This window comes from Metabacillus niabensis, from assembly GCF_020524345.1.
In the GTDB taxonomy this organism is placed as follows: Bacteria; Bacillota; Bacilli; order Bacillales; family Bacillaceae; genus Metabacillus; species Metabacillus niabensis_B.
Map to the genome: position 1 here is coordinate 1 of NZ_JAIVLH010000031.1, position 46,798 is coordinate 46,798.

66 protein-coding genes are annotated in these 46,798 nt (G+C 33.5%); 47 read left to right on the top strand and 19 right to left on the bottom strand.

What is annotated here, in order from left to right:
• Window positions 1-160: 160 nt before the first annotated feature.
• The 4 genes from LC095_RS24050 to metA all read right to left on the bottom strand — a co-directional run bounded on the left by LC095_RS24050 (window position 161) and on the right by metA (window position 3,844).
• A complete protein-coding gene (locus LC095_RS24050; protein WP_226530508.1) occupies window positions 161-313 on the bottom strand; it encodes a hypothetical protein in 153 nt (50 codons plus the stop codon).
• 159 nt (window positions 314-472) lie between these two features.
• Entirely contained in the window at window positions 473-1,465 is a 993-nt protein-coding gene (locus LC095_RS24055) for a metal-dependent hydrolase (protein ID WP_226530509.1), read from the bottom strand.
• Window positions 1,466-1,578: 113 nt separating this feature from the next.
• Window positions 1,579-2,736 (bottom strand): diglucosyl diacylglycerol synthase, encoded by a 1,158-nt coding sequence (locus LC095_RS24060; protein WP_226530510.1) that lies wholly within the window; start codon window positions 2,734-2,736, stop codon window positions 1,579-1,581.
• Between the two features lie 199 nt (window positions 2,737-2,935).
• On the bottom strand, window positions 2,936-3,844 hold the full coding sequence (metA, locus tag LC095_RS24065) for a homoserine O-acetyltransferase MetA (RefSeq protein WP_226530511.1): 909 nt from the start codon (window positions 3,842-3,844) through the stop codon (window positions 2,936-2,938).
• A 255-nt stretch (window positions 3,845-4,099) separates the two neighbouring features.
• Between metA and LC095_RS24070 the strand changes: the two genes are divergently transcribed.
• Entirely contained in the window at window positions 4,100-4,606 is a 507-nt protein-coding gene (locus LC095_RS24070; RefSeq protein WP_226530512.1) for a hypothetical protein, read from the top strand.
• Between the two features lie 115 nt (window positions 4,607-4,721).
• Here LC095_RS24070 and LC095_RS24075 read toward each other — a convergent pair whose 3' ends face one another.
• Complete coding sequence (locus tag LC095_RS24075; RefSeq protein WP_226530513.1) at window positions 4,722-4,961, bottom strand: hypothetical protein; 240 nt, start codon at window positions 4,959-4,961, stop codon at window positions 4,722-4,724.
• Between the two features lie 105 nt (window positions 4,962-5,066).
• On the opposite strand from LC095_RS24075, the gene LC095_RS24080 reads away from it, so the two are divergent.
• From LC095_RS24080 to LC095_RS24120, 9 genes are all read left to right on the top strand, one after another.
• Window positions 5,067-5,690, top strand: a complete 624-nt coding sequence (locus tag LC095_RS24080; protein ID WP_226530514.1) for an HD domain-containing protein — start codon at window positions 5,067-5,069, stop codon at window positions 5,688-5,690.
• Between the two features lie 147 nt (window positions 5,691-5,837).
• Window positions 5,838-6,962: a conserved virulence factor C family protein gene (locus LC095_RS24085; RefSeq protein ID WP_226530515.1), complete on the top strand. Its 1,125-nt coding sequence runs from the start codon at window positions 5,838-5,840 to the stop codon at window positions 6,960-6,962.
• 220 nt (window positions 6,963-7,182) lie between these two features.
• Window positions 7,183-7,617, top strand: a complete 435-nt coding sequence (locus LC095_RS24090) for a BrxA/BrxB family bacilliredoxin (protein ID WP_226530516.1) — start codon at window positions 7,183-7,185, stop codon at window positions 7,615-7,617.
• Window positions 7,618-7,665: 48 nt separating this feature from the next.
• Window positions 7,666-8,442, top strand: a complete 777-nt coding sequence (locus tag LC095_RS24095) for a class I SAM-dependent methyltransferase (protein ID WP_226530517.1) — start codon at window positions 7,666-7,668, stop codon at window positions 8,440-8,442.
• Window positions 8,443-8,475: 33 nt separating this feature from the next.
• Window positions 8,476-8,607, top strand: a complete 132-nt coding sequence (locus LC095_RS24100) for a YuzL family protein (protein ID WP_216774124.1) — start codon at window positions 8,476-8,478, stop codon at window positions 8,605-8,607.
• 385 nt (window positions 8,608-8,992) lie between these two features.
• A complete protein-coding gene (locus LC095_RS24105; protein WP_226530518.1) occupies window positions 8,993-9,598 on the top strand; it encodes a YpjP family protein in 606 nt (201 codons plus the stop codon).
• 265 nt (window positions 9,599-9,863) lie between these two features.
• Entirely contained in the window at window positions 9,864-10,604 is a 741-nt protein-coding gene (locus tag LC095_RS24110) for an anthrax toxin lethal factor-related metalloendopeptidase (RefSeq protein WP_226530519.1), read from the top strand.
• A 44-nt stretch (window positions 10,605-10,648) separates the two neighbouring features.
• Window positions 10,649-11,443 (top strand): thymidylate synthase, encoded by a 795-nt coding sequence (locus LC095_RS24115; protein WP_226530520.1) that lies wholly within the window; start codon window positions 10,649-10,651, stop codon window positions 11,441-11,443.
• Window positions 11,440-11,928 (top strand): dihydrofolate reductase, encoded by a 489-nt coding sequence (locus LC095_RS24120; protein ID WP_226530521.1) that lies wholly within the window; start codon window positions 11,440-11,442, stop codon window positions 11,926-11,928. The genes LC095_RS24115 and LC095_RS24120 overlap by 4 nt, the downstream gene beginning before the upstream one ends.
• A gap of 60 nt (window positions 11,929-11,988) precedes the next feature.
• Here the strand turns inward: LC095_RS24120 and trhA are convergent, their stop codons facing one another.
• Both trhA and LC095_RS24130 read right to left on the bottom strand, forming a co-directional pair.
• Window positions 11,989-12,630: a PAQR family membrane homeostasis protein TrhA gene (gene trhA / locus LC095_RS24125; RefSeq protein ID WP_226530522.1), complete on the bottom strand. Its 642-nt coding sequence runs from the start codon at window positions 12,628-12,630 to the stop codon at window positions 11,989-11,991.
• Window positions 12,631-12,746: 116 nt separating this feature from the next.
• Complete coding sequence (locus LC095_RS24130; RefSeq protein ID WP_226530523.1) at window positions 12,747-12,974, bottom strand: hypothetical protein; 228 nt, start codon at window positions 12,972-12,974, stop codon at window positions 12,747-12,749.
• A 152-nt stretch (window positions 12,975-13,126) separates the two neighbouring features.
• Between LC095_RS24130 and ilvA the strand changes: the two genes are divergently transcribed.
• The 10 genes from ilvA (at window position 13,127) to ypmT (ending at window position 21,914) form a co-directional block, all read left to right on the top strand.
• Window positions 13,127-14,395, top strand: a complete 1,269-nt coding sequence (gene ilvA / locus LC095_RS24135) for a threonine ammonia-lyase IlvA (protein WP_226530524.1) — start codon at window positions 13,127-13,129, stop codon at window positions 14,393-14,395.
• Window positions 14,396-14,499: 104 nt separating this feature from the next.
• The gene (locus tag LC095_RS24140) at window positions 14,500-14,751 is read left to right on the top strand and encodes a DUF2535 family protein (RefSeq protein WP_226530525.1); all 252 of its coding nucleotides are present in this window, start codon (window positions 14,500-14,502) and stop codon (window positions 14,749-14,751) included.
• 112 nt (window positions 14,752-14,863) lie between these two features.
• Window positions 14,864-15,706 carry a DegV family protein gene (locus tag LC095_RS24145; protein WP_226530526.1) on the top strand — a complete coding sequence of 281 codons (843 nt, stop codon included), beginning with the start codon at window positions 14,864-14,866 and terminating at the stop codon, window positions 15,704-15,706.
• Between the two features lie 178 nt (window positions 15,707-15,884).
• Window positions 15,885-16,883 (top strand): nucleoside hydrolase, encoded by a 999-nt coding sequence (locus LC095_RS24150; protein ID WP_226530527.1) that lies wholly within the window; start codon window positions 15,885-15,887, stop codon window positions 16,881-16,883.
• Window positions 16,884-16,982: 99 nt separating this feature from the next.
• Window positions 16,983-17,564, top strand: a complete 582-nt coding sequence (locus LC095_RS24155) for an SCO family protein (protein WP_226530528.1) — start codon at window positions 16,983-16,985, stop codon at window positions 17,562-17,564.
• Window positions 17,565-17,787: 223 nt separating this feature from the next.
• Entirely contained in the window at window positions 17,788-18,594 is an 807-nt protein-coding gene (locus tag LC095_RS24160) for an SGNH/GDSL hydrolase family protein (protein ID WP_226530529.1), read from the top strand.
• A gap of 4 nt (window positions 18,595-18,598) precedes the next feature.
• Window positions 18,599-19,180 (top strand): YpmS family protein, encoded by a 582-nt coding sequence (locus LC095_RS24165; RefSeq protein ID WP_226530530.1) that lies wholly within the window; start codon window positions 18,599-18,601, stop codon window positions 19,178-19,180.
• 201 nt (window positions 19,181-19,381) lie between these two features.
• Window positions 19,382-20,542, top strand: a complete 1,161-nt coding sequence (locus tag LC095_RS24170) for an FxLYD domain-containing protein (RefSeq protein ID WP_226530531.1) — start codon at window positions 19,382-19,384, stop codon at window positions 20,540-20,542.
• 3 nt (window positions 20,543-20,545) lie between these two features.
• Complete coding sequence (locus LC095_RS24175; RefSeq protein WP_226530532.1) at window positions 20,546-21,667, top strand: S1C family serine protease; 1,122 nt, start codon at window positions 20,546-20,548, stop codon at window positions 21,665-21,667.
• Window positions 21,668-21,725: 58 nt separating this feature from the next.
• The gene (ypmT, locus tag LC095_RS24180) at window positions 21,726-21,914 is read left to right on the top strand and encodes a protein YpmT (protein ID WP_078432883.1); all 189 of its coding nucleotides are present in this window, start codon (window positions 21,726-21,728) and stop codon (window positions 21,912-21,914) included.
• A gap of 45 nt (window positions 21,915-21,959) precedes the next feature.
• Here the strand turns inward: ypmT and LC095_RS24185 are convergent, their stop codons facing one another.
• Window positions 21,960-22,133 (bottom strand): hypothetical protein, encoded by a 174-nt coding sequence (locus tag LC095_RS24185; RefSeq protein ID WP_226530533.1) that lies wholly within the window; start codon window positions 22,131-22,133, stop codon window positions 21,960-21,962.
• A gap of 304 nt (window positions 22,134-22,437) precedes the next feature.
• Here LC095_RS24185 and LC095_RS26985 point away from each other — a divergent pair, with 304 nt between their 5' ends.
• Window positions 22,438-22,563, top strand: coding sequence for a hypothetical protein (locus LC095_RS26985; protein WP_264196189.1), 126 nt, complete (start codon window positions 22,438-22,440; stop codon window positions 22,561-22,563).
• Between the two features lie 51 nt (window positions 22,564-22,614).
• Here LC095_RS26985 and LC095_RS24190 read toward each other — a convergent pair whose 3' ends face one another.
• Window positions 22,615-22,860, bottom strand: coding sequence for a DNA alkylation repair protein (locus LC095_RS24190; RefSeq protein ID WP_226530534.1), 246 nt, complete (start codon window positions 22,858-22,860; stop codon window positions 22,615-22,617).
• Window positions 22,861-23,023: 163 nt separating this feature from the next.
• The gene (locus tag LC095_RS24195; RefSeq protein ID WP_226530535.1) at window positions 23,024-23,446 is read right to left on the bottom strand and encodes a MarR family winged helix-turn-helix transcriptional regulator; all 423 of its coding nucleotides are present in this window, start codon (window positions 23,444-23,446) and stop codon (window positions 23,024-23,026) included.
• A 168-nt stretch (window positions 23,447-23,614) separates the two neighbouring features.
• Here LC095_RS24195 and msrB point away from each other — a divergent pair, with 168 nt between their 5' ends.
• The 6 genes from msrB to LC095_RS24225 all read left to right on the top strand — a co-directional run bounded on the left by msrB (window position 23,615) and on the right by LC095_RS24225 (window position 27,751).
• On the top strand, window positions 23,615-24,568 hold the full coding sequence (msrB, locus tag LC095_RS24200) for a peptide-methionine (R)-S-oxide reductase MsrB (protein WP_226530536.1): 954 nt from the start codon (window positions 23,615-23,617) through the stop codon (window positions 24,566-24,568).
• Between the two features lie 98 nt (window positions 24,569-24,666).
• The gene (locus tag LC095_RS24205; RefSeq protein WP_226530537.1) at window positions 24,667-25,044 is read left to right on the top strand and encodes a VOC family protein; all 378 of its coding nucleotides are present in this window, start codon (window positions 24,667-24,669) and stop codon (window positions 25,042-25,044) included.
• Between the two features lie 167 nt (window positions 25,045-25,211).
• Window positions 25,212-25,334: a YjcZ family sporulation protein gene (locus LC095_RS24210; protein ID WP_078432887.1), complete on the top strand. Its 123-nt coding sequence runs from the start codon at window positions 25,212-25,214 to the stop codon at window positions 25,332-25,334.
• 100 nt (window positions 25,335-25,434) lie between these two features.
• Window positions 25,435-26,445 (top strand): biotin synthase BioB, encoded by a 1,011-nt coding sequence (bioB, locus tag LC095_RS24215; RefSeq protein ID WP_413467539.1) that lies wholly within the window; start codon window positions 25,435-25,437, stop codon window positions 26,443-26,445.
• 180 nt (window positions 26,446-26,625) lie between these two features.
• Window positions 26,626-26,853: a YozE family protein gene (locus LC095_RS24220; RefSeq protein WP_226530539.1), complete on the top strand. Its 228-nt coding sequence runs from the start codon at window positions 26,626-26,628 to the stop codon at window positions 26,851-26,853.
• 205 nt (window positions 26,854-27,058) lie between these two features.
• Complete coding sequence (locus tag LC095_RS24225) at window positions 27,059-27,751, top strand: hypothetical protein (RefSeq protein ID WP_226530540.1); 693 nt, start codon at window positions 27,059-27,061, stop codon at window positions 27,749-27,751.
• A 3-nt stretch (window positions 27,752-27,754) separates the two neighbouring features.
• Here the strand turns inward: LC095_RS24225 and LC095_RS24230 are convergent, their stop codons facing one another.
• Window positions 27,755-27,940 (bottom strand): hypothetical protein, encoded by a 186-nt coding sequence (locus tag LC095_RS24230; protein WP_226530541.1) that lies wholly within the window; start codon window positions 27,938-27,940, stop codon window positions 27,755-27,757.
• A 161-nt stretch (window positions 27,941-28,101) separates the two neighbouring features.
• Between LC095_RS24230 and LC095_RS24235 the strand changes: the two genes are divergently transcribed.
• Window positions 28,102-28,284 (top strand): YozD family protein, encoded by a 183-nt coding sequence (locus LC095_RS24235; RefSeq protein ID WP_226530542.1) that lies wholly within the window; start codon window positions 28,102-28,104, stop codon window positions 28,282-28,284.
• 161 nt (window positions 28,285-28,445) lie between these two features.
• Here the strand turns inward: LC095_RS24235 and LC095_RS24240 are convergent, their stop codons facing one another.
• The gene (locus tag LC095_RS24240; protein WP_226530543.1) at window positions 28,446-29,507 is read right to left on the bottom strand and encodes a DUF2515 family protein; all 1,062 of its coding nucleotides are present in this window, start codon (window positions 29,505-29,507) and stop codon (window positions 28,446-28,448) included.
• 321 nt (window positions 29,508-29,828) lie between these two features.
• Here LC095_RS24240 and LC095_RS24250 point away from each other — a divergent pair, with 321 nt between their 5' ends.
• The 8 genes from LC095_RS24250 to LC095_RS24285 all read left to right on the top strand — a co-directional run bounded on the left by LC095_RS24250 (window position 29,829) and on the right by LC095_RS24285 (window position 35,380).
• Window positions 29,829-30,626 (top strand): serine/threonine protein kinase, encoded by a 798-nt coding sequence (locus LC095_RS24250; protein WP_226530545.1) that lies wholly within the window; start codon window positions 29,829-29,831, stop codon window positions 30,624-30,626.
• Window positions 30,627-30,637: 11 nt separating this feature from the next.
• Window positions 30,638-31,408, top strand: coding sequence for a sporulation protein (locus tag LC095_RS24255; RefSeq protein WP_226530546.1), 771 nt, complete (start codon window positions 30,638-30,640; stop codon window positions 31,406-31,408).
• Between the two features lie 187 nt (window positions 31,409-31,595).
• The gene (locus LC095_RS24260; RefSeq protein WP_264196190.1) at window positions 31,596-32,798 is read left to right on the top strand and encodes a CapA family protein; all 1,203 of its coding nucleotides are present in this window, start codon (window positions 31,596-31,598) and stop codon (window positions 32,796-32,798) included.
• Between the two features lie 143 nt (window positions 32,799-32,941).
• Complete coding sequence (locus LC095_RS24265) at window positions 32,942-33,661, top strand: YebC/PmpR family DNA-binding transcriptional regulator (RefSeq protein ID WP_216774097.1); 720 nt, start codon at window positions 32,942-32,944, stop codon at window positions 33,659-33,661.
• 130 nt (window positions 33,662-33,791) lie between these two features.
• Window positions 33,792-33,932: a hypothetical protein gene (locus LC095_RS24270; RefSeq protein ID WP_226530548.1), complete on the top strand. Its 141-nt coding sequence runs from the start codon at window positions 33,792-33,794 to the stop codon at window positions 33,930-33,932.
• A gap of 43 nt (window positions 33,933-33,975) precedes the next feature.
• Window positions 33,976-34,116 (top strand): hypothetical protein, encoded by a 141-nt coding sequence (locus LC095_RS24275; protein ID WP_169908212.1) that lies wholly within the window; start codon window positions 33,976-33,978, stop codon window positions 34,114-34,116.
• A 206-nt stretch (window positions 34,117-34,322) separates the two neighbouring features.
• Window positions 34,323-34,934, top strand: coding sequence for a phosphatase PAP2 family protein (locus LC095_RS24280; protein WP_226530549.1), 612 nt, complete (start codon window positions 34,323-34,325; stop codon window positions 34,932-34,934).
• A gap of 137 nt (window positions 34,935-35,071) precedes the next feature.
• Complete coding sequence (locus LC095_RS24285; protein ID WP_226530550.1) at window positions 35,072-35,380, top strand: YodL domain-containing protein; 309 nt, start codon at window positions 35,072-35,074, stop codon at window positions 35,378-35,380.
• Between the two features lie 101 nt (window positions 35,381-35,481).
• Here LC095_RS24285 and LC095_RS24290 read toward each other — a convergent pair whose 3' ends face one another.
• Window positions 35,482-35,622 carry a hypothetical protein gene (locus LC095_RS24290; RefSeq protein WP_198025732.1) on the bottom strand — a complete coding sequence of 47 codons (141 nt, stop codon included), beginning with the start codon at window positions 35,620-35,622 and terminating at the stop codon, window positions 35,482-35,484.
• 12 nt (window positions 35,623-35,634) lie between these two features.
• Window positions 35,635-35,772, bottom strand: a complete 138-nt coding sequence (locus LC095_RS24295; RefSeq protein ID WP_169908218.1) for a hypothetical protein — start codon at window positions 35,770-35,772, stop codon at window positions 35,635-35,637.
• A 190-nt stretch (window positions 35,773-35,962) separates the two neighbouring features.
• Between LC095_RS24295 and deoD the strand changes: the two genes are divergently transcribed.
• The 3 genes from deoD to LC095_RS24310 all read left to right on the top strand — a co-directional run bounded on the left by deoD (window position 35,963) and on the right by LC095_RS24310 (window position 38,226).
• On the top strand, window positions 35,963-36,670 hold the full coding sequence (gene deoD, locus LC095_RS24300) for a purine-nucleoside phosphorylase (RefSeq protein WP_226530551.1): 708 nt from the start codon (window positions 35,963-35,965) through the stop codon (window positions 36,668-36,670).
• Window positions 36,671-36,885: 215 nt separating this feature from the next.
• Window positions 36,886-37,707 carry a D-alanyl-D-alanine carboxypeptidase family protein gene (locus LC095_RS24305; protein ID WP_226530552.1) on the top strand — a complete coding sequence of 274 codons (822 nt, stop codon included), beginning with the start codon at window positions 36,886-36,888 and terminating at the stop codon, window positions 37,705-37,707.
• Window positions 37,708-37,719: 12 nt separating this feature from the next.
• The gene (locus LC095_RS24310; RefSeq protein WP_226530553.1) at window positions 37,720-38,226 is read left to right on the top strand and encodes a mismatch-specific DNA-glycosylase; all 507 of its coding nucleotides are present in this window, start codon (window positions 37,720-37,722) and stop codon (window positions 38,224-38,226) included.
• A gap of 59 nt (window positions 38,227-38,285) precedes the next feature.
• Here the strand turns inward: LC095_RS24310 and LC095_RS24315 are convergent, their stop codons facing one another.
• From LC095_RS24315 to LC095_RS24325, 3 genes are all read right to left on the bottom strand, one after another.
• Window positions 38,286-38,543: a hypothetical protein gene (locus tag LC095_RS24315; protein ID WP_226530554.1), complete on the bottom strand. Its 258-nt coding sequence runs from the start codon at window positions 38,541-38,543 to the stop codon at window positions 38,286-38,288.
• A gap of 83 nt (window positions 38,544-38,626) precedes the next feature.
• On the bottom strand, window positions 38,627-39,337 hold the full coding sequence (locus LC095_RS24320) for a class I SAM-dependent methyltransferase (RefSeq protein WP_226530555.1): 711 nt from the start codon (window positions 39,335-39,337) through the stop codon (window positions 38,627-38,629).
• Window positions 39,338-39,391: 54 nt separating this feature from the next.
• Window positions 39,392-39,664, bottom strand: coding sequence for a hypothetical protein (locus LC095_RS24325; protein ID WP_226530556.1), 273 nt, complete (start codon window positions 39,662-39,664; stop codon window positions 39,392-39,394).
• Window positions 39,665-39,911: 247 nt separating this feature from the next.
• Here LC095_RS24325 and LC095_RS24330 point away from each other — a divergent pair, with 247 nt between their 5' ends.
• Complete coding sequence (locus LC095_RS24330; RefSeq protein ID WP_413467541.1) at window positions 39,912-41,303, top strand: S41 family peptidase; 1,392 nt, start codon at window positions 39,912-39,914, stop codon at window positions 41,301-41,303.
• Window positions 41,304-41,347: 44 nt separating this feature from the next.
• Here LC095_RS24330 and LC095_RS24335 read toward each other — a convergent pair whose 3' ends face one another.
• Window positions 41,348-41,971 (bottom strand): nitroreductase family protein, encoded by a 624-nt coding sequence (locus tag LC095_RS24335; protein ID WP_226530557.1) that lies wholly within the window; start codon window positions 41,969-41,971, stop codon window positions 41,348-41,350.
• A 144-nt stretch (window positions 41,972-42,115) separates the two neighbouring features.
• On the opposite strand from LC095_RS24335, the gene LC095_RS24340 reads away from it, so the two are divergent.
• From LC095_RS24340 to LC095_RS24350, 3 genes are all read left to right on the top strand, one after another.
• Window positions 42,116-42,454 carry a winged helix-turn-helix transcriptional regulator gene (locus LC095_RS24340; RefSeq protein WP_226530558.1) on the top strand — a complete coding sequence of 113 codons (339 nt, stop codon included), beginning with the start codon at window positions 42,116-42,118 and terminating at the stop codon, window positions 42,452-42,454.
• Window positions 42,447-43,187: an SDR family oxidoreductase gene (locus LC095_RS24345; RefSeq protein WP_226530559.1), complete on the top strand. Its 741-nt coding sequence runs from the start codon at window positions 42,447-42,449 to the stop codon at window positions 43,185-43,187. The genes LC095_RS24340 and LC095_RS24345 overlap by 8 nt, the downstream gene beginning before the upstream one ends.
• Window positions 43,188-43,303: 116 nt before the next feature.
• Window positions 43,304-43,516: a hypothetical protein gene (locus LC095_RS24350; RefSeq protein ID WP_413467543.1), complete on the top strand. Its 213-nt coding sequence runs from the start codon at window positions 43,304-43,306 to the stop codon at window positions 43,514-43,516.
• A gap of 116 nt (window positions 43,517-43,632) precedes the next feature.
• Here the strand turns inward: LC095_RS24350 and LC095_RS24355 are convergent, their stop codons facing one another.
• A complete protein-coding gene (locus tag LC095_RS24355) occupies window positions 43,633-44,082 on the bottom strand; it encodes an Hsp20/alpha crystallin family protein (protein WP_226530560.1) in 450 nt (149 codons plus the stop codon).
• A 165-nt stretch (window positions 44,083-44,247) separates the two neighbouring features.
• On the opposite strand from LC095_RS24355, the gene rarD reads away from it, so the two are divergent.
• Genes rarD through bshB2 form a run of 4 tightly spaced genes read left to right on the top strand, consistent with a single transcriptional unit; the run spans window position 44,248 to window position 46,546 of the window.
• The gene (rarD, locus tag LC095_RS24360; RefSeq protein WP_226530561.1) at window positions 44,248-45,186 is read left to right on the top strand and encodes an EamA family transporter RarD; all 939 of its coding nucleotides are present in this window, start codon (window positions 44,248-44,250) and stop codon (window positions 45,184-45,186) included.
• A gap of 11 nt (window positions 45,187-45,197) precedes the next feature.
• The gene (locus LC095_RS24365) at window positions 45,198-45,485 is read left to right on the top strand and encodes a hypothetical protein (protein ID WP_226530562.1); all 288 of its coding nucleotides are present in this window, start codon (window positions 45,198-45,200) and stop codon (window positions 45,483-45,485) included.
• Window positions 45,482-45,832 carry a YojF family protein gene (locus tag LC095_RS24370; RefSeq protein WP_216774083.1) on the top strand — a complete coding sequence of 117 codons (351 nt, stop codon included), beginning with the start codon at window positions 45,482-45,484 and terminating at the stop codon, window positions 45,830-45,832. Before LC095_RS24365 ends, LC095_RS24370 begins: the two co-directional genes overlap by 4 nt.
• Window positions 45,833-45,880: 48 nt before the next feature.
• Complete coding sequence (bshB2, locus tag LC095_RS24375) at window positions 45,881-46,546, top strand: bacillithiol biosynthesis deacetylase BshB2 (RefSeq protein WP_226530563.1); 666 nt, start codon at window positions 45,881-45,883, stop codon at window positions 46,544-46,546.
• Window positions 46,547-46,798 lie beyond the last annotated feature (252 nt).

Consider the following 46,798-nt stretch of genomic DNA (forward strand, 5'->3'; position numbering starts at 1 on the left):
TTAGATCATTATCTAAAAGTACACACTGTAATATAAATTGAACCGCCGTATACGGAACCGTACGTACGGTGGTGTGAGAGGGGCGAAAATAATTAAAATTATTTTTCCCTCTACTCGATCGTCTAAATAAAGTTCATATACGCTCAAGTCAATGTTTATGTTATTCTTCTCTTGTTTTGTCTCTTTGGTCTTTGTTACGTTTGTTTCCTTTACTATTATCACCTGCAACATGTTCCTCTGCTAGCTCCATTTGATGTGCACTGTTTCTAGGTGAATTTTGGTTACTACTACCTTTATTCATTTTTTTAGTCATTATGGGCCCTCCTTAACAATGAAACCTTTTAATTACTTATATAGTTTTTTTCCGAGGGGATAAAACTATGCATGTCATTTAAAGTTTATATAAAATAAAAAGCCCTATCTACAGAAAGAGTAATTGAGCATATTCTTTCGTGAATTGGGCTTACCTTCATTACTTTAGTTCTGTGTTTCTGTCAGGTGTTGGTATCATTTTCTTATGTGTGTACTTTGATTGTTGGATCCAGCCTGTATAGGAAGTAACAATTTGCAGATGTTTATCTAAGAGTACTAATGCCATGTAAGGATAGTGGTGATTTTGTCTAAATCTAAGATCGAACCATCGAACTTCAAATCCATTTTGTCGCTCGACATACAGTGCATGAGTATGCTTGGAGTTAGCCAGGAAGTGTTTTACATTACAATCTTTTAGTGAAGACTGAATATATGGACAGGAAGTATCATGTTTCATAAAAGAATGATCCCAGATAACTTCTCTTTTATTTACATGGCCTGTTCTAAAGTAGTCATCTGTCTCAATTACAAAATCCCATTTCTTAATAGATAAAGTAGGAATGACCGTATAATTTGCGATTGGATGATATTTTGCCAACATTGTTTTTATACGGAGACAAATAAGGTAACGATAGATAAGGTAAAAAGAAAGGATAACATAACAAATGAAAAAAATGATCCCTGGTGGGTATTGGTATAACCAAAATATAAAGCCTATTAGGTGGACAAGAATAATAAATAAATCGAACAATGGAATAAAATTTAAAGATAGCCATTTCTTTGTAAATGGCCGTCCTGCTTGAGTCCCGTAAGCATTAAAAATGTCAAACAGTACGTGTAAAATAACAGCAATAGAGGTCCAATACAGTAATGGTATAAAAGATTGGTCGAATAGGACAAATATGATGCAAGAGATCAATATTGGCCAAATAATCATAGCAGGAAGAGAATGGGACAATCCTCTATGGTGTTCAGTATACATTCCATTTCCTTTAAGGATTTTTATTGCATAATCAAAATCTGGTGCATTTGAACCGATGACTGTCCCAATCATAACAGCAGTAGCTAACTCCGGATTTGTTGCTACATTTGGATCTAAATAGGCGAGACCTGCTAATCCAAATCCCATTGTAATATGAGTACTTGTATCCATTTAGTGCCCCCAAGATAATAGATAAACCCATCCATCCGGTATTGCTATTTTTCTCTATTAAATTTGTAAACATGTGCTGGGCTGCATGCTATTCATTATCAATTCTAGACTTATTAATAATTTACAGAGCCAACCATTACTTGCTTATCCTTAATATAAGCTGACTCTTTTATCATATCTTGTACAATCATGTCAGCAGAATGAGGCACATTTAATTTTTTTATATTGTGCTTCATGTTTAGAAGTTTTTGGTCGTTCATTAAAAGATTATGGACTTCTTCACATATGTCATCAATTTGATTAATAATAAGTGCTGATTCATTATTTTCAAAAAAATGTGCATTTTCCTTCTCTTGACCAGGAACTGGCTTAAAAAGGACAATAGGTACACCAATTGCTGTAGCTTCTGTCAATGTAATGCCGCCGGGTTTTGTAATCATACATGAAGCGATTCGATAAAGCTCATCCACACGTTCTACATAGCTTAACACCTTAAATTGTTGAGGATAATTTTTACCTAATGAATCGAGTGATTCCTTTAGAGGATGGTTATTTCCACATACGACAACAATTTGTAATTGTTTATTTTTTGATAAGAAGGCTTGACATAATTCTTTTACATTCTTCAAAACTCCATGTGCACCAGCCATAATAAGTAAAGTTTTCTTTGAAGGATCTAAGCCGTATTTATGATAAATAGGGTTTAAATCCATTTCTAATTCAAATTGTTTTCTAATAGGAATTCCAGTTACTTTTATACGATTTGGATGAATTCCTAATTGTAATAATTTTTCTTTAACATGATTCGTTGCGACATAGTATTTGTCGATATTTTCATGGACCCATATTCTGTGTAAACAAAAGTCTGTTAATACATTAAAAGTTGGGATAACAGTTCCTGTTTTTCTTCTGTATTCAGGTACAACTATCATAGGAAATGTATTAATGATCATATCAGGTTGTTCTGAAGTTACAATTTGATGTAATCGTTTATGTCCCATAATAAAATATAAATTCATTAATCTTTTATTATACATTTTATCGACTCCATAATAAAACAGACGGTAAAATTGTTTTCCAATAGAGAAACTTTTTAAGTATAAATATTGAGTAATTTCAGAGAAAACCGGGAATGATTCAGAATAAAGATTACAGACAATAACTTTACTAAATCCCAGCTCCTTACACTTTTCTTCTAATGTTTTGGCAACTTGAACGTGACCATTTCCGTATTTTGCAGTTAAAATTAATACCTTTGAATTTGGCTTCAACATCTTCACCTCAATCTAGTCAAAAACAGTTCAATATACATGAAAACAGTTCATATTCAAAGTATATGAAAATATGAACTGAATTTGTCTTTTAGGTTACCATATAAATGTTACTTTTTCATAAAGCATTTATTAAGTATTTCTTAAGATGTTAAGTTGTTGTAAACAATCGAAACCTAAATGAGAATACTTTATTAATTCAGTCCCAATTATAAGGAGTTTCCTGGTATACATAATAATTAAGCCAATTAACAAAAAGAAGATTTGCATGAGATCTCCAACATTGAATAGGTTTATTTTTAGGATCGTTGTTTCGAAAATAATTTTCAGGAATTTCAATTTCCAGACCTTTTGCTAAGTCACGTTCATATTCATCTTGTAGGGATGTTAATTCATACTCAGGATGTCCCGTTAAAAAAATGTGTTTTTCATCCTTGGACATAACCAGGCAGACACCGGCTTTTTCTGAATATGACAAGATCTGTAACTCAGGTATCTGTTCAATTTCTTCTTTTAATACATCAGTATGTCTAGAGTGGGGAACATAGTACAAATCGTCGAATCCTCTTAACAGTTTTACAGTCGGATCCACAACTTCATGTTCAAAAATACCAAAGCATTTTTTTTCCAGTTTATATTTATTTACGCCATAGTGGTGGTAAAGTCCTGCTTGTGCACCCCAACAAATATGTAGAGTTGAAGTAACATTTGTTTTCGACCAATCCATAATTGTTTGCATTTCTGGCCAATATAAAACTTCCTCATACTCCAGGTGTTCGATAGGTGCACCTGTTATGATCATGCCGTCATATCGTTTATGTTGGATATGACGAAAGGTTGTATAAAATTCCTTAAGATGTTCAATCGCTGTTGTCTTTGATGTATGTGTTTCAGGTCGCAAAAAGGTAATATTTAGTTGCAATGGTGAATTTCCTAATAAACGCAATAACTGTGTTTCTGTCTTTTCTTTTTCTGGCATAATGTTCAGAATAATAATATTTAAAGGACGAATATCCTGAGAGTAAGCACGTTTTTCATCCATAATAAAAATATTTTCTTTTTCGAGAATTTCTTTTGCTGGTAAATGACTAGGAATATTAATTGGCATTTTAACTACACCCCCGTTACAAAATTAAGCTTTTAGACATTATAAAAATAAAATAGCCTACAGCACTGATTCTTTATTATAGAAAGTTTAGAAAAATAATTCAATTTATATATTTCAATAAATAACCATTTTCCTATTAAAAAAATTAAATTTACAGTATATGTTTGGTTCTGACTTATTAAATAAGTGAAACATATGGTAAAGTAAATCTTATACATAGTGTGCTATAAACTTTTACGATCATTGGGAGGAAGAATGTTCGATCCAACAGTTTTCGATAATTTAAAGGTTGTAATAGAAGGATATATTTATGATATGGATATTGACCACCAAATTTCTGTGACAGATCGCAGTGACATTATTGATCTAGCAAAGATGTCCAGACAATATTCCATTTCTTATAAAGGGTTAAAAAATAAAAGAAAAACAGCTAAATTCCTCATAGAAATGCCACATCATGAACTATCAAGTGAGCTACTTCAAACAACAAGAAAACATGGCTGCAAGGTAACTCTTGTTTTCATGGAATCACAAGATTCTAAGGAATACGATGAAATATTATATAGGAAATTAAAAAAAATATGGGGAGAATATCATCCTGTTTCTTTGTTCATTACAAAGGAACTTACAATGACATCCTTCTACTATCATCACAAATATAAAGTGGAATTTCAAACAATGTTTGGTGAGGATGATTTAGAGGCATTACTACAAATAGTTGATCATTCGATCGTTTTACTTGGTTTAACTTCGAAAAAATGAAATAAGCTTTTTCATTATTCTAAGTTACACAAATTGCAATAATCAAAAAAATGAAGTGGTAAATATAAGATTTTTTGGTTCTCACTTGACTCAAAAACCTTATTAGCGGAATAAACTATAGAACTAATATATATTGTATTTGGTTTCCCGGTAGAGAGGTAACATGGGAAATGGCATATCCAATACTTATAAGCTGTGACAAAGTTTCTGCACAGTTTTGTCTTGGTGGTTCCATCGGGGCGTGAAAACTTTTAAACAACTGATGAACTGTATTATTTTCATAACAGTGTAATAAAATCACATGTCGTCCTGTCCATGCCTGACCAATGATTGTGCGAGGGTTTCTTCTTATCATCTGATTGGCTCCTTTAAACTTGATAAAATATTATATGAAGGGCAGCTAGTCAGATGTTCTTTACTTTAAATATCACTCAATTACCGATGGAAGGCAACGATAAATATGAATCCAGAAGACATAATCGAAAACATAAAAAAGTATGTATACAAACAATTCGAACATGAGGAAAGTGGCCATGATAAATGGCATATCGAGAGAGTGAGAAAACTGGCTGTATCAATAGCTGAAAATGAACAAGCAAATGTATTTATTGTTGAATTGTCGGCCATTCTCCATGATTTAATAGATGAAAAGGTAAAAGAAACGATTAAGCTAGATATCCTTGAAGTTGATAAATTATTAAAAATGCACCTAGTTCATAAGGATGACCGAGATAAAATTTTAAAGATAATTGAATCAATAAGTTTCAGGAAGAATATCAGTCAGAATGAGTTGAGTATAGAGGGTAAAATTGTTCAGGATGCGGATCGTCTAGATGCAATCGGAGCAATCGGTATTGCCAGGACATTTTCTTTTGCAGGTTCACGTGGGCATATTATATATGATCCGGAAAAGAAAAATAACCAACATGCTATTCAGCATTTTTATGATAAATTACTTAAGCTAAAAGACTTAATGAACACGGAAACAGCAAAACATTTAGCAGAGGAAAGGCATTTATTTTTAGAGCATTATTTACAACAGTTTGATTTAGAGTGGAGTACTACAGAAAAGGAAAAGGAATAAATTATTGCAATGATAGCTATTTTTTCTTTTTACCTATTGAACAGATTATTTAGTTATTAACGAAAATCAAGTGAAATCCAATGAATAGCATGTCTAAACAAGGCTATGTTACAATACCATTACGAAATAAATAAAGGAGTGCCCAGAATGAAGATAAAATCTATTGAACCTACTCCAAGTCCTAATACGATGAAGGTTCTTTTATCAGAGGAACTCCCTTCTGGAAAGAGCAATAATTACAAAAAAAATTCAGCGGTTGATGCACCTCAAATAATTAAAGATATTCTTGCTATTGAAGGGATAAAAGGAGTTTATCATGTTGCAGATTTTCTTGCTGTGGAAAGAAATGCAAAATACGATTGGAAAGATTTGCTAGCTCAGGTTCGTCAAGCGTTTGGAGAAGATGTCTTGGAAGGATCTTCAGTTGAGGGAATGAACGAAGAAGCGTTTGGTGAAGTGAAAGTATTTATCCAAATGTTTAATCACATTCCGATGCAAGTGAAATTAACAGATGGACTGACTGAACAACGATTTGGCTTACCGGACCGTTTTAGAGATGCCGTTTTTACAGCTCAACAATCAAATGAAAATGTTGTATTAGATCGTCAGTGGAAAGAACATGGAGTACGTTATGGTAATCTCGAAGATATTGGAAAAGAGGTTGTTGATGAGATAAATGCTGCATATTCTGATGAACGCCTTAATAACTTACTTATGGCTTTATCGGAAAATAAAGAAGCGGCAAAAATACAACCACGTAAATCATATAAAGTAACAATTGAGATGTTAGATCATGATGATTGGACTGAACGCTTCGCGCATTTAGATCAAATGAATCCTACTGAGGAGGATATTCCTGTATTGGAAAAATCATTAAATGATGAGAAGGCTTCAATAAGAAGACTTGCTACAGTTTATTTAGGGATGATTGAGAAGCCAGCTGTTTTACCTTTGCTTTATAGAGCACTTAAGGATAAATCTGTTACGGTGAGACGAACAGCAGGTGATTGTTTATCAGACATTGGTGATCCTGCAGCCATGGAAGAAATGATGGTGGCATTAAAAGATAAAAATAAATTAGTAAGATGGCGGGCAGCCATGTTTCTTTATGAAGTTGGAGACGAAAAAGCCCTATCTGCATTAAAAGAGGCTGAAAATGATCCTGAGTTTGAGGTTAGTATGCAAATCAAAATGGCGATAGAACGTATTGAAGGTGGAGAAGAAGCGAAAGGTTCTGTTTGGAAACAAATGACAGAAAGTCGAAAAGCGTAATACTTAGCGTTGACAACCAACCATTATAAGTGTGGTTGGTTGTTTTTAACATGTAATTGTTTATAATCTTTTATTTATAAATAAGAAAAGATAAAATTTTGTACTAAGATTTGGTGTCTAGCTCAAGCTGATTGGTGGTGCCTTGCGCTTTTCTTATTTGCATTGAGAAATAGGCTATAGTATTCTAAAAATACATGTGAAGTACTTGGAGGGATTAATGATGTCAATGGCATACGAAGAATATATGAGACAAATGGTCAAACCTATGAGAGCAGAATTAACAAATGCCGGGTTTGAGGAATTGACAAGTGAAGAAGATGTTGAGCAATTCATGAAAGACGAGCATGGCACAGTTCTTGTTGTGGTTAATTCTGTTTGTGGATGTGCCGCAGGTTTAGCGAGACCTGCAGCAACTCAAGCCGTTCTTAACGCAGATAAAAAACCTTCTAGAATGGTTACAGTTTTCGCTGGACAGGATAAAGAGGCAACAGCAAAGATGAGGGATTATTTTGAAGGATATGAACCTTCTTCACCATCAATGGCACTATTGAAAGAAGGAAAGGTTGTCCACTTTATTCCACGTCATGAAATCGAAGGGAATTCGATTGAGGCTATTATGCAAAACTTGGAACGTTCATTTGAAAAGTACTGTTAAAAGGATGCTCATGCATCCTTTTATTATGACTTAAATTAGGAGAAAAATATGATTGTTACAACATCAGGAAGACCTAATGAAAAGCTGAAACAATACGCTATACAAATTGCTGATGTACTAGGTGCCACTTATCAAAAACGAAACAAAAGGTCAGTAGCAGATATACAAAAAAGAGCTGTGGATCACGTTATTGTAGTGGGGAAAAACAGGATGGAATTACATTTTTTTAATGGGGAAAGCCCATTGTTTTTTCATCCTAACTCAGCAATGTTCAGGATAAAAAGACTGATAAAAGGTGAGGGAGATCCTTTTTGTGATGCTTGCGATTTGCGGCGAGGAGACAAGATATTAGACTGCACGTTAGGTCTTGCTTCTGATAGTATAGTGGGTAGTTATGTAGTGGGAACCCATGGACTGGTAATAGGGGTTGAAGGCAGCAGGTTTCTATCTTATCTTGTACATAAAGGTCTTAATCAATGGGAAACAGGCATACCGGTTATCGATGAGGCGATGAGACGAATTGTTGTTCGTAATATTGACCATCTTTCATATCTCAAAAGCTGTGATGATGATTCGTTTGATGTCGTATATTTCGACCCAATGTTTGAAGAATCGATAGATGGCTCTGTTGGAATTGAACCTTTAAAAAAAATAGCTACCTATTCGCCGCTGCAAGCTGAAACCATCGAAGAGGCAAAGCGTGTAGCCAAAAAGAGAGTTGTCTTAAAAGATCATTACAAAAGCTCCAGGTTTAAGCAGTTTCAATTTGAGGTGAATGTACGTAAATCAGCAAAATTCCATTACGGTGTAATAGAAATATCTTAATAGCGAATGATAAGACCATGGAGGTGTATTCATTTGGCAAAGAGAAAAGTTGACCCATCAAGAGCAGGACTCAGCTCTCCAAACGTGGAGGGGCAAGGTACAACCACAAATGAAACAAATGGTTATCAGGTAGACTCTGCTCGAAAGAAAACAAAAAGAACGTAATTAGAAAAGGGTGCTTGCATGAAAACAAGCACCCTTTTCTTTATGAGGTAAGAAAGTATAAAGTTTTCTACTTAGTGTGAGTGTCCAGCTTCAGTGCTTTTCTTATGTATTAATCTGTAATTTCAGCGTAAATGAAATATGCAAGTGTAATAAACGAAATGATTACAAATAAAGTATCATAACCCATGTCTAGTTCCTCCTATTCAATATACTTACTATTTACCTGTATACACAATTTTAAACGTTTTCTTATCATATTAAAAGATATAGGTGTAAGATTTTTCAATACAAATTATTTATAAAATTTGTCATGAAATTGATATATAATAACGTCCAGCTCTATGTTAAAATATTCATATAATCTTAATGTCGGAGGAACACTGCTATGAACAAATGGTTACGCAAATCTCTTGTTATCCTATTTTCAATCGCTACATTTGGCCTTGTTACGCCACCGGCTTCATTAGCAGCAGTTCAGGAAAAACCAACGGAAGATACAGTTTCAAATTCAACCGTGTCAAGAGAAGATACGCATCGAGCAGCTGAAGCTAATATCAATATCGAAGAAGAGAAAACGCTTTCTAACGAGGAAGTTTTGTCTAATATTCTATTAGAAGCAGAGCAAAAGTCGTTTGTTAAATTTGGCGATAAAATTGGCCATGTTATTGAGGATGAATTTAAACAAGTCATTTTTCCGAAAATGGAAGAAGTGATTACATATTATTTAAATGTTGAAGATGATGAGCTTTTTCAACATATAGAAATTTCTAAACCTTCCGGTGGAACAGGCGAGAAGATTTTTCACATTTATCATTCTCAAACGGGAGAAGATTTACTGCGGTTTCATGTTCGTAGAGAAAATCGACCTTTAGAAGGTTACTGGTTTAACTTCCATTACCATACATATCATGATTCTTTTCAGTCTCATAAAGATTTAGGAAGTATTTATTGGAATAAAAATACTCCTCCAAATTGGATGAGCTTTCATTAATCCCACCAAAAAAGAGTATGCTTATATGCATGCTCTTTTTTGTACGTATAGCTAAACAATGGGATCATACTTCACCATCTATGCTTGCCGTTTGGTATCATCTAAGTTTTATAGTAGGAATCTAGTAGAATCCCATAGAATGTGTTAATATTTTAATATAGTGATTTTGTATAAATCCAACACTCCTACTATATGACAAACCTCAAACAAATAAATATAATTTTCACCCACATACGTAGTTAGAACAAAAGAAAGGATGCACGTCATGAAAAAGGCTGGGATCGTTCTTTTCATCATCCTTATTTGTATTCCTTTCTATCATCTTGCCAGAGCTTTTCCAGAAGGTAGACCTCTATCCACCTATCAATTTGAGACCGCAGATTTTAACCTCTCCAAATCTGTTGTGAACGAATTGATTTTATTACCATCTTCTGATTTTTCAGAAAAAGAGGCCATCAAGATGATATATAACATTCAAAAGGTAGATGAAAACATTCTATTGTTAGCAGTAGAGGAAAGTATCCAGGTTCAATTATTTACTGGCCCTTTAACAAATCAAAATGGATTAAATGATTTGAAAAATATCAAACCTAGAGGTTATGGGGAAACAGATCCAAATTGGGACTCAGTTCCAGGTATGAGTGACAATCGCGTTGTTTACGCAAAAATAGGCCATAGTGAATTTGGTAAAGGGCATGGTTCAATCAATTTAGAACTTCATGAATTTGCACATGCAATTGATCGGTATGTCTTTCATTATGTTCGATTTGATCCTGTATTTATAAATATTTGGAAACAAGAGGTAGATCAGCTTTTTCCACTAAAGAATTATTTTCTTCAATTTCCAGAGGAGTATTTTGCAGAAACCTTTGCCATGTACTACTTTGATGATAAAAACAAAAAGGCTCTTTATGAAAAGGCGCCATTAACTTTTAAATATATTCAATCATTAGAGGAAAAGGCCGTTTTCCAACAGAACAATTTGTATGTGAATTCACAGTATTAAATGGTAAAATACATGAAGGAAAATAAATAAGGGAAGTGTCTTTTATGAAGCAGTATCTAGATTTATGTAAGCATGTCTTGGAAAATGGTGTTAAAAAAGAAGACCGTACAGGTACAGGAACAATTAGTACATTTGGATATCAAATGAGATTTAATCTCCAAGAAGGATTTCCGCTAATCACGACAAAAAAACTTCATACAAAATCCATCATTCATGAGTTATTATGGTTTTTAAAAGGAGATACAAATGTAAAATATTTACAGGATCATGGCGTTAGAATTTGGAATGAATGGGCGGATGAAAAAGGTGAGCTAGGTCCTGTTTATGGTCATCAATGGAGAGCTTGGCCTGCAAGGGACGGCTCCACAATTGACCAAATTACAAATGTAGTTGAACAAATTAAGAACAATCCCGATTCAAGAAGGTTAATTGTTTCTGCTTGGAATGTTGCAGATGTAGATAACATGGCATTACCTCCATGTCATTGCTTTTTTCAGTTTTATGTTGCCGAGGGTAAACTCTCATGTCAACTATACCAACGATCTGCGGATGTCTTTCTAGGAGTCCCTTTTAACATTGCTTCCTATGCATTGTTAGTTTATATGATGGCAAAAGTAACTAATTTAGAGGTAGGGGAGTTTGTTCATACATTTGGTGATGTTCACATTTATTCAAATCATATTGATCAGGTAAAGGAACAATTACAAAGAGAACCAAGACAATTGCCTACATTAAAAATTAATCGTGACGTAACATCGATTTTTGGTTTTTCTTTTGAAGATTTTGCAATTGAAGATTATGACCCGCACCCTCATATAAAAGGAGTTGTTAGTGTTTGATTTCTTTAATTGTTGCGATGGATAAATATCGCCTTATTGGCAGAGATAATCAATTACCTTGGCATCTTCCGCAAGACTTGGCATACTTTAAAAAAGTAACCATGAATCACAAAATTATTATGGGTAGAAAAACGTTCGAGTCGATTGGAAGACCGCTACCTGGACGTGAGAATATTATTGTAACGAGAGATTCAACATATTCACAGGAAGGTTGTACCATTCTGCATTCAATTGACGAAATTCTAGAGCTATCTTCCCGTTCAGATGAAGAATTGTTTGTAATCGGTGGAGCAGAAATTTTTAAAGAAATACTGCCGGTAAGTGATCGATTATATATTACCGAGATTGACGATGAGTTTGAGGGAGATACTTATTTTCCTGATAGAAAAGAAACGGAATGGAAGAAAATTTCAGTTGAAAAGGGAACGAAGGATGCGAAAAACCCTTATGACTTTGAATTTGTAGTTTATGAAAAAATTGACTAGGAATGTTTTTGGGAATAGAAAAAGCAGGACAAGCCAGATTGCTGACATTGTCCTGCTTTTTTATGGTAAAAGATATAGTAAAACAGAAAAAAAGTGTAGAACAGTTCCTATCAGTACAAATAGATGCCAAACTGCGTGATGGTATTTAAACCCCCGCCACACATAAAATACAGCTCCAACTGTATAAAATACTCCTCCAATTACAAGAAGAATTACACCGTTTATCGGTACGTTTGAGACAATGTGATTCCAAGCAAAAACAATTAACCATCCCATTATGACGTACATAATGGTTGAAAAGAAAAGAAATTTCTTTACAAAAAATGATTTAAATATTGTCCCCCCAATTGCAAGTCCCCAAACAATTCCAAACAATGTCCAACCAATCCAACCTTTCACTGCAATGAAAAGGAATGGAGTGTATGTGCCTGCAATAAAAAAGTAAATTGCCGAGTGATCTAATATTTCAAAGAAATCTTTTGCTTTACCAGCCGGGAAGCTGTGAACAAGCGTAGATGCTGTATACAATAGAACCATTGTGGCTCCAAATAAAGTAAAGCTGACGATATGCCAAGGTGTACCATGGAGTGATGAAAAAACAACTAAGACGATTAGACCGGCAATGCTCAGTAAGCCGCCAATACCATGTGTTATCGAATTTGCAATTTCTTCCCCTTTTGAAAAGGTATGTGTGTTTGCCATTTCCTTCTCCTTTCAGCTTGAAAATCCCTTTGCTTTATCAGGTAATTTATCAATTATACCACTTTATCCTTTAAATTACATCACACTTAAATATGTTATAATGAAATAAAGGTATGTTAATCTTGTACGATTTGCTGAAGAGACAATAGAATTTCATTAAACAAGGCTTTGTCTTCAAAATCTTGTTCAGTCCAATTTTCATATATCCAAAAAAGCATTTCTCTTGGGCTGTTAAAAACTTCTCCACTTGTGTCTGCTTCACGAATCATATACCGTCCATTGTCTGGATCTGCAACCACTAAACACGGAATCGCACCTTCTATATTTTTAATTTCATACTCCATTATTTTAGCACCTCTATAGCTTTCATAGTGTAAAGTTTAATTAACAGAACGAGTTGTTCTTAAAATAATGTTAAAATTTATAATATATCCTTTAAATTTTGAATATTCATGATATAATTTCAAATTAACAAGCAGTTGAAAGGACCGTGAAAATGAAACAAGCTATCAATGATTTGCAAAACGTATATGTAGAAGATATTTTAAAAGCACATCATCTGCTAAAAGATGTTGTAACACATACACCATTACAAAAAAATGAACAACTTTCTGAAAAATACCAATGTAACGTATACTTAAAGCGTGAAGATTTTCAAGTGGTTCGATCTTTTAAAATTCGTGGTGCTTTTAATAAGATTAAACAATTAAATCCTGAAGCCATTGTAAATGGCATTGTTTGTGCCAGTGCTGGTAATCATGCTCAAGGTGTGGCCTATTCGTGCAGACAATTAAAGATTCACGGGAAAATTTTTATGCCTTCCACAACTCCTAGACAAAAGGTGTCACAGGTTGAATTATTTGGAAAAGAGTTTGTTGAGATTATTTTAACCGGAGATACGTTTGATGATGCATATCAAAAAGCTGTTGAATGCAGTGAAGCAGAAAAACGTACATTTATTCATCCATTTGATGATACAGATGTTATAGCTGGTCAAGGGACTGTTGCAGTTGAAGTTTTAAACGATGCCGACTTTGAAATTGATTATGTTGTAGCAAGTGTTGGTGGTGGCGGCCTTATTTCCGGAATAGGCACATATTTTCATGCAATATCTCCATCAACAAAAATTATTGGAGTTGAACCTGAAGGAGCACCTGCTCTGTATCAATCTAGAGTTGAAAACAAAGTAGTTTCTCTCGATAAAATAGATAAATTTGTTGATGGTGCAGCAGTAAAGAAAGTTGGAAACAAAACATTTTTAATTTGTAATGATGTAGTGGAAGAAGTGCTATTGGTTCCTGAAGGTAAAGTTTGTACAACTATTTTAGATTTATATAATGAGAATGCCATTGTTGCAGAACCTGCAGGTGCTTTATCTATATCTGCGCTTGATTTTCTGCGAGACCAAATTAAAGGGAAGAATGTTGTTTGCGTAGTTAGTGGTGGAAATAATGACATTGGAAGAATGCAAGAGATCAAGGAACGATCAATGATGTATGAAGGATTACAGCATTACTTTATTGTTAATTTCCCACAACGTGCGGGTGCACTTAGAGAATTTCTAGATGAAGTTTTAGGGCAAAACGATGATATCAATCGTTTTGAATATACAAAGAAAAACAATAAAGATAAAGGACCTGCATTAGTTGGAATTGAACTAAAACAAAAAGAAGATTATGAGCCGCTTCTTCAAAGAATGAAGAAAAAGGGTTTTTACTATAAAGAAGTGAATAAAGACAGCAATCTTTTCCACTTGCTCATTTAATTTTTTAACACTTTAAAAAAACTTGCTATTAGACAAATTTAGACAGACTTCCAATTTGTATTAGGTTATAATATAGGAAACGGGTAAAAAAGAGGATTGATAACTTGTTATTCAAAAGCCTAGAGTTCAAGTTAATGAGTGGACAGAAGGTAAAGATTACTGATATTCCAGTATTGGAGGAAGATAACAAATACTGTTTCATGCTTCAAATCCGTTTACAAAAACTTATAACATTAATTCATGCACAGAGAAATCCAAAGACTGTTTATTCTTTTAAAGATTACTTGAAAAAACTGCTAAAATGGCCAGATTATGAGGCGATATTTGGCACAAGTGTTTTAAAAAACAATGCTTAGAAGGAAGGGAGCCAACCAATAATTGGCTCCCTTCCTTATTACTTTCTAATAACCATTGATTGTCCAACAATTGATTGTATAATGGAGATAGTATTTTTAGGGATGTGATGGTTTGACCAAAGTTAAGATTGTAACTGACTCTACTGTTGATTTGGATAAGGATTTACTAGATGAATATGAAATCACAGTTGTACCATTATCAATAACAATAGACTCTATAAATTATCTTGATGGAGTTGATGTGACTCCAGAAGTGTTTATTGAAATGATGAGTCAATCTAAGGAGCTGCCCAAAAGCTCTCAGCCGCCTGTTGGGGAATTTTTGAAAGTATATGATGAACTTGGTAAGGATGGAAGTGCAATCATTTCTATTCATATGTCAATGGGGTTAAGTGGAACTGTACAATCAGCTGAAACGGCGGCCCAAATGTCATCAGCAGATGTGACTGTATTGGATTCTAGGTTTATTTCAAAAGCACTAGGTTTTCAAGTGATTGAATCTGCAAAAATGGCTAAAACTGGCTCCTTAAAAGAGGAAATTCTTAAAAGAATAGATGAAATACGCCAAAACACGTGGCTTTATATTAGTGTTGATACACTTGATAACCTTGTGAAAGGTGGTCGAATTGGCAGAGGTAAAGCACTTATTGGCTCTCTGCTCAACATTAAACCTATTGCCAAGTTACAAGAAGGGGTTTACACCCCTGTAGGAAAAGTAAGAAGTCATTCACAAGCAGTAAAATTTTTAGCAAAGCAATTTGCAGAGGATATTAAAGGTAAAACAGTAAAAGCAGTGGGTATTGCTCATGCAGATGCATTTGATTTTGCGAATAACTTAAAAAATGCTGTAATTGATATTTATCCCAACATTACCGTAGATATATCTTTTACAACTCCTATTATCTCTACGCATACAGGCAAAGGGGCAATTGGATTTATGTATTATACTGAATAAAATAAAACTGCGATTTTACTTGATCATTTTGTAAGTCAAATGATGAAAGTAGAGTTGCTTTTTATTGTTTTTAAGATATATATCTATAGACACTTTAATAAAGGGATAGGCACATGATTGAGATATTAACCATAAAATAACCATAAGATAGAAGAAAAGGTTATCAAACCTTTTATAGATGGTATTACATAAGGTCAGAATATCGAAGGTGGTGCGTACAATCGGTAATAAAGTGTTGTTTATCGGAGATTTTGGAATTGATGATATTGTAGCCTTATTATATGCCTTTTATAGTAAAGATATAGAAATTGTTGGAGTTGTTGTTGATTATGGGAATATATCAAAAGACAATGCAACAAGAACGGCCACATATTTAAGTGAATTAATGGGTTTAACAAATATTCCAATAATCGGTGGTGCTGTTAGACCACTAACAGGTGAAGATCCGATTTATTTTCCGGAAATTCATGGAGAATATGGTTTAGGTCCCATCACTCCTGACTTATCTGAACCAATTCCTGAATTTGAAAATTTTCATGAAATAGTTACTGTTATCGAATCTTTTCCGAATGAAATCATGATTGTAAATGTCGGGAGGCTAACCTCTCTAGCAACGGCAGTTGTCCTCTATCCAAATCTTCTTTCAAAAGTTAAAGAGCTTTTTATTATGGGAGGAGCATTTCTGTTTCCTGGTAATGCAACACCTATTGCGGAAGCAAACTTTTATAGTGATCATTATGCTGCAAATTTAGTTTTAAGTAAGGCACAAAAAGCTAAGATTTTTCCGTTAAATGTAACAAGCTATGCAATTATTCCAGACAATTATTTAGATGAATTAAATAAGCATTTTACAAGGAAGGGTGATCGGGCGGGTATGTTGTTAAAGCCTATAATCGATTACTATACGAAATGGTATAAACAAAGAGACCCTTCCATTTCCGGAGGACCTATGCATGATTTGTTAACTATATGGGCTGTAGTAAATAGCCATAACCTTGAGTTCATAGAAAGGCCAGTAAAAGTCAGCACAGAAAGTGATGATGCAAGAGGTCAGAGTATTGGTGACTTTAGACCTTTTAAGGAGCTTGCTGATTATCCGACACATTTCATAGCAACTAAATTTGATCGAGCATATTTTCTAGAGGATATATATTATACATTTAAAAATGAAAAATAAAAATATGAAGACATAAAATCTTCACACAAATTACCTTTTACTTTTCAGACAACTTTGATAAAATTCATTTTGTTGAAGTAAAAGAAGGGTGAAGATATTATGTTGAAATATAAGAAAGTTTTAGTACTTGGTATTTTCTTATTGGTACTAACTGCGTGTGGAAACCAATCTCCCATTAAAGATCCTTTAAACTATGAAGTACAATCATTTAGTTACACGAATCAGAATAATGACCCTCTGTCATTGGATGATCTAAAGGGGACAGTTTGGGTAGCAAACTTTATTTTTACAAATTGTGAGACAGTATGTCCTCCGATGACAGCGCATATGAGTGAATTGCAGCAGAAGATGAAAAGTGAAGGTGTAAACGCCAGAATTATTTCGTTTAGTGTAGATCCTGAACATGATACTCCCGAAAAAATTAATGAGTTTACGGCACCTTATTCCATATCATTTGAAAATTGGGATTTCTTAACGGGCTATTCACAAAAGGAAATTGAAGAGTTTGCAAGAGAAAGTTTCAAAACAATTGTTCAAAAACCTAAAAATAGTGATCAAGTCCTTCATGGAACTTCCTTTTATGTAGTTGACCAAAATGGTGTGGTTATGAAGGACTATAATGGTGTGGAGAACCCGCCATATGATCAAATGATTAAAGATATTAAGGCGCTAACTAAGTAATTGAATAGAAGTGATGGTCAGATACAAAAACACTCCATTATAGCACGTTATTTAATAATGTAAGCTGTATATTGTGTTTGTGAAATCTGACTTTTTTATTTAGTAGATCTTTTTAGGTTAATGATTATGTAAAGAGTATCATTCCATTATGAAAGTTCAGTCTAAAAACCATTATATTATTCATGATATAATAGGTTTTTAGACTAGATGACAGGGTGATTTCATGTTAAGAAAGGTAATTACCATTAGTATAGTAAGCTTGATTCTTACAGGATGTGTGTCTGAATCAATGTCAACACTTGAAACCAAACCAGTTTCTCTTACACAAAAAGAGGAACCTTCAGAAGAGTTTATTCCTAAGTCAGTAAAGCTTGTTGCCCTAGGAGATTCCTTAACAAAGGGAGTAGGGGATGAGTCCAATCAAGGTGGTTATGTAGGAAGAATAACAGAAATGTTAGAGGAAGAAAAAGAAATCAAAGAGGTGCATGTTGATAACTTTGGGATAAGAGGGCATAAAACGACAAACCTTCAAAAAAGACTAAAAGAAGAGAATGTTATTCAAGCTTTGAACCAAGCAGATATTATTGTTATAACGATTGGCGGAAATGATATGATGAATGTAGTTCGTCAGAATATTTTTTCTTTAGACTTTGAGCCTTTTCGAAAAGAACAACTAAACTTTGAAAGAAGATTAGAGGATATCTTTGCAACGATTCGTGCTCACAATTCAAATGCTCCTATCATATTTGTAGGACTTTATAATCCTTTTAAATTCATGTTGCCAAATTTACCTGAGATTGATCAAATTATTGAGGAATGGAATAGTGTATCTAAACAGATGATTACAAGAGATGAAAATAGTGTGTTTGTACCTGTAGATGATATTTTCTCATCGCAAAGCGATCAAAAGTTGCTTTATAAAGATGAGTTTCATCCGAATGAGAGTGGGTATACTTTAATGGCAGACCGTATTTATCAAGCCATGACAGCTGAGGATATTACAAAGAAGTTTGTTGGTAGAAATGAGTGATTTGATGAAAAAATGGAAAATGTTGTTTCTTGTACTTGCTGGGATAAATTTAATTTTTTTAATAGTTGTTTTCTCTTTATTATTAATGCCTGTTGATCAACCAAAAGAAAAGGAAAAAACTCAGCATATTGATGGACAAGAAATTGTTCCATTCTTAATTGGTACTGATAAAAGCACGTTAACAAAATTAGTGAATCATTATCTTGAACAGGAAACAGACCAAGAAAACCTAAAGTATTATGTAGAATTAGAGGATAAAGTAAATGTTTATGGTGTTATTAAAGCATTTAATAAAGACGTTGATATGAAATTAGTTCTTGAGCCAATCGTAAAGGACGATGGAAACGTACAGTTGCTTGTGAATGAATTATCTATCGGACAATTAAAACTACCGGTATCATATGTATTAAAGTATATGAGTACTTATTATGATCTACCTGAATATGTTGTCATTAATTCAAGTGATAAGTTAATTGATATCCATCTAGATCAATTAACTTTAAAAAACGGGTTAAGTGCTCGCGCAGAGTCATTTAATCTTGAGGAAGATGATATTACTTTTACATTGCATGTTCCGTTACCATAAGGTCTAACATACGTTAGACCTTTGTTTTTCTCGAAAATTGGTCCAAATTACCCTGCCGATAAAGGCTAGAATGATTATTGTGAAACATGTATACTAAGAGAATAGATTGTCGAAATAAAGAAAATGATAGATTGTTAGAATGAAAGTCTCAACATTTAATAAGAGGCTCTGTTCCCTTATCTACAAGAGAGGAGGAGCGTAATGTTTTGTACAAACTGTGGAGCAAATATTGCAGTAAAGTCTGCAAATTATTGTTCTAATTGTGGAAAGAAGCTAGAAGAACAACTACATCCTTCTTCATATAAAAAGAAGAAAATACTTGTTTATATAACCCCGTTTCTAAGTTTACTACTTGTTACCTCAGGGCTTATTTTGACACATACTTATGAGTCAAAAGTAAATGCTACAGTTCTTAAATTTCAAGAAAAAGCTGAAAAGGCTGCTTTAGCTGGTGAATATGAGAAAGCACTATCTTATCTTGAATCCGGCCTTTCATTTCGTAATACCTATGATGTAATGATAAAAGAAAAAGAAATAGTTGAATCCATTATTGACTTAAATCAAGATCTAAGCGATGTTGAACAAAAAATAATGAATGAACACTTTGAAGATGCTCAGAAAGATCTTAACTTGATTAAAAGGCAAATTAATACAACTAGTTCACCATTATTTGTGAAACTATCCTATGAAATTAATCAAGTTGAAACGAGTGTCAAGGTTGGAACGATGAAAGAAGAAATAAATCAGCTTTCTACAATAGATGAATTAGCCGATAAGTTGTCAACTCTCTATTCAATGGAGGTTCAAGAAGCTTCTGAAATAAAACAACAAATTTATATGAAGATGGTTAGTATAAGTGCTTCTGATGCTGAAAAGAATTTGGAACAAAAGCACTTTAATAAAGCTATAAATTCAGTCGAAGAGGCACTGCAATATGTTGTTAACAACGAGAAATTATTATCATTAAAAGATCGTATAATTGAAGAAAAGACTGCATTTGAGGCAGCAGAACAAGAGAGAATTAATAAGGCAATACAAGTTGCCAAAAAAGAAGAACAGATGAACTCTACACAAGCAGTAGAATTAGTCGAAGTAAAGGCAAACGTTGATAAATATGGGGATGCCTATATTAAAGGCTCTGTTAAAAACAAAGGTACTGAAAGTGTTCATTCAATAGTAATTGAATTTCGGGTTTTAAATGGCAAAGGTTCAATACTAGAGAGAGGTAAGACAAATGTTTTTCCTAACAAGTTACAGCCTGGTCAAGAAGGAAATTTTGAGCATGTATCATATTCAACAAAAGAAAAGGTAAAGGTTGAGGTCACAAATATATCATGGCTTTTAGAAGAGAAGAAAGGATAATTTATGAAGAAAAGAATGATTAGCAGTATCTTAATATCCCTTCTCATATGGATTGCAGGTGGAATAGGCTTTTTTTATGTTAAAGAGTATACGGCAAAAAAAGTTTACTCAGAATCAACGATCTTAAATCAAAACAAAGATGTAAATGTGGTTCAACCACCACTAGAGATTAAAGAAATTATTCGGGAAGTTCAAAAGAAGGTTGTAATGGTTGAGTTAGAGGATGGAACAGTCGGTTCCGGCTTTCTCTATAATCATAAGGGGGATATCATTACAAACGCACATGTAATAAGTGGTGCGAAGCAGGTGAAAATCCGCACGACAGATGCAATGGGTTATGATGGTGAAGTAATTGGGATTAGTACTGAAACCGATGTTGCTGTTGTTAGGGTTAATGGATTAGAAAATGTTGAACCATTAAAGCTGGCACCCAATACTTCGCTCGAACTAGGTGATGAAATTTTAGCTTTGGGAAGTCCTTTAGGCTTTCAGAACACTGTTACAACTGGAATAATTAGTGGGACCGACAGAGAATTGGACGTAGAACCGTATAAGTATGATGATGTTTACCAAATTTCTGCTCCGATTGCTCCAGGAAACAGTGGCGGACCACTAATTGATAGAAGAACAGGAAGTGTTGTGGGAATCAACTCCGCAAGAATAGAACAAGGAAGCATCGGATTTAGCCTTCCAATTGGAACGGTCCTTCCATTAGTAAATAGCTGGTCTGAAACTCCAATGAAAAACTTACCTGTTGTAGAAGCGGTTGACGAAGATGAAGAAATCGATGAAAATAAAATTATCGAAACAGCTGATTACCTTGTCAGTTATTTCATTGATAGTATAAATTATCAGGATTTTGTAACAGCTTATTCATTATTGGGAAGTAACTGGCAAACAAATATTGATTATCAATCATTTAGAAATGATTATTTGAATATTATTTCAATAAGGGTTGATGAGCTTAAAACAACAAAAATTGAAGACAAGGTTCTTGTAGAAACAGTTTTAACGGTTACCGAACAAACAGATCATGGACATAAAAGCACTACTAAAAAGATGAACTATGAGGTAGCTTATGAGAATGACCAAGCTAAAATAATTTCTGAAGATCAGCAAGAATAGTTAGATGTCAGATTATAGATAAATAAGACGTAAGAGTATTAAGATGGGGGTTCAATGAATGAAAAATAAGTTTATGATCTTTGCGCTTGCTGCAATTCTGGTTTCGTTCATATTTGGCGGGATAGCGTGGCAGAAGCTTGCTGCTGAAAATATGGATGAGGTATATTTGAATCTTGCATACAGTACAATGTGTCTAAGTGTTGCTTTTTATTTATGGCATATAAAAGATGAAAAATCTAAATCATAAGAATGAAAACTGAGAGGGTTTCAACCTCTCAGTTTTTCTATTTAATTAAGATCCTTCTTCTTCCGTTTCAACTTCTTCTGTACTTTCTTCCTCAGTTCCTTCTTCTGTTTCTTCTACATTTGTTTCTTCCTGTTCAGTATCATCTGTGTTGTTACATGCAGCCATTAAAAATACAGCAAGTAATGATGCTCCGACTTTTAACAATAAGCTCTTATTCATCTTAATTCCTCCCATGTAACGAATAGTGTTTACTTTGAACCCGGCTGGTTCAATCTAATAATAATAGAAAATGAATGGGTGTATACTGATTTTACAAAAACTAAACAGGATCTTTAATAATTAATAATAGGTTAAAAATCTATTAATATTTTTTACAATAACTTTTTATGAAACTAGGTAAATTAGTCCTTCTATGTTTCAACTCTCAGTCTGTAGACTTACCTACAAGTAAGTATAAATAGATTACATATATTTCATTATGTTCGGAAAAAATGAGGATATCAATAAAAGGAAGGATGGGAAGATGAAAAAAAATAAATTAAGTTATGAATCAGATGGGAAAATGGGACAGCATAAAGGTAAAAAACAAAGCATAAAGAACACCAACAATGAGAAAATGTTTTTTAATACAACACAAAATAGTGAATGATTAAAAAAGAGGTAAAGAGAAGTATTATTTTCTCTTAACCTCTTGTCTCTGTTATTTATTATTTTGTGCTCTTTTTATAAAAGAAATTTCGTCCTCAATTAAGCCGCATGTTCCGCATTGAATGCGGTATTGAGGTCCCTTATAGGAAATGTGAAAAGGGTCTAATGCAGATTGATCTAGTTGTTCCACAACATCTCCGGTTTGTGGGTTTAATTTTACAGATTTAACTTGTTGTTCAATAATATTGAATCTCGTTCTATTGGTTTTGCAATTTGGACATAAATACGGTGATGACATAGAATCATGACCTCCATGTGTGTTTTTCTTATTATTCACAATGGGGTAGATTTTATGTTTTAAAAAGTGGATATGCTGACAATTTCATAATGAGGTTGTATTCATTTATTCAGAAAAAATATAAAAGGATGACCATAAATTCATCCTTATTACAAAGAGGTTATTAAGCTTTTAATAGTTTATTAAATAAGATAATAAAATTCTTAATATCTTCTTCACTAAACTCATTAAATTTATTTAATAAAAAATCTGTTTTTTTCTTTTCAAACAATAGAAGGGTATTTTTTCCATCTTCCGTAAGGTGTATGTCTACAATTCGACGATCTTGAACAGAACGAATACGTTCGATCCATTTTTTTTCAATTAGAGAGTCTGTTATAGCTGTAATGTGAGAAGCTGATACATTCAACATTTTAGATAAATCGGAAGATTTTTTAGGACCGTGTTCAAATAAAGTCTTTAATATGAAAAACTCGTTTCTTGACATTTCGTTATCGTAAACAAGATTCATTTCTTGGCGTAATTTTCTATATACATGTCGCATTAAAGCTTCCATTTCATACATTTTTTCTTGACGATTATTCAACTTTTTTCCTCCGTACTTACATAATATCCTTTTCATTAGACTAAGGAAGTTCTATCGATGTGTCAAGAGATATCATCATAAATAAGGTAAGCAGTTTACTTTTCTAGGATATAATACATGCTATATAATAGAAATCATTAGTTCATATGAGGTAGGGTGATTAAATTAATGAATAATAATCATAATTTAGAATTAGCTACGTTTGCGGGTGGATGTTTTTGGTGTATGGTTCAACCATTTGATGAATTACCAGGTATTGAGAGCGTTATATCAGGGTATACAGGTGGAGAAAAAGAAAATCCTACTTATGAAGAGGTATGTTCAAATAGGACTGGACATTTAGAAGCTGTACAAATTACGTATAACCCGGATATTTTCCCTTATGAGAGGTTATTAGAGCTGTTTTGGCAACAAATTGATCCGACAGATAATGGAGGTCAATTTTATGATCGCGGAGAATCATATCAAACAGCTATATTTTACCATTCTAAAGAGCAAAAAGTGCTTGCTGAACAGTCTAAAAAGGATCTTGAAAATAGCAACAGGTTTTCTAAACCTATCGTAACTGAAATTCGTGAGGCAATGCCTTTTTATCCTGCTGAAGAATATCATCAGGATTTTTATAAGAAGAGTACAGGACGTTATAAACAATATCGTTCAGGTTCTGGAAGGGATCAGTTTATTGAACAACATTGGAAAGATAAAAATCATCTAAAAACTTCATTAACACCAATGCAGTATGAAGTAACACAAAAAAGTGGAACAGAGCCTCCATTTAACAATGAATTTTGGAATCATGAAGAACAAGGGATTTATGTTGATATCGTTTCAGGTAAACCCTTATTTAGCTCAACGGATAAATATGATGCAGGATGCGGATGGCCAAGTTTTACAAAACCGATTCAGGACTTTGAAGTGGTCGAAAAATTAGATACTTCCCATGGTATGGTTAGAACAGAAGTTAGAAGTAAAACAGCTGATTCACATCTTGGTCATGTCTTTGATGATGGTCCGGGTCCAAGCAGGCTAAGGTATTGTATAAATTCGGCAGCATTAAAATTTATCCCAAAGAAAGATTTAGAAAAAGAAGGGTATGGAAAATATCTATCATTATTCGAATAGTAAGTAAAAAGGGCTGAAGTTCAGCCTTTTTAAATGCAGACATACAAATTACGTAGTATATAGAATAGGGTATATTGGAGAAAAAAGGAGTGGGGATTGTGGCAGTTTTAGGTTTTGAACATGTAGGTATCCAAATAGCTGATATTGATAAATCAATTTCTTTTTACCAAGAGGTAGTAGGTTTAAAACTTCTTGATCAATTTTTACATACTGATGGGAAAATGAAATTGGCATTTTTAGGTGTGAAAGACCAAATTATAGTCGAATTAATTGAAGGATATAATCCGGATTTACCTGATGAAGGAAAAGTACATCATATTGCATTCAGAGTTGATAATATTGAAGCTGAGAGAAGAAGATTACAGTCTGCCAATGTGGAATGGATTTATGAAGATATTACTGTTTTACCAAATGGTGCAAAGTATATATTCTTTCGGGGTCCTGATCAAGAATGGATTGAATTTTTCGAAAAATAATATGTGTTAACCGTGCTAAGTCCCGAAGCACGGTTTTTTCATTGTTGTTGCATATGTAGACTGAAGTGATTTTTTTACCTAGAAACTAGGCGAACACACATACAATACAACCCACCTATAGCATAATGTAGAGTGAAATCAAAATAAATTATGGGGAGTGAGTTATTATGCATTGCTATAATGAGTGTGGATATCCATATGGTGGCGGTTACGGTTACGGGAACAGCTTCGTTTTAATTGTAGTACTTTTCATCTTGTTAATCATCGTAGGTGCAGCTTATATTAACTAATCCATCGAACACTTTTGGAGCTCAATATGGGCTCCTTTTTTGTAAACCGAAACAAATATAAAGTTGACATATTAACGCCTAATCATTACCATTAGAGTAGATGAATAAAGGGGGAATATATGTGAACTGGGAGTTAGTGGCTGATGATGTAATCAAAGGAAAAGTATTAACCTGGAATGAAGCTCTATCAATTTTAGAATGTCCAGATGAAGATTTATTAAAATTATTGGACGGAGCATTCAAAATAAGAAGACATTATTATGGAAAAAAAGTAAAGTTAAATATGATAATGAATACAAAATCAGGATTATGCCCTGAAAACTGTGGGTATTGTTCACAATCCAGTGTGTCAAAAGCACCTATTCAGAAATATAGAATGCTAGATAAAGAGACAATCTTAAAAGGAGCGGAGCAAGCGCATCATCTTCAAGTAGGCACCTATTGCATTGTAGCGAGTGGAAGAGGACCTACTGATAAAGAGGTGAGCCATGTCACTTCTGCTGTAGAAGAAATTAAAGAAAAATATGGATTAAAAGTTTGTGCTTGTTTAGGGATACTTAAGCCGGAACAAGCAGATAAATTAAAGGAAGCTGGAGTTGATCGATATAATCACAATCTCAATACTTCAAAAGAACATCACAATGAGATTACAACTTCCCATACATATGATGACCGTTTGAATACGATTGCTATTGTGAAAAAAAGTGGAATCTCACCATGTTCCGGGGTGATTGTTGGGATGCGGGAATCTCTTCAAGATGTTGTTAATATGGCATTCAGCTTAAAAGAGCTTGATGCTGACTCTATACCGGTGAATTTTTTACACGCGATAGATGGTACTCCGCTTGAAGGTACGAATGAGCTTAATCCAAGATATTGCTTAAAAGTACTTGCACTATTTCGATACATAAACCCAACAAAAGAAATCCGAATCTCAGGTGGACGTGAGGTGAACCTTAGATCACTTCAACCACTTGGATTATTTGCAGCAAATTCAATATTTGTGGGAGACTATTTGACAACAGTTGGACAAGAAAGCACAGCAGATCATAAAATGTTAGAAGACTTAGGGTTTGAAATAGATTTTCAATTTCATGAATCAAAAGTATAATGTTGAAAAATGAATTTTGATTGAATGAATGTTAGAATATCTCTAGCTGTTCCAATTTATTTGGAATACATGAGGTATTCTTTTTATATGAAAAAACCTATGTTTTTCAAAAAGGAATGGTTTTATTCTGTTCTTGAACAAGCTATAATTATACAATATTGTCAGCAGGGGGAATGACGTTTGAAATCTTTTTATCATTACTTAATGAAATATCGTCATCCTAAGCCACAGGATGAAATTTCTAAGTTTGCTAATGATGCTTATAATGATCATAGCTTTCCTAAAAACACAGATAATTATGACGAAATAAGCTCCTATTTAGAAATGAATGGAGCATATTTAGCAAGTATGACCGTATTTGATGATGCATGGGAAAGGTATCAACATGAAATATTAAAAAATATTTAAAAGAAAGGCACAGGATGATTATATATAAATCATCCTGTGCCTTTCTAATTGATAAAAAATTATATTGATATTAGTAAAAAGCTTATTTTTATATGTGTATATCGATATATAGATCTACAATGATTTTCAGGAGCCCATGACGAAATGAAAAATACAGCATATACTATCTTATCCTTACAATCACGACAAAAGGAGAGATGGAGAAATGAAAAATAATCATCAAAATAAACCAAAATTTAAAATAGGAGATATTGTCGTGATTATTATGTATGGAACGGTTGGTACGATAACAAAGCTTCATTTAGTAGACCAGCATTTTGCCTATGAAGTGAATCATGGGGATGTATTGTTTTATGAAAATGCACTTCAGTTATTTTCAGAATATGATGGGACTATTGTCGAAACAGAAAAGATAAGTATAGAAGTTCTCTACCAAATTGGTGATATCGTATTGGTAAAAGGATATGGAACTTCATTGTTTAGAATTGTGGGAGTGAGAACAGAAGTTTGGAGATACGCAGAAGATGGATGGGAAGAAATTACTTATGAGTTAACTAGAATGTCAGATGGAGAATGGTTAGAGGCGACAGAAGATGAAATGAGCCTAATGATAAGTAACCAAGAGGCTGAAGAATTTATTCAGCAAGTTCATTTGCACAACACAATATCTGATGAAAGCCGTTACTATGCTTCTTTGATTCATCAATATATTGGCCTGGAACCATCAAGTGATAATAGAAAATCAGATGATAAAAAGCAGTTGATTGATGAAATGCTTGATATCTACAATGATTATAAAACACTGTATAATCTTTTTCATGATCAGGAATATTTAGACATGATGAATCTTGTATTAAAAAGCTTATCGAGATACAAGGATATTGATTCAATACATTAATTCTTACAGTGAAAACATAATAAAAATGAAATAAGGAATACAGAAAAAAATAACCCCATAAAATAAGCCTTTAAGAATAAAGCTTAATAATTGATCAAAGCCATCTCCATCAATAAAATCCAGAATGTTATGTTTCTCAACTTTTTCTAACGTACCATTGATTTTTGTGCTAGTAACCTCATTTATCATCCTATATTCCCCATTTCTTTATATGCTTGTCCATCTAAAACTATTTATATGAAAAGAATATATGTTTATTCCATTTTCTTTTTATAGCATTCAAAAAAATATTCATTTAAATTGCATATGTTCCTGTGCATGGACATAAAAAATAGAAGGGGGGCGATATTGTGAAGGAAATAGAAGTAATTATTGATACAGAGGAGATTGCTGAGTTCTTTTACAATGAGCTCACAAAAAGAGGGTATGTTCCGGGTGAAGAGGAACTTGGAGAGCTGGCAGATATCACATTTGATTACCTTCTGAACAAATGTATAATTGATGAAGATTTAGAGTTTGAAGACAATGAATAATGCAAAATAGTAAAAAGAGGATGTCTCATAAGGTTCTGACTTTATATAACATTTTCTCTATATAGCATGTAATTGATTTTTACCGGCTATATATTAGGGAATTGAACCTTCTATAGAGACATCTTCTTTTTTGTTTATGAATGTAGAAATGGTTTCGTTCATTAGTTAATCATATTCTGTACTTTATCTATTGACTTCATTAGAGTTAAATTCCGTTTAACATCTTTCGTAATATCCTGAAAATCAGCTTTTACTTCATCTCTCCAGGACTTAACCTTTGAGTAATTTGTATACCAATCGTGGTAAGTCGGAAAACGATGTTTGACGTTTTCCCAGGCAGGAATAAGAGAAGGACTGAATATTTTAGATTGATTTTGGTTCGACGTATATTCATGTGGCCAGTAATCAGAACGAGAGCCTGTATGAATTTGTTTAGTGGCAAAATCCAAAATAGAGGAGTATGCTTGTTTTGAAAACAGAATATGATAAAGTTTTTTCCCAATATTAATTCTGGTTTGTACAGATTGAAAGTTGTGTACTTCAATTCCTGATAAGGAATATTTTCGTAAAAAAGTGAATTTTTTATAGGGAAATACAACATGGGTAAAACCCATAACTTCTTGTATCATATACATAAAAGTTTGAAAGATCGATTGTTTTGTATGGTATAAAGTCATGAGATGTTTTTCAACATATTGTTGTTCATTTGTAATTAATGCAAATGTCAGAAATGTTGAAGATAATTTGTTCCGGAAAAAAAAACTCCATATCGGCATCATAAATGTTGAGACAGAAAACAAAGGTAATAGATGAAAATACGAAATATTATCTTCTATGCTTTTTTTATATAGGAGTAGTTGGGGATAAGCATCATGAAAAATTAGTGAATTAGCACGTTCAAGGAAATGGAATAGGCTGACTTGCTGGGTAGGAGAGAGAATGGAAGAAAGTATAGAACTTTTTAAGTCAGTCATATTATATCCGCCATTTCGTGAGACCATATGAGCCAAAAAAGCCCAATGAATCTCTGGATATTCCAAATAAAAAGAAAGATAAGCATTTGTTCTGGTTATATTATTTTTGTTGGCTAACTCTGTTTTGTATTTAATAGTAGAAATAATATCTTTTTCTATTTGTGTTACGATTAACGGAGTTTTATCTTTGAGTATATCTTTTAAATCTTGTTCGATTGTAGTAATCGGTTCATGGTTTTGTTTTTTCATATTTGTCATCCCTTTAATGAGATATAACCTAATTCTCTACATTTGTATGGGAGTTTAATAAAAAATGTGAAACTTTTGTTTTTCCGTGTCGTATATAAAGGAGAATAAATGATCAATTTGAACGCAAAGTGAGGGATTCAACATGTTAAAAAAGATCCTAAAGTCATTCATAGCAAATAAACATTCTCATTCTTATCGGAAGTATAGTTCAAGCGACTTTAAACGTTCAAGTTATAAACACCGTCATCCATCAAAATATGGTCATCATTATTACAAGAAAAGACACGGATCAAGCAGTTTTTTTAGTTCCTATAGCAGCTAATGAACGTTCTGCTGAATAAATGGATCGAGCTTGTAGAAAAACCCCTTACTCCCTTATCAATTGTAGATAATAAATATGTGATAACCGAAATTCTGGGTAAAGGAAGTTATGGTTTTACGTATCTAGTTGAAGATGAACAGAAAAATCAAAAAGTACTAAAACAGTTAAGAAAATACAAGAGGCTCGATCGTGCCGGAAGTAGGGCATTTGACCGAGAAGCTTTCATATTAAGTAATTTTCAACATCCTGCTTTTCCTCAACTTTTTGAAAAGTTTGAGGATGTAAGTCAAAAGAAATTTATTGTCATGGAGTATAAGAAGGGTAAAACATATGAGCAACTAATTTTTGATGATGGTGTAAAGTATACTGAAAAAGAAGCGTTAGCAGAACTTTATCATGTTCTTAGACTTGTGAAGATTATCCATGAAAAAGGATATGTACATCGAGATCTTCGAATCCCCAATATATTAAAACATGGAAACACCCATTATATCATTGATTTTGGATTAGCTAGGAAAATAACTGACCAGATTGCAAACGAAGAGAAGTTAAATCGAATAGACAAAAAAATGTTTCGGGAGATTAGTTATAAAAGTGACTTTTATGCTTTAGGTCATTTTCTATTATTCTTACTATATTCTTCATTTGAACCTGAAACATCTAAAAAGAAAACATGGGAAGAGGAATTGACCATTTCAAGTCATTGTAAAGAGATTTTACGAAAAATGCTGCAATTGGATACTGCATACGAAGAAGTGAATCAGGTCTTAAAAGATGTGGGAAATTGCATTTATTAGGGAGGAAAACAATGTCTTTTTTTAATAAAATATTAGCTAGTGTTGGGATTGGATCTGCTAAGGTCGATGCAAAACTATCAGATTCTATTATTAAAGTCGGGGAGAAAGTCGAAGGAATTATTGAAGTAAAAGGAGGAAACATCGAACAATCAATTGATGAAATTTATCTAACAATTAACACAAATTATGAAAAAGAAGAAGATGATAAAGTCATTCACAAACAAGCAGTTATTGCGAAGGTAAAGCTGAATGAGCCGTTTGTTATGATGCCAGGTGAAACAAAAACAATTCCTTTCACATTTGAGCTGCCTCTGGATACTCCATTAACAGTTGGATCCTCAAAGGTTTGGTTGCAAACAGGAGTTGATATTAGGGGTTCTATAGATCCGACAGATCGGGATACCATCAAAATTGAACCACACCCTTTGATGGAAAAAACAATTAGTGCACTAAATGAACTTGGATTTTCACTTAGAAATGTTAAGAATGAAGCTGCTTCATATAAGGTACGGAAAAGATTACCGTTTGTACAGGAATTTGAATTTATTCCAACAGCAGGTCAATTTAGAAAAAGTTTAGATGAAGTAGAAATCATGTTTTCTCTGCTTGATGAATCAAATATAGAGATTTTTATTGAAGTTGACAGAAAAGCTAGAGGGATTAGCGGTCTCTTTTCTGAAGCTTTAGATTTGGATGAGTCATTGGTGAGATTTACTCTTCATGAAAATGAAATAAGCAATATAAAGGGAATTTTACTAGATATTTTAAATAAACATAGTTAATAAAGCACCAGCAAAGCAATTAAAGTGCACAAAATCTTCATGCCCTTTAATTGCTTTTTAATATGCCTTAAAAATAGGTAAATAGGATTGTTTTTTTGCAACAAAAGACTAGATACTTTCGTTGTATTTATATTAAGATATTTTTATTTACGTAAGTTTTCATTATAGAGTGAGAAGGGGTTTAGGGATGAAGGAGAGCAAGAAGAGCCATACAATACTGTCAAGAACAAAGTCGAAAGAAAGGAAAAAACGTAGAAGATTAAAAAAAGTATACAGAAGAATGCTCACAATCATTTGTTTTTGCATCATTTTATTTATAGTATACAATTACATAAATTCTGATAAACAGGGAGAACCAGTGACAATAAATGTAACCAAAGAATCAAACGTAATCGATCAGGAAATAGAACCAATAAAAGAACGAATAAATCAACCGACAACAACCATAACAATAAGTGCAGCTGGTGACTTCACATTAGGAAGAGATGAAACGTATGATTATCAGGGTTCATTTGTTGATGTAGCTACTCAAAAAGGTTTGTCCTATTTTTTAGAAGGGTTGGATTCCTTATTTTTAAATGATGATTTTACAACAGTGAACCTTGAAACAACATTAACAAATTCATCTGAAAAGGCAAATAAGACCTTTCGCTTTAAAGGTGATCCAGAATATGCTGAAATTTTAAAAATGGGTGGAATTGAAGCCGTAAATTTAGCCAACAATCATATATTCGATTACTTACAGCAGGGCTATGATGATACGAAGAGTGCACTAGAAAATAAAAAGATTGGATACTTTGGGTATGAAGACTCTTACATAACAGAAGTGAAAGGTGTGAAAATAGGCGCTTTAGGCTTTGAAGGGTGGCAGGATACTCAAGAGATACGCAGTCAAATTAAGGAAAGCATTCATGAATTGAAAGAGCAAGGGGCACAAATTATATTGATTCACTTTCATTGGGGTGATGAAAAGCAGTATGTACCAAATGATACCCAAATCTCATTAGCTAAATTCAGTATTGATTCAGGTGCAGACCTAATACTTGGCCATCATCCGCATGTTGTTCAGGGAATCGAAGAGTATAAAGGAAAGTTTATCGTATATAGTTTGGGGAATTTTATGTTCGGTGGAAATAAAAACCCGTCTGATAAGGATACATTTGTTTTTCAGCAAAAATTTTATATCGAAAATGGGAAGTTAAATGAAAAAAAAGAGATTAATGTGATTCCATTTTCAATATCATCTGTATCTACACACAACGATTATCAACCGACATTGCTAACTGGAATAGAACATGAAAGAGTAAAGGGAAAAATTATTCTTTATTCTAATCAAATATCCAATTCGGAGTGGCTTGTCTACGAGAAAGATTTGGTGATATCTGAATAAAATTGCAGTGAATTGTCGTACTTAACAAAAAAGGTAATTTAGGTATAATAGAATAAGTGAGTAAAATTGACAAGTGTTTGCTAATCCAAACGTTTGAGTCTTACAGAATTGATAGATTTAATCTTTGAAAGTGAGTGTTCATTATGGGTCGTAAATGGAATAATATTAAAGAAAAGAAAGCTTCAAAGGATGCTAATACGAGTCGTATTTATGCAAAATTCGGCCGTGAAATTTATGTAGTAGCAAGACAAGGAGAGCCAGATCCAGAAGCAAATCAAGCATTAAAAGTAGTTCTTGAGCGAGCAAAAACATATAATGTCCCAAAGGCAATCATTGATCGTGCAATTGAAAAAGCAAAGGGCGGGGCAGAAGAAAACTATGATGAACTACGTTATGAAGGCTTTGGACCAAATGGTTCGATGGTCATTGTAGATGCTCTAACGAATAATGTGAACCGTACAGCTTCTGATGTTCGAGCGGCATTCGGTAAGAATGGCGGGAATATGGGTGTGAGCGGTTCTGTAGCTTATATGTTTGATGCAACAGCTGTTATTGGGATTGAAGGTAAATCCTCTGATGAAGTGCTTGAAATATTAATGGAAGAGGATATCGATGTTCGAGATATTCTTGAAGAAGATGAGTCTGTTATCGTATATGCTGAACCAGATCAATTTCATTCTGTACAAGAAGCATTTAAAACAGTGGGAATAACAGAATTTACAGTAGCTGAGTTAACGATGCTTGCACAAAACGATATTACATTACCTGAAGAAGCAAAAGTCCAATTTGAAAAAATGATTGATGCACTTGAAGATTTAGAAGATGTTAGACAGGTTTATCACAATGTAGATTTAAGTGAATAATTTTTTAGCAGACCTTTAAATAATAAGGTCTGCTTTTTTAATTGCTGAAAAATCCTTCAGTGTTGGAATGCAAATCTTTTTTTTAGTTAAACTAATAACTGCTTTAAAAATTCTTAATGGAGGGTCTTATATGTCGAAAAAAAAGAATTCACCTTCTTCAGAAGTAGATCAAAAAAAACTTGTGGATGATAAGGCAAAAGTGGCTAGAGAAAATAACTTTGAAGATCAGCACATTCGACGTGTAACGCAAAATGGAGCAGATGGGCAATAAGATCAGAACCTAGAAGAAAAAGACTGGAATGAGGTGTAAGTAGATGGCGAAGAAGCACCACAATAGTCCTGAACAAAAGGCGGTAATGGCTAACAAAAAAGATACTGAAATGGGAAGTGAATATGCCTACAAGTCAAAACCGGCTCCTGGGCATAAAGAACAAGCAAAGCACAAGAAAGTATAAATAAATACCTATAAATAGAGTCAAGTTTTCTTAATTAAGAAATATAGTTCTTTAAAAATAAGGTCTAAATCTTTTTGTTAGAAGATTTGACCTTTTTTTTGAAGTCAACGAAATAACAGGTAAGGTATGATATAGCTTTCCTTTCCTTTCATTTTATGGCATGATCGTAAATAATGCCTATGGATGGGATAGGAGGGAAGAATTGAATGATGATAATGGTAGTAGTTGCTTTACTTTTATTTTGTTTCTGTGCAATGGTTTATTCTGTAGAGTTTTTTTCTACATTCGACGTGAACGTAACCTTGTTTTTTGAGCAGGTCAGGTTACCGCTTGCAACAGATCTATTTTTATTCATATCGGATATAGGATCGATTAAGTATGCATTGCCTATTTGTATTGGTGTTGCCATCTTTTTATTATACAAACGGAATTGGATAGATGCTGTTTTATTATTTATTCTATTCTTTACGGTTAGACAAATGAACTACTTGCTTAAGGAATTATTTTTACGTGAACGCCCTACATATGATGCCGTTTACCAAGCAACACATTATAGTTTCCCTAGCGGACATTCTATGAATTCTGCAGCAATTTATGGGTTCTTATGTTATTTAATTCTTTCTCATTTTATCAAACGGGAAAATCAAAAATTGCTAGCTATAACGATGACTATTTGTCTCGTCATGTTAATAGGTGTTAGTAGAATTTATCTAGGAGTACATTATTTAACAGATGTACTAGCTGGATGGAGTGCGGGGTTTGTTTGGTTTATGTTATTTAGAACGATTAGAACTACTTTGTTTGTTACAAAGTCTTAATAGTAAAAGCTTTGAGGTTCATTAAATGATGTTATTCTAATGATTTCGACAAAAAAAGCGGTTTTTATCTAAAGGAATCTTTCGAGTAAGTGGCTAATTATTATAATAATACTACTTAAGCGAAGGAGAGAGAAACCGTGTATACCTTACTATTAAAAAAAAGAATCACTTCATATGATGTGACCATTTTTCAAACACCGAAGTTTGGGGAGAAAAAAGGGTATCAAGATGTTTATCGTTTTGTGATGGAAGGGAATAATCACAAAGATGCATTACATAAGGTTTTTCAAACTTTCAATGTTACAGACCGAATGCCGAATGATTACCATGCGAGATATTTAAGCACAGGCGATATTGTTCTTATTGATGAAGGAAAGAAGGGGCAATTTTATTATAAGCTAAATCCGCAAGGGTGGAATAAAATTAATCGTATTCATGTTAGATAAGCAAATAACGAATAGGCAATCGATATCACAGGAAATTTTATATTATTGTGATCATCGATTACCTTTTCTTTATTTTACTTAACATTACTTAACAGTCATAATTAAAGGTTGTTCCCAGGACCATTCTTTCTTTTGCCTGATGTATGTTCCTTTGCATGAGCTGTTTCTTCAGCTTCTAAGACAGCAGGTGAAATATGGTTGTTTTTCTTTGGTGTATTTCGATTTCGATGTTTTTTCCCCATCATAATATCTCCTTATATTTCATTTGTTTTATTCGTTGCATGTGTTTTTTGTTTTCTCGGTTTTTTAGATTCATGTGGTTGTGTTCCATTTCTAGAACCAGGGTTAGTTTCATTTGCATATTGGATCGCTTGTTCTAATTTTTTCTTCATATCGTTTCCCTCCTAAAGAGATTACGCTTATATCTTTTCCCAATGTTATAAAGCTATAGCTGACAATAAATGTATAGCATTTTTTCAAGACAGATAGAAAATGGTAATATTGAAAAAATTTAATTGTCTTATCAAGATATGATATAGTAAATGAGAAATTGGTTTATTATTCTCTCTAGGAGGTTAAAAAATGAGCGTACATATTGGTGCAAAAGATAATGAAATAGCTGAAACAGTATTATTACCAGGGGATCCATTACGTGCAAAGTATATTGCCGAAACATTCTTGGAAGATGTGTCCTGTTATAATGAAGTTCGCGGAATGCTCGGTTTTACAGGAACATATAAAGGTGAAAGAATTTCTGTTCAAGGTACTGGAATGGGTGTGCCATCAATTTCTATATACATAAATGAACTTATGAATAGTTACGGAGTACAACAATTAATACGTGTTGGTACTTGTGGAGCTATTCAAAAAGATGTAAAAGTCCGGGATGTCATTTTAGCAATGAGTGCATCGACCGATTCTCAAATGAATAGACTTACATTTGGCGGCGTAGACTATGCCCCAACTGCAAACTTCGATTTATTGAAGAAAGCTTATGATGCCGGGCTCGAGAAAGGTCTAAATTTAAAAGTTGGAAATGTCTTTACAGCAGATATGTTCTACAATGACAATGCTGAACATGAAAAATGGGCACAATATGGTATTTTAGCAATTGAAATGGAATCAGCTGCACTTTATACATTGGCTTCCAAGTTCAATCGTAAAGCATTATCTGTATTAACTGTAAGTGACCACATTTTAACTGGAGAAGAAACAACTTCAGAAGAACGCCAAACTACGTTTAATGATATGATTATAGTAGCGCTAGAAGCGGCAATTAAAAAAGCATAATTATCTGAAAATATTTCTAAAAGTATGCCATTTGCATACTTTTTTCTTTTGACATTGTTGACCACCCGGTTTTTTTGTCGAAAAGAAAACATTGAATTTACGTTTTAATGTCTAGGTAGAAAGGTAAAGATGTAGGTAGTTACTTAATTATCATTTCTTTAGCTTGTATTTAGTGTTAAAATAGCTTTGTTATTGAACAAGAATAGGGTGGTACTATGTTTTACAATAAATGGAGCGTTATTTTACTTTTCCCAATCGCTCTTTCGGGTTGTACAGATTTTTCTAAATCGATGCCTTTTCTTAGTGGTCAGCAAGGGCAAAACTATACCCAAACCGAACAAATTGAGAATAATGAAGAAGTAAAAGAACCAAAAGAAGAAATAGATGAAGATTTTTTATTAGAATCAGAATTTTTTAATCAGGTAAAACAAGTAAATGGCGACAACATTATTGAAAATCCGACAAATTTACTCGTTATGGTAAATAAAGATTTTGCTCTTTCTCCTGAATTTGAACCTAATGATTTGGTTGTCCCTGATGTTGAGTTTTCTTTCGGTGATGCGGATGTTCCACAAAAATATATTAGAAAAGTAGCAGCTAATGCGTTAGAAGAGCTTTTTGAATTAGCCGAAAAAGATGGAATTGAATTATTAGCTGTATCCGGATATAGATCATATTCACGTCAAGAAGGGATTTTTAATGTAGAAAAGCAAGATAAGGGTGAAGAATATGCATTACAAGCTGTTGCTCTTCCTGGACAAAGTGAGCATCAAACCGGATTAGCAATGGATATTTCAAGTCGAAGTGTAAATTTGGAGATTACAGAAGAATTTGGTGAAACGAAAGAAGGAAAATGGGTTCAAGAGAATGCTCATCGTGCAGGTTTTATTATTCGTTATCCAAAAAATAAGGAATCTCTTACAGGCTATCAATATGAACCATGGCATTTGCGTTATGTTGGAAAAGAAAAAGCAGCTATTATGTATGAAAAGGATTTAACATTAGAAGAGTTCTTTCTAAAAGTGAAAAAGATATAACGGTGATATAGTATGAATGCTCATTTGGACAAACTACAAAAAAATCTAGACATCTTGTTTATAGGGTTTAATCCTAGTTTGGTTTCCGGGGAAGTTGGACATAACTATGCAAATAAACATAACCGTTTTTGGAAAATACTTTTCTTAGCTGATCTCACAGAACGAATTTATCTTCCTAACGAAGATGGCGAGTTACTCAAAAAAGGATTTGGGTTTACTAATATTGTATCAAGACCGACGCGTGCAGCAGCTGAAATTACACAAAAAGAATATCATGATGGTAGGGAAATCCTGAAGCAAAAAATAGCTTTTTACCAACCAAAAGTTGCTTTTTTTGTTGGTAAAGGTGTTTATCTTCAATATAGTCAATCTAAAAAAGCAGGATGGGGTAAACAGCATAAAAGTGTAATTGAAGGTGTAATAGATTTTGTTGCTCCTTCTTCCAGTGGGTTAGTTAGAATGAAGATTGAGGATATTGTGGAGATTTATAAAGGTGTAAAACTATTAATAGATAAATAATTGAAGCTAAAATAAGGGGAAGGTTTCATGTTCCCCTTATTTTCATCTTTATATTTACTTTACCAAAAAAGCAATCCACCTAAAACAATTCCTGTGATAAAACCTAAGCCAATACCATATGCCGGTCCCCAGCCCCATCCATATCCATATCCATAAGGGCCATAACCGAACCCTCCTCTTTGGATCCGAGGTTCAATAAAAACTTTATTAGGTGTAACCCGACAAATCCTACCAACATGGGTGCGGCCAGAACGATCTGTGATTCTTACTAATTTTCCATTATAGCGACAGCAAAGGTCATAGTAATGCTGTGACATGATTTTCCCTCCTTAGCCTTTCGTCTCCATATTGTATGTTCACGGCCAAGGGGGGATTGTACTAATAACTATAAAAAGTTGATTTAGACGGATTGTCTTGCATAAAAAACTCGAAAGGATAATTTGTCTCTATATCGTATCGATAATTCCTCATGCATTGTTAACATGCTAAATGCTAATGGAGGAGTCAAGTCTGTGATGTTAAATTCTGTAGTAGGTTCTTCTGTCCTCATGGAGGAAAAATCACCCTCTGATTGGATTTTGAAAATTGATAGACCAAATTTATTGAAGACGCTAATCCAATCTTCAATAGATAAAATATCAGGTATTCCGTAAAAAGAAGTGATCTCGCTATACTCTGACTCTAATAATGGCGCCGTCCGTATCATCTCAATAGCAATAATTACACCGTTTGGTTTTAGAATCCTTTTTAGTTCTGGTAATGTTAGATCAAGATTTGTAAAATTTAGAACTGACTCAGATAAGATGATATCGGATGACTGATCTGGTAGAGATGTTGAAGTTAAATCTTCTTGTATATATATAATTTCACTCTGACATTCTTTATTCCGTTTTTTTGCTTGTTGAATCATAAGGCGATCATAATCTAGGCCAATTACATTGTAGCCTAATTGATGCAGGTAATAACAACTTTGCCCTGTTCCACATCCAACATCAAGGACAGTATGATTGATTGGGAATTTTTCTTGTTCAAAGATTTCTTTTGTTAATGATATGCCACCAGGATGTGCTCCACCAACGCCGAGTGAAGATAGCATTTGTAAGTAATTCAAATTATTCCCCCCATTCTGATCCTCTATTTTATGAAGGATCAGAATAGAGCGTGATTAGACACAATGGAATAAGCGATGTTTTTCAAAAAGCATTTTGAGCTTAGGAGTAATCATGTTATGAATTTCCGCCTTATAAATGTATTGAAGTGAACCCTTAACATGTAATGTGTGAACAAAGCGTTCCACTTGATCATTTATAAATGTAGAAATTTGATTTTGATAAAAGAAAACTTTTTGTTTTATTTTGTAATCAATTTCATTGATTAATGATAATGAAAAGTGAATCATATCAAATTCAGTTCTTCCAATGTAATCTGCTATTTGCATATGAAAACCTCCCTACATTTACATTCGTGTAATAAACTTTACATTAAATTAATAAAAAAGTATCGTAGTTTTTGTCGAAGATCATTTTCTTTTATTAAATTTCAGTTTGAAGTATCCCTTACTATATGATTTGTGGAAGTAGAATGTTGCCAAAAGGGGAATCATTTTTTTTGCCACACAAATTAATTGACGTTTTCATTTGGCTTAGACATAATAGGAACATACATAAAGGTGGTGCAATGTAGTCGTGAAAAATAGCAAATTACTAATTTCAGTAATTGTAACAGCAACAATTACAGCAGGTATAACATACAATGTTGTTAAGCCTAATGGAAGTATGATAAGTGCACAAGAAGACGATCCATTTGGGAAATTAAGAAAAACATATGAAATTCTACAGACAAATTATTATGAAAAAGTTGACACAGATCAGCTTGTTGAAGGTGCTATTAAAGGTATGGTGGAATCTTTGGAAGATCCATACTCCGTTTATATGGATGTTGAGGAAGCTAAAAGCTTTAGTGAAAATATTTCTTCATCTTTTGAAGGTATTGGTGCTGAAGTACAAGAAAGCAACGGAAATATTATGGTTGTCTCTCCTATTAAAGGATCTCCTGCTGAAGAAGCAGGGATAAAACCAAAAGATATCATTCTTAAAGTAGATAATAAATCTGTTGATGGTTTGTCTGTTAATGAAGCAGTTATGAATATTCGAGGAGAAAAAGGAACAAAGGTTAATCTCCTTATCAAACGTGCTGGAGTTGGAGAACTTACTTTTACAATAAAAAGAGATACAATACCTTTAGAAACAGTTTATTCAGAAGTGCTGGATGGAAATATTGGTAAAATACAAATTACAAAGTTTTCTGAGACAACTGGAAAAGAACTTGCAAGCGCCTTGGAGGAGCTTCAAAATAAAAAAGTTAAGGGGTTAATATTGGACTTAAGACAAAATCCCGGTGGATTAATGGACCAAGCTCTCCTTATGTCTGATTTATTTGTTCCGAAAGGAAAAGATATTATGCAAGTGGAAGACAGAACTGGTGCCAAGGAAATTTACAAAGCTGAAAATGATAAGGATGTTGACCTGCCTATTACGGTTTTAATTGATGGCGGAACAGCAAGTGCAGGTGAAATTATGGCTGCAGCATTAAATGAGTCGGCGGGAATACCACTTGTTGGGGAAAAAACCTTTGGGAAAGGGACTGTCCAAACTGCAAATGGATTTGATGATAATTCATCTGTCAAATATACAACTGCTAAATGGTTAACACCTGATGGTACTTGGATACATGACAAGGGAATTGAGCCTACAGTAAAGGCAGAGCTGCCTGACTATGCAAATTTACCGTATATTAACCCTGAAAACGAATTAAAATCAGGTGATTCTAATGCCGAAGTAAATGCTGCTCAACAAATGCTTAAGGCACTTGGTTATAAAGAAGTTAGTACTAAGGGATATTTTGATGAAGCGACAGAAAAGGTTGTAAAACAATTCCAAGAAGATAATAAACTTACTGTTAATGGTGTCATTACAAAAGATACAACGATTAAGTTGATGGAATTAATTCAGAAAAAAATTCAAGAAAATGATACACAATTGGAAAAAGCTATATCGGTATTAAAAGAAAACATGTAAAAAAACAGCTTATGCTTTTCGCATAAGCTGTTTTTTCGTACGATCTATAACCATGTAGAAACTTGATCTAAATCTAATCGATTACTTTGGTGTGCAGGCTTCATAGCTTTTCCAATCGAAATTAACATAATTGGAACATATCTTTCAGAAATCGAAAATTCCTGCATAAATTGATCTTTATTAAACCCGCCAATTGCACATGTGTCATAGCCTTTGGCCTTTGCAATAATCATCAGTTGCATTGCAGCCAATGAAGCATTTGTAAATGCAGCATCTCGTGCAAAACCTTTGTCTGTATAAGCACGACTAATCTGACCTGCTAAGTTTTCTTTTATCTCTGATTTTAAATGTCCTGCAAGTACAAGAGGATCATATACCTGGTCAGTGTTTTCATTGGCTTCTAAGTCACCTAAAATGGCAACTACAGCAGATGATTCAACAATTTGACTTTGATTATAAGCAATAGGTAATAATTTTTGTTTAGCTTCATCACTATGGAATATTGTAAAATGCCAATGTTGTAAATTCCAAGCAGATGGTGCCTTTGTTGCAAATGTTAAGAGTTCACTTAACTCTTCTTTTGATATTTTCACATCTTTATCATAATGGCGGATAGAAGAACGACTATTTAATACTGTCATCACATCTTCTGCATAGGTTGTATTCATGAGAAATCCTCCTGAGTTGAATTTGGTACGTGTATATTTTATACTAAAAGTAATATACTAACTTTTAGTAAGTCTTATCACATCTACCTATCATAATAGAAGTGAAATACAGAGTCAAGAGAAATGGAATAAGGGGAGATCTGTGTGAAAATAAATCTTTGTCCTAAATTAGAAACGGCTTTTAGACTTTTAGGTAAACGTTGGATTGGTATTATTATTCATGTTTTACTCGATGGACCTAAAAGGTTTAAAGACCTGACAGATATTATTCCTAGTATTAGTCAAAAGATGTTATCTGAACGACTTAAAGAACTGGAAAATGAAGGATTAGTGGAAAGAATTGTTATTGATGAAACACCGGTTAAAGTCATTTATCAGTTAACTAATAAAGGGAGAAGTTTGAAAGGTGTTGTAAAAGAGGTAGGAATTTGGGCAGATACTTTTTGCTCGGTTGGAGGAAAAAGAGGAGCAGAGAATGAATAGAACCGTTATTATTACTGGTGGAGCAAATGGTATTGGGAAAGAATTAGTCCTTCAATATGCTGAGGAGAAGGACAATGTTGTTATAGCGGATATTAATGAGAAAACAGGCAGAAACTTGGAACAAACATGTATAGAAAAGGAATTAAATGTCATGTTTGTTAAAACAGATGTATCAAACGTAAGTGATATTGAACAATTAATAAAATCAACGGTTGATCGTTATAACACCGTAGACATACTAATTAACAATGCAGGATTGTCTAAGTGGAAGTCTCCATATGAAATAACAGTTGATGATTGGGACATGGTCCTGAATACAAATTTAAGAAGTGTTATGTTTGCTTCAAGAGAAGCTGCTAAGGTAATGAAGGCAAATGCCAATGGGGGAAAAATAGTGAATATTGCCTCCACCAGAGCATTAATGTCAGAAGAAAATTCAGAGGCATATGCTGCGACAAAAGGTGGCATTGTTGCACTGACACATGCGCTTGCAGCTTCATTAAGTGACGATCAAATACAAGTGAATGCGATTTCTCCAGGCTGGATTGAAACTGGAGATTACAACTCATTAAGAAAAGTTGATCACATACAGCACTTTTCTAAACGAGTGGGGAAACCATCAGACATTGTCAAAGCTTGTAAATATCTTACAAGTGAAGATAATGATTTTGTTACAGGTATTAATTTAATCGTGGATGGTGGTATGACTAAAAAAATGATCTATGAAGAGTAGCAAGAAAAGAGAAAAGTTATGGCATTTACCTAATGATATAGGTGAAAGCCCACTCAAAACCCTTCCGATATGAATACTTATTAGTGTAGGTATTTATCTAGGAGGAGGTAAAGAAGATGGGTCCATATATGATGAGAAATGATTTCCGAAGCCCTTACCCGGGAGGCAGATTTTTTATAGGTGCACCATTCGTTGGAGGACTTCTTGGTGGTTTGGTAGGTAGTGCTATCTTACGACCAAGACCATTTTATCCATATCCGCCATACCCTTATTATGGTTATGGTTATGGGTACGGTTATCCACCATATGGCGGTTATCCTTATTATTAATATAAAAAACTACCTGCAATTGTCTGCAGGTAGTTTTTTATTATGTGAAACAATTGTTATAGATAACCACTTTAAAATGAAGGTGTTTAGAACTTAGGGCGATTTATAAAAAAAGGTTAAGTTATATCAATCTCAGATAAACTAAACTCACTTAGCTTAATAAACTGGATTTCGATCCTATCCTCTAAAAACCTTGCTTTTGTCCCTTTCCTCTTAACAGGTGAGGGGAGCATGAATTTGGTTTGTTCTGAATCCTTAGGGTAATTTATGATAAATAATTGATGTGTGGTATGCTGCAATTTGACATTTTCCTTGGACACATTATTTAAAGGGACGTTCACATAAACATAATCACTGGTTTCGAAAATCTCCGGTTTTTGAATAGTGGATGATTCTTTTGGTGAAAAATCAGTTTGGAAGGGATAACCACCTTGAGTTAAGTCACCACCGAATACATTCTTCATAACTTGTTGGATATAGTTCTCCACTTCTTTCGGGTTCATTTTATTTAAATGCTTGGAAAAACCAGATTGACCAAAGGGAAATTGTTTATCCCATGGAAACATATAATCACTTCCTAATTCGGTTCATTTTAATACATATGATATGCTATTAAGTAAAATAGGTTAGAGTGCATATCTGTTGTCGGACTTGATCTAAGATGTTTATAATGGAATTTGGAATATATTAATAACTACTGCTTTGAGTTGACAGAATTGTGAGGTTTGATAATGAATAATGAAGTAAATGCATATAAAAAGGGTCTGTTTTATACTGCTTTTTCTTATATGTTATGGGGGGTACTGCCACTTTATTGGAAGTTAATCCATGATGTAACTTCTGAAGAAATTTTGGCGCATAGAATTTTTTGGTCTTTCTTGTTTATGCTTGCCCTATTAACTTTTTTTAAGGAATGGCCGAATGTTATTGATGTATGTAAGAAAATGGTGAAACAACCGAGTTTAGTTTTATTGCTTATTTTATCTTCTGTTTTAATTAGTATAAACTGGTTTATGTATATATGGTCTGTAAATCATGAGCACTTGATAGAAACAAGTTTAGGATATTACATAAATCCACTTATAAGTGTTTTATTAGGAATGATATTTTTTAAAGAAAAATTGAATCTCTGGCAGAAGTTATCTTTTATCATCGCAGGAATTGGTGTTTTATATATGACGATAAACTATGGACAAATCCCATTCATTGCTTTGACCCTTGCTCTTAGCTTCGGATTATATGGGCTGGCAAAAAAGATGACAAAGTTAAGCTCTGGAATTGGGCTAGCATTTGAAACATTGGTCGTTACACCTATTGCGATTATCTATTTATTGATGTTGGCTTTAAAAGGAGAAATGATGTTTCTTCAATTTGACATAGCGACAAATTTACTCCTGATTGGAGCAGGTGTTGCAACAGCTGTACCATTACTTCTCTTTGCAAGTGGGGCTCAACGTATACCATTATTTATGGTTGGTGTACTTCAGTATATAGCACCAACAATTACGTTAATAATAGGAGTTGTTCTTTATAAGGAACCATTTACTATAACCGAATTGATTACTTTTTCATGTATATGGACTGCCTTATTGCTCTTTACTCTTTCCAATTCACGTCATTTTAAAAAGGTTGCAATAAAAATCAAGAAACCAAATTCTGTTGAGATGTAGGAGTGTAGATTTTGAAGAGCATAGAAATATTAGAAGCTTATAAATCACTATGGTTAAACCGGTCATTGCCAATTGATGAAAATCCTGAACATACATTAAGAAATGCTGTTGAAAAGGAACTGAAGGATGAAATGACTCATCCTAGACTCCGTAAAACACCACATCAAAAGTTTACCTTATCGGTGAAAAGAATAGTTGCCTCTTCAATTGAAGATCAACTAAAAATAAAACTAATTGAGTATCATCTATCTATTTTAGAAGAACTTGAAAATGAAACAAATAGAGGAGGTTCACTATGAAAAGTATTACCAAACAAGATGTTCAAGAATATCTAAATCATTTTTTAAATAAACAAGTGTTTATACACTTAGAAACAACAACAGGCTCTTATTCTGCACATAAAGATGAAAAAAACATGACAGTTGTGGCCTTTATTCGAAATACAAAGGTTACCTATCATCAAGCTAAAATTACAGGAAATGGTCCATATCGAATTGGTCTGAAATTAGAAGATGGTTGGATATACGCAGAAGGTCTAACGGATTGGACATTTAATGAAGAAGGTCAACTATTAACTGCAGGCCACAACTCAGAAGGGCAATTAGCTATAGCCTTACAAATAAGTGAGAAACCATTTCACAATTAATGATATGTTCAAATGGACGTTTTAATCATGATATAGAGGTGAGTATAGATGAAGGAACATGTATTAGTAATATTGCCACATCCTGATGATGAAGCCTTTGGAGTTGCCGGATTGATAGCTTTAAATCGTAAAGCAGGAGTACCCGTTACATACGCATGCGGTACGTTAGGTGAAATGGGCAGAAATATGGGAAACCCTCTTTTTGCGAACCGAGAGCTGCTGCCTCAAATTCGTAAAGAAGAACTAATTAATGCTTGTCAAGCGATGGATATTAAAGACTTACGAATGTTGGGGTTACGAGATAAAACCCTCGAATTTGAAGATGAAGAACAATTAGCTGATCTATTTGAAAAGATAATTGATGACGTTCAACCAACCCTTATTGTAACTTTCTATCCGGGTCATGGGGTCCATCCTGACCATGACGCATGTGGCGAAGGCGTTATCCGAGCTTTAAAGAGAAAGCCGATTGAAGAACGACCTGTTACATATTGTATGGCGATTACGAAGAACAGATTTGAGAGTATTGGTCATCCTGATGTTGAGATAAATGTAACAGATGTAGCAGATATTAAACTGAATGCATTAAAAGCACATCGTTCCCAAACAGAGGGAATGTTAAAGGCGATGGAAGAGAAATTCCTAAATAAAGACCCTGAGGTCATGCATTGGTTTGAGAAAGAAGTGTTTTATACATATAAATGGAATGATTAATAGCAGAAAAACACGACTTACTGCCAAGAATCCCCAGAAGTTGATGATTTCTTATACTTTAATCCATTTATATAGTTAAATTTACTTAAAGTACGAAAAAGAGTGTCTTACTTCATCTGAAGATAAGACACTCTCAGACTGTCGACAAAAGGGGTTCGGAATGTTTTACATTCCGAACCCCTTTTGGGATTTTTGACCAATTCCCTTTAAATTTTACAATAAGCGGTCTCTTCGAGCCTCTTTATTATACAG

Coding starts and splice junctions, on each gene's coding strand:
- LC095_RS24050 (WP_226530508.1), bottom strand. CDS start 313: ATGACTAAAAAAATGAATAAAGGTAGTAGTAACCAAAATTCACCTAGA.
- LC095_RS24055 (WP_226530509.1), bottom strand. CDS start 1,465: ATGGATACAAGTACTCATATTACAATGGGATTTGGATTAGCAGGTCTC.
- metA (WP_226530511.1), bottom strand. CDS start 3,844: ATGCCAATTAATATTCCTAGTCATTTACCAGCAAAAGAAATTCTCGAA.
- LC095_RS24070 (WP_226530512.1), top strand. CDS start 4,100: ATGTTCGATCCAACAGTTTTCGATAATTTAAAGGTTGTAATAGAAGGA.
- LC095_RS24075 (WP_226530513.1), bottom strand. CDS start 4,961: ATGATAAGAAGAAACCCTCGCACAATCATTGGTCAGGCATGGACAGGA.
- LC095_RS24080 (WP_226530514.1), top strand. CDS start 5,067: ATGAATCCAGAAGACATAATCGAAAACATAAAAAAGTATGTATACAAA.
- LC095_RS24085 (WP_226530515.1), top strand. CDS start 5,838: ATGAAGATAAAATCTATTGAACCTACTCCAAGTCCTAATACGATGAAG.
- LC095_RS24090 (WP_226530516.1), top strand. CDS start 7,183: ATGTCAATGGCATACGAAGAATATATGAGACAAATGGTCAAACCTATG.
- LC095_RS24095 (WP_226530517.1), top strand. CDS start 7,666: ATGATTGTTACAACATCAGGAAGACCTAATGAAAAGCTGAAACAATAC.
- LC095_RS24105 (WP_226530518.1), top strand. CDS start 8,993: ATGAACAAATGGTTACGCAAATCTCTTGTTATCCTATTTTCAATCGCT.
- LC095_RS24110 (WP_226530519.1), top strand. CDS start 9,864: ATGAAAAAGGCTGGGATCGTTCTTTTCATCATCCTTATTTGTATTCCT.
- LC095_RS24115 (WP_226530520.1), top strand. CDS start 10,649: ATGAAGCAGTATCTAGATTTATGTAAGCATGTCTTGGAAAATGGTGTT.
- trhA (WP_226530522.1), bottom strand. CDS start 12,630: ATGGCAAACACACATACCTTTTCAAAAGGGGAAGAAATTGCAAATTCG.
- LC095_RS24130 (WP_226530523.1), bottom strand. CDS start 12,974: ATGGAGTATGAAATTAAAAATATAGAAGGTGCGATTCCGTGTTTAGTG.
- ilvA (WP_226530524.1), top strand. CDS start 13,127: ATGAAACAAGCTATCAATGATTTGCAAAACGTATATGTAGAAGATATT.
- LC095_RS24150 (WP_226530527.1), top strand. CDS start 15,885: ATGGTATTACATAAGGTCAGAATATCGAAGGTGGTGCGTACAATCGGT.
- LC095_RS24155 (WP_226530528.1), top strand. CDS start 16,983: ATGTTGAAATATAAGAAAGTTTTAGTACTTGGTATTTTCTTATTGGTA.
- LC095_RS24160 (WP_226530529.1), top strand. CDS start 17,788: ATGTTAAGAAAGGTAATTACCATTAGTATAGTAAGCTTGATTCTTACA.
- LC095_RS24165 (WP_226530530.1), top strand. CDS start 18,599: ATGAAAAAATGGAAAATGTTGTTTCTTGTACTTGCTGGGATAAATTTA.
- LC095_RS24170 (WP_226530531.1), top strand. CDS start 19,382: ATGTTTTGTACAAACTGTGGAGCAAATATTGCAGTAAAGTCTGCAAAT.
- LC095_RS24175 (WP_226530532.1), top strand. CDS start 20,546: ATGAAGAAAAGAATGATTAGCAGTATCTTAATATCCCTTCTCATATGG.
- ypmT (WP_078432883.1), top strand. CDS start 21,726: ATGAAAAATAAGTTTATGATCTTTGCGCTTGCTGCAATTCTGGTTTCG.
- LC095_RS24185 (WP_226530533.1), bottom strand. CDS start 22,133: ATGAATAAGAGCTTATTGTTAAAAGTCGGAGCATCATTACTTGCTGTA.
- LC095_RS26985 (WP_264196189.1), top strand. CDS start 22,438: ATGAAAAAAAATAAATTAAGTTATGAATCAGATGGGAAAATGGGACAG.
- LC095_RS24190 (WP_226530534.1), bottom strand. CDS start 22,860: ATGTCATCACCGTATTTATGTCCAAATTGCAAAACCAATAGAACGAGA.
- msrB (WP_226530536.1), top strand. CDS start 23,615: ATGAATAATAATCATAATTTAGAATTAGCTACGTTTGCGGGTGGATGT.
- LC095_RS24210 (WP_078432887.1), top strand. CDS start 25,212: ATGCATTGCTATAATGAGTGTGGATATCCATATGGTGGCGGTTACGGT.
- bioB (WP_413467539.1), top strand. CDS start 25,435: ATGAATAAAGGGGGAATATATGTGAACTGGGAGTTAGTGGCTGATGAT.
- LC095_RS24225 (WP_226530540.1), top strand. CDS start 27,059: ATGAAAAATAATCATCAAAATAAACCAAAATTTAAAATAGGAGATATT.
- LC095_RS24230 (WP_226530541.1), bottom strand. CDS start 27,940: ATGATAAATGAGGTTACTAGCACAAAAATCAATGGTACGTTAGAAAAA.
- LC095_RS24240 (WP_226530543.1), bottom strand. CDS start 29,507: ATGAAAAAACAAAACCATGAACCGATTACTACAATCGAACAAGATTTA.
- LC095_RS24250 (WP_226530545.1), top strand. CDS start 29,829: ATGAACGTTCTGCTGAATAAATGGATCGAGCTTGTAGAAAAACCCCTT.
- LC095_RS24255 (WP_226530546.1), top strand. CDS start 30,638: ATGTCTTTTTTTAATAAAATATTAGCTAGTGTTGGGATTGGATCTGCT.
- LC095_RS24260 (WP_264196190.1), top strand. CDS start 31,596: ATGAAGGAGAGCAAGAAGAGCCATACAATACTGTCAAGAACAAAGTCG.
- LC095_RS24265 (WP_216774097.1), top strand. CDS start 32,942: ATGGGTCGTAAATGGAATAATATTAAAGAAAAGAAAGCTTCAAAGGAT.
- LC095_RS24270 (WP_226530548.1), top strand. CDS start 33,792: ATGTCGAAAAAAAAGAATTCACCTTCTTCAGAAGTAGATCAAAAAAAA.
- LC095_RS24275 (WP_169908212.1), top strand. CDS start 33,976: ATGGCGAAGAAGCACCACAATAGTCCTGAACAAAAGGCGGTAATGGCT.
- LC095_RS24280 (WP_226530549.1), top strand. CDS start 34,323: ATGATGATAATGGTAGTAGTTGCTTTACTTTTATTTTGTTTCTGTGCA.
- LC095_RS24290 (WP_198025732.1), bottom strand. CDS start 35,622: ATGGGGAAAAAACATCGAAATCGAAATACACCAAAGAAAAACAACCAT.
- LC095_RS24295 (WP_169908218.1), bottom strand. CDS start 35,772: ATGAAGAAAAAATTAGAACAAGCGATCCAATATGCAAATGAAACTAAC.
- deoD (WP_226530551.1), top strand. CDS start 35,963: ATGAGCGTACATATTGGTGCAAAAGATAATGAAATAGCTGAAACAGTA.
- LC095_RS24305 (WP_226530552.1), top strand. CDS start 36,886: ATGTTTTACAATAAATGGAGCGTTATTTTACTTTTCCCAATCGCTCTT.
- LC095_RS24310 (WP_226530553.1), top strand. CDS start 37,720: ATGAATGCTCATTTGGACAAACTACAAAAAAATCTAGACATCTTGTTT.
- LC095_RS24315 (WP_226530554.1), bottom strand. CDS start 38,543: ATGTCACAGCATTACTATGACCTTTGCTGTCGCTATAATGGAAAATTA.
- LC095_RS24325 (WP_226530556.1), bottom strand. CDS start 39,664: ATGCAAATAGCAGATTACATTGGAAGAACTGAATTTGATATGATTCAC.
- LC095_RS24335 (WP_226530557.1), bottom strand. CDS start 41,971: ATGAATACAACCTATGCAGAAGATGTGATGACAGTATTAAATAGTCGT.
- LC095_RS24345 (WP_226530559.1), top strand. CDS start 42,447: ATGAATAGAACCGTTATTATTACTGGTGGAGCAAATGGTATTGGGAAA.
- LC095_RS24350 (WP_413467543.1), top strand. CDS start 43,304: ATGGGTCCATATATGATGAGAAATGATTTCCGAAGCCCTTACCCGGGA.
- LC095_RS24355 (WP_226530560.1), bottom strand. CDS start 44,082: ATGTTTCCATGGGATAAACAATTTCCCTTTGGTCAATCTGGTTTTTCC.
- rarD (WP_226530561.1), top strand. CDS start 44,248: ATGAATAATGAAGTAAATGCATATAAAAAGGGTCTGTTTTATACTGCT.
- LC095_RS24370 (WP_216774083.1), top strand. CDS start 45,482: ATGAAAAGTATTACCAAACAAGATGTTCAAGAATATCTAAATCATTTT.
- bshB2 (WP_226530563.1), top strand. CDS start 45,881: ATGAAGGAACATGTATTAGTAATATTGCCACATCCTGATGATGAAGCC.